Below are 57,086 nucleotides of genomic sequence, written 5' to 3' on the forward strand. Positions count from 1 at the left end.
GTACAGCAATGTATTGAGCTAACTGATACTAATGATCCGTGTGGCTTGACCATATAACCTCAAGTTGCCTTGGCCGACATGACATGTCGATAGATACCAAGTGCACGCTACGTCACAAGACCAAACGAGAGGCAGGCGCTCAGGCGCGTCTCTTTGTAAAGCCGGCACATCCGTGCCCGCTCCCTGCAAAGACACGACCTGCGGCGACACTCCAAAAGCCTCCCTGGTGAAATTAGCGCTGTGGAACCACCCGATCCCATCCCGAACTCGGAAGTGAAACGCAGCTGCGCCGATGGTAGTGTGGCTCAAGCCATGCGAGAGTAGGTCATCGCCAGGGTTTATACCCAAAAACCCCGTTGCTCACGCAGCGGGGTTTTTCTTTTTTTGCAGGCACCCGGTTTTCGAAGGTGTCTGTTTCTCGGAAGAGACCCATGCCGAGCTGGCGCAACGCGCTGCTCCAACCGTCTCCCTGGTGAAATTAGCGCTGTGGAACCACCCGATCCCATCCCGAACTCGGAAGTGAAACGCAGCTGCGCCGATGGTAGTGTGGCTCAAGCCATGCGAGAGTAGGTCATCGCCAGGGTTTATACCCAAAACCCCGCTGCTCACGCAGCGGGGTTTTTTCATGTCAGGGTTCCGTGTTCCTGACATGCCATACGGCCTCCTTCCGACGGGGCCTGCATGCGATACCGGATACCAGACAGACCCCGCCGGCGCGAACCTGATGGCATGTCCAGCCCACGCCTTCTTATCGGTCGCCGCTCTGTCCGAGGCGCCTATTACATGCTCACGTCCAACGTCGCAGATCGACAAAAGCTGTTCGTCGACGCCGCCCGCGTTGAATGTGTTGTCGAAGCCCTTCGCTGCGCCGATCGTGAGGCCCGCTCACGAACACTCGCCTGGGTGGTGATGCCCGACCACGTGCACTGGCTGATGCAGTTGCGGGACGGCAACATCAGCCGCTGCATGCAGTCATTCAAGTCCCGCGCGTCGCGTGCCTTCAACCTGCTCACCGGTGCGCAAGGGAGCGTCTGGCAGCGCGGCTTCTACGATCACTGCATACGGTCGGACGAATCCCTGGAAAAGCAGGCGCGATATCTGATCGAGAATCCTGTCCGCGCAGGCCTGGCCGCCAGCGTAGGCGAGTACCCCTACGCCTGGTCACGTTGGCCAATGGCGGCAGAACCGGCACCCGCTGCGCAGGGCCAATCAAGGTAGGGTCGGTTCCCAAACGACTGCCGACCTTGTCGGCGACCGCATTGGCGCATGGACGCCTGATGACGCGCGCCAGACCACGCGAGCATCTTGCCGATCATGGTCATGCCCAACCGGGCGCGGTGGCTGCAACGGCAGTCGATTGGGATGCGACCCTACCAGACCTCATTTCTGCGTTGAGCGATTGCAGGCGTTACCCAACCGGCCTATCGAAGCACCTGACCGCGCATCGCCACACCGGGATGCATAGCCACCCGGAACATGCACGTACCATTGCTGCCATCGGTAGGGTCGGTTCCCAAACGACTGCCGACCTTGTCGGCGACCGCATTGGCGCATGCACGCCTGATGACGCGCGCCAGACCACGCGAGCATCTCGCCGATCATGGTCATGCCCAACCGGGCGCGGTGGCTGCAACGGCAGTCGATTGGGATGCGACCCTACCAGCCCTTATATCTGCGTTGGGCGATTGCAGGCGTTACCCCGGCGGGCTATCGAAACACCTGACCGCGCATCGCCACACCGGGATGCATAGCCACCCGGAACATGCACGCACCATTGCTGCCATCGGTAGGGTCGGTTCCCAAACGACTGCCGACCTTGTCGGCGACCGCATTGGCGCATGGACGCCTGATGACGCGCGCCAGACCACGCGAGCATCTCGCCGATCATGGCCATGCCCAACCGGGCGCGGTGGCTGCAACGGCAGTCGATTGGGATGCGACCCTACCAGCCCTCATTTCTGCGTTGGGCGATTGCAGGCGTTACCCAGGCGGGCTATCGAAACACCTGACCGCGCATCGCCACACCGGGATGCATAGCCACCCGGAACATGCACGCACCACTGCTGCCATCGGTAGGGTCGGTTCCCAAACGACAGCCGACCTTGTCGCCGACCGCATTGGCGCATGGACGCCTGATGACGCGCGCCAGACCACGCGAGCATCTCGCCGATCATGGTCACGCCCTACCGGGCGCGATAGCTGCAACGGCAGTCGATTGGGATGCGCCCCTCCCAGGCCGCAAGTCCGACGCGCCACCTTCCACATCTACCCATAAAAAAACGGCGCCCCGTAGGGCGCCGTTTCTGGCTCAAGCACTGACGCAGGCTTACTTGCCCGTCGGTGCCGGTGCCGGTGCCGGTGCCGAAGACTTCGGCGCCATCATCGCATCGCGGGCTGCCTTGAACGGGTTGCCCTCATACCAGTTCGGCCAGCGGTCGCCGCCGGCAAGCTCCTTGCCTACGCCGTACAGCAGCTGCAGGTCCTCCACCGTGCCGTCCAGCTTCCAGGTGGCCACGTCGAACTCATCCTTCGGTCCGTGGTACCGGTCGCGGCCGTAGGCTTCGGCGGCCTTGCGGCCGGCCTCGACGCCACCGTCGCGCAGGTCTTCGCCGCCGTCGGCATACAAGGCAGGCACACCGGCCTTGGCGAAGTTGAAGTGGTCCGAACGGAAGTAGAAGCCGCTCTGCACCGAGGTCTCGCCATGCAGGGTACGGCCCTGGTTGGCAGCCAGCGGCTTGAGGATGTCTTCCAGCTCCGAGCTGCCGAAGCCGGTCACCGTGAGGTCCTTGGCACGGCCAGCCACCGACATCGCGTCGATGTTGATCACCCCGGCAATCTTGTCCAGCGGGAAGGTCGGGTGGCTCACGTAGTACTTGGACCCCAGCAGGCCCGACTCTTCCAGCGTCACCGCCAGGAACACCACCGAACGCTCCGGCGGCGGCTGCTGGTGTGCCATCGCATCGGCGACTTCCAGGATGCCGGCCACGCCGGTGGCGTTGTCCACCGCACCGTTGTAGATGTTGTCGCCCTGCTCACCCTCGTGCTTGCCCAGGTGGTCCCAATGGGCCATGTACAGCACCGCCTCGTCGGCCCGCTTGCTGCCCGGCAGCACGCCGACCACGTTGCGCGACTTCTTCTCGGCAATGGTGCTCTTCAGGTCGAAGGACACCTTGGCCTTCAGCGACACCGGCTTGAAACCGCGCTTGCTGGCGTCCTTGTAGGCCTTGTCCAGGTCCAGCCCGGCATCGGCGAACAGCTGGCGGGCAGCCTCGGCGCTCAACCAGCCCTGCGCGGGAATGCGGGCTTCCGGGTCATCCTTGGCCGGCAGATCGTACTGCGGGCCCGCCCAGGAATTCTTCACCACGTCCCAGCCGTAGGAAGCACCGGCGGTGTCGTGCACGATCAGCGCCGCGGCGGCGCCCTTGCGGGCGGCTTCTTCGAACTTGTAGGTCCAGCGCCCGTAATAGGTCATGCGCTTGCCGTCGAACAGCTTGGCATCGTTGACGTGGAAGCCCGGGTCGTTGACGAACATCACCACCGTCTTGCCCTTCCAGTCCTGCCCGGCGTAGTCGTTCCACTTCTGCTCCGGCGCATCCACGCCATAGCCGACGAACACCAGTTCGCTGTTCTCGACCTTCACTTCCGGCTGGCCGCTGCGGGTGCCGATCACCATGTCGGTGCCGAACTTCAGGTCGCGCTGCTTGCCCGCCTGGTCCAGCTTCAGCACCGTCGATTCGTCGGCGCTGGTTTCGGTCATGGCCACGTCCTGGAACCAGCTGTCGCCGTTGCCCGGCTGCAGGCCGATGCGCTGCATCTGGTCGCGGATGTAGTTGACGGTCAGTTCTTCGCCCTTGCTGCCCGGGGCACGACCCTCGAACTCATCGGAGGCAAGGGTTTTGACCAGCTCGCCGAAGTCGGCGGCGTTGATGTCGGGCGAGAACGCGTGGCCGGTGGCGGCCACCGGCGCCGGCGCGGCGGCCGTGTCGACAGGTGCGGTGGCTTCGCCCTTGCACGCGGTCAACGCGGCGGTGGCAGCAAGGCACAACAGAAGTTTGCGGGGCATCATCGATTCCTGGGTACAAGGGGCCGGTGCCGACAGGCACCGGAAGAGGGTATCAATCCTGGGGCGCGGCGTCGGTATCGAACGTCTGCGGCTGGGCGCCGCTGACCGGGCCGATGTGCGCGCTGCGGTGGACATACAGGGTGACGTCACGGTCGAACTGCAGGCTGCCGCTGACACTGGCGTTGGGGCCGATGATCACGCGCGGCTTGCGGCTGCCGGTCAGGGACAGGCTGAAGTTGGGCTTCTTGACCCGGATGCCGCCCTGGACCTCCGAGCCGACACCGACGGTGATGTCGCCGTTGACCGTTTCGATGTTGCCGTTCAAGCGCGTCTCCACCAGCCCGATGCCGCCATTGACCGTTTCCATGTTGCCTTCCACCACGCTGCCACGGTCGACGAAGATGCTGCCGTTCACCGTTTCCACGTTGCCGGCGGCGACCACTTCGCGGCCGATCCGCACGTTGCCGTTGACGGTGGACACGCCGGTGGTATGGGCGCGGTCGTCGATCCGGATGCTGCCGTTGACGGTTTCGATCTCGCGGGTGACCACGCCCTCTTCGACCGTCACACCGCCATTGACGGTCTCCAGGTCGCCGTAGGTCTGGCCGGCGGACGCGCGGATGCTGCCGTTGACCTTGCTGATGTCTTCGCTGGCGAAGGCGGGTGCGCACGGCAGCACCAGGGCCAACAGCAGCGCGAGTGGAATATGTTTCATGGTGACCTCATGTCCGGTGTGCGGCTGGCAGGCCGCCTGTTGGGATGTCACCATGCATCGCTACAATCCGCATCTGCCTGAAGTCACTGGAAAGCCCTTGCGCCACAACGCTTTGTCCTCACGCCGGAATAACAAACCGACGCCCGGTCGCCGCGGGGCCGTCGTCCTGCGCGCGTGGGCGCACGGGCTGGTCCTGGCGCTGGCGGTCCTGGCAATGGGGCCGGTGTCGGCACAGAGTTCGAAGGAAGCCGAGCGCAAGCTGCAGAAGCTGCGCTCGGAGTTGAAGGGCGTGGCCCAGGAGCGCCGCACGCTGGAAGGCCAGCGCGGCCAGGCCTCGCGCCAGTTGCGCGACGCCGACGAGAAAGTCGCCCGTACTGGCCGCGTGCTGGCCCAGACCGAAACCGCCCTGCAGCGCGAAACCCGCGCCATGGAGGAGCTGCAGCGCAAGCGCAGCGAGCTGCAGGCCGGCATGACCAAGCAGCGCGAAGAGCTGGCCTCGCTGCTGCGCTCGGCCTACCGCATTGGCAACAACGCGCCGTTGAAACTGCTGCTGTCGCAGGACCGCGTGGCCGACGCCAACCGCAGCCTGGCCTATCACCGCTACCTGCAGCGCGAACGTGCCCGCCGCATCCAGCTGCTCACCCACGACCTGGCCGAACTGCAGGCGGTGGAAGCACAGATCGTCGAACGCCGGCAGGCGCTGGAAGGCACCCGCCAGCAGCAGAAGCAGCAGGTGGCCACCCTGGCCGACGACCGCCGCACCCGCGCGGCAACGGTGGCCAGCCTGGAAGAGCGCTACAAGGACCGCAGCGAGCGCGAAAAGGCGCTTGGCCAGGATGCCAAGGCGCTGGAAACGCTGCTGGCCAACCTGCGTGCCGCCGCCGCGCGTGCCGAGGCCGAGCGCCGGGCCGCGGCCCGCCGCGCAGCCGCCGAGAAGGCCGCTGCCGAGAAAGCGGAGAAGGCCGCTGCCGCCAACGGCACCCGTCCACCGCCGCGACCGGGCAAGACCCCGCCGGCGGTGGCCTCGGCGCCGCCGCCCAAGGTGGGCGGGCTGGGCTGGCCGTTGTCGGGCAACCTGCTGGCGCGCTATGGCGGCAAGCTGCCCGACGGTCGCACCAGCAGCGGCGTCCTGATCGGCGCCGCGGCCGGCAGCACCATCACCGCCGTGGCCGATGGCACCGTGGTGTTCTCCGACTGGATGACCGGTTACGGCATGATCCTGATCGTCGACCACGGCAATGGCTACATGAGCCTGTACGCGCACAACGACACCCTGCTGCGCGACGCGGGTGCGACGGTGAAAAAGGGCGATCCGGTGGCCAAGGTGGGCAACTCGGGTGGGCAGGGCGTGACCGCGCTGTACTTCGAGCTGCGCCGCAATGGCCAGCCGGTGGATCCGGGCAGCTGGCTGCAGCGTCGCTGACAGCCAGCCCAACGGCGGGCACCTGTTGCACGCCGGGTTCAACGGGAATTTATCGTCGCTTCGCGCATAATCGGGCGACGCACCTGGTGCGTGTTTACCGTCCCCCGCCGACCTGGAGTGCTTCATGCGCGTAGCCCGTACCGCCACCTTGCTGCTGGCCCTGTTGCCCGCCGTGTCATGGGCGCAGCAGACCCGCGAGGCCGCCAGCAGTACCAGCGACGCCGCCAGCAACGAAGAAGCGGTGACATCGCGGGTGCCGCTGGAAGAGATCCGGCGTTACGTGGCGGTCTACAACGCGGTGCGCGCCGCCTATGTGGACCCGGTGGACGACAAGAAGCTGATGCAGTCGGCCATCCGTGGCCTGCTGCTGGACCTGGACCCGCACAGCACCTATTTCGACAAGGAAGATGCCGAAGCCTTCGACGAGCAGGCCACCGGCGCCTACGACGGCATCGGCGTGGAGCTGCAGCAGCAGCCCGACAACAGCAGCCTGAAGGTGATCTCGCCGATCGACGACACCCCGGCCGCCAAGGCCGGCATCCTGGCCGGCGACCTGATCATCGCCATCGACGGCAAGCCGATCAGCGCCATCGAAGCGACCGAACCGCTGCGCGGCAAGGCGGGCAGCAAGGTGGTCCTCACCCTGGTGCGCGAGGGCAAGCCCAAGCCGTTCGATGTCACCGTGACCCGCCAGACCATCCGCGTAACCAGCGTGCGCAGCCGCATGCTGGAACCGGGCTACGGGTACATCCGCCTGAGCACGTTCCAGGCCGACACCGGCGCCGATTTCCAGAAACACGTGGGCCAGTTGCAGCAGCAGGCCGGCGGCAAGCTCAAGGGCCTGGTGCTGGATCTGCGCAGCAACCCCGGCGGCCTGCTCACCGCAGCGGTGCAGGTGGCCGATGACCTGCTTGAGAAGGGCAACATCGTGAGCACCCGCGGCCGCATCTCAATCAGCGATGCCCGCTTCGACGCCACCCCCGGCGACCTGCTCAAGGGCGCCCCGGTGGTGGTGCTGGCCGACGCAGGCTCTGCCAGCGCCTCCGAAGTGCTGGCCGGCGCGCTGCGCGACAACGGTCGGGCCCGCGTGGTGGGCAGCCGCACCTTCGGCAAGGGCTCGGTGCAGACCGTGCTGCCGCTGGACAACGGCGATTCGGTCAAGCTCACCACCGCGCGCTACTTCACCCCCAGTGGCAAGTCGATCCAGGCCACCGGCATCGTGCCCGACGTGGTGCTGCAGCCGGAAAAGCGCGAGGGCGAGGACGACCTGCCGGCCAGCCTGGCCGACTACAGCGAAGCGACCCTGCCCGGTCACCTGCGTGGTGATGAGGAGGGCAGCGAAGGCTACAAGGCCGGTGACGTGCTCTCTGGCGATGGTCCGATCAACGACGCGCTGGCCGAGCTGAAGAACCCGGGTTCGGTAGTGGCCAGGCAGAAGGCGGAAGCGGCGAAGAAGCCGGCGGCCAAGCCGGCGGCGGCAGCGGTGAAGCCGACTGACGCGAAGCAGGAAGCAAAGCAGGAAGCAAAGCCGGCGGATGTGCCAACCAAACCCTGACCGGTAATGCCGGCCGTTGGCCGGCTCCGCAGTCATCCAACCGTACGAAGAGCCGGCCAGCGGCCGGCACTACCGGGCGAATCCAACCGTACGAGGAGCCGGCCAGCGGCCGGCACTACCGGGCGAATCCGGGCGTAGCGGCAGCCGGTCAGCGGTCGGCGTTACCTAGAAGCCGTGCCGCTTGCGCAGGCGTCGGGCGATCGCCGCGCGCACGTAGACCCCGTAGCCGAGCCCGAAGGCGAAGCCGGCGATGTGTGCCCACCAGGCCACCATGCCGAAGCTGGGGCCGATGTAGGCAAACACCACCTGCAGCGCCGCCCAGACCCCGATGAGCAGGTAGGCCGGGGCGCGCACGAATTCCAGGAACAGGCCCAGCGGAATCACCACGCCCAGCCGCGCGCCCGGGAACAGTGCCAGGTAGGCCCCGATCAACGCCGACACCGCGCCGCTGGCACCGATGATGATCTGGTCGGGGCTGCCCATGGTGTAGATCGCGGTCAGGTTCGAGATCGCCCCGCCCACCAGGAACAGCAGCATCAGCCGCCACGGCCCCAGCACGCGCTCGGCCGGCAGCCCGAAGATCAGCAGGAACACCAGGTTGCCCAGCAGGTGTGACCAGTCGGCATGCAGGAACAGGGCGGTGAACAGGCGCAGCACGCTGCCGTCCTGCAGGGTGGCCCACCAGTCCAGCGGGTGGGTCAGCCCGGTCGACAGTGCGCCCCAGTCCAGCCACAGGCTGCGCCGGGCGTCGCCGGGCCGCGAGATCGACCACAGGAATGCCACCCACAGCGCGGCGAACAGCAGCGGGGTAGCCCAGCGGACGGCAGACTTCTTGCGGGAGGGGATCGACACGAACATGCGTGCGTTAGCCTAGCGCGGTGGCGCTCCCGACGGGGGATTGACGGGTTCAGCCTGAATAGCCACAAGGGCGACGCCCGTTATTGTTTCATTAACCGGTCTGGGTATACTCCAATACGGCGTCGTATGTCGGGAGGGGAATCCGGCGCGTTGTTCCCGCCCCAGGGCAGGGAAGAACGCAGGCGCGCGTTGCCCAACATCACCGCAATTCCGGAGAGAACCAAACATGCATACCGCTTCCTCGCTTGCCCGCGTCACCGCCCTGGCCGTCGGCATCGCCGGTGCCCTGGCCGCTGGCCACGTCCACGCCGCCGCCTTCCAGCTGAAGGAAAACAGCGCCAAGGGTCTTGGCCGCGCCTTCGCCGGTTCGGGCAGCGCCCAGGGCGACGCTTCGATCATCGCCGTCAACCCGGCCGGCATGCGCCAGCTGGAAGGCATGCAGATCCAGGGTGACCTGAGCGCCATCAGCTTCTCGGCCGATTTCAAGGGCAGCGGCCGCAACGCCGGCCCGACCGGTGCCGGCACCGGCACCCCGATCTCGGGCGGTGACGGCGGCGACGCCGGCATGATCGCCCCGGTCCCGGCTGCCTACTTCCACATGCCGATCGGCGAAAAGGCCCACTTCGGCGTCTCGCTGACCGCTCCGTTCGGCTTCAAGACCGAATACGACAGCAACTGGGTTGGCCGTTACAGCGGCATCAAGACCGACCTGAAGGCCATCGACCTGGGCTTCGCGGCGTCCTATGACGTCAACCCGTACGTGTCCTTCGGCGCGTCCGTGTTCGTCGAACACCTGACCATCGAACTGACCAACGCCATCGACTACGGCGCCATCCTGGCCCAGTCGCGTGTGCCGAGCTTCGCGCCGGGCAGCGATGACGGCACCCTGAAGGTCGAAGGCGACAACAACGCTGTCGGCTGGACCGTCGGCGGCCTGTTCAGCCCGGATGAGAACACCCACATCGGTATCAGCTACCGCTCGAAGGTGGAACACAAGATCACCAACGGCGAAGCCACCTTCAACGGCGGTGAACGCGCCCGCGCCGTGCTGGCCCGCCCGACCGTGCGTCCGGGCTGGTTCGTGGACACCAGCGGTCGCGCCACGGTCACCATGCCGGCCTCGGCGACCTTCAGCGTCACCCACAACGTCAATGACCGCTGGACCGTCATGGGCGATGTGACCCGTACCGCGTGGTCGACCTCGTTCGACAAGGTGACCATCGATTACGCCTCCAACCAGGCCGACTCGAACCTCAACTTCGCCTACCGCGACACCACCTTCGTGTCGCTGGGTACGGACTTCAAGCTGAGCGACACCGTCACCCTGCGCGGCGGCGTGGCATACGACCAGACCCCGACCACCGACGCGCACCGTGACGTCCGCGTGCCGGACACCACCCGCAAGTGGCTGTCGCTGGGCGTGGGCTGGACCCCGTCGGCCAACATGGAATACAACTTCGGTTACACCCACCTGTTCACCAAGGATCCGAGCGTCAACGTGACCTCGGAAACCGGCAACAAGCTGGTGGGCAAGTACGATGTGGGCGGCGACGTGATTGCTGCGTCGTTCAACTACAAGTTCTGATCGCCGTAGCAGTACGGCGTGTCTGACTGCAGAAAGCCCCGCGAAAGCGGGGCTTTTTGTTTGCCTGCCGCGCGGCGGTCCCGGGCGGGACTGCACGGGCGATCAGCGACTCAACAGAGCGGCGAGCGGCCGGCCGCGTAACGCAGTCCCTGCCGCAGCTGCGCCAGGAAATGCGGGTTGCGGTACACCGCTTCGTCATGCCCAAGGCCGGTGTACCAGCTGCGCCCGCCCCCGAAACGATGGCACCAGGTGATGGGATGGTCCGCGCCCATGCTGCCGCCTGCATAGCGTCGTTCGTCCACGGTAGCCACCACCTGCACGCGCCCGCGGGGGTTCTCGCGGTAGTTGTAGAGCTCGTCGCGGATCGGCCACGGCATGCCGCGTGGGCGGCCATCGCGCTCGGGCTGCACCTGCGTGTCCTGCAGGCCGGGCGGGTGCGCCTTGAACCACGCCCCCACCAGTTGGCCATACCACGGCCAGCCGTATTCGGTATCGGCGGCCGCATGCACGCCGACGAAGCCGCCGCCGTTGCCGATGAAGCCTTCCAGCGCGGCCTGCTGGTTGGCGTCGAGCACGTCGCCGGTGGTGCTGGCGAACACCACCACGCGGTAGCGGGCGAGGTTGGCAGCGATGAAGTCGGTGGCGTTCTCGCTATGATCGGCAGGCACGGCTTCGCGCGACGCGAGGTGCTGCAGCGCGGCCAAGGCCGCGGGAATGGAATCGTGGCGGAACTACGCGGTGCGCGTGAGTACGAAGACGCGGTCCGGTGCGGCGGCGACGGTGCGATCCGCGCCGGGCAAGAGCGCGAGCACCAGCAGGAGCAGGTAGAGAGAGGGGCGCATGCGGCGATGGCACAGGCCCTGCACATCCAGCGGTGGCGTCACGGCATGCGTGGCGGCCGCTGCAATGAGGCAAGGCGTGCAGCCACCAACGGGTTGGCTATCGGGCGGTTGCAACAAAAAACCCCGCGGATGCGGGGCTCTTCGTTGGCGCCTGGATCTACCATCAAGGCCCGCGGCCTAGAGGCGATACTCTCCTGAAGGCTCACCTGATTGCTCTCGCCTGCCGCTTCGGCAGCACGGCGTAACCCGATACTCCCCTTCCAGCGCTGAACAATGACCCTTCAAGTGTGGGAGGCGTAGGTCTAATGCCAGAAACGAGGATAGACAAAACCCGTCGCAGCCGCGTAAGCCACATACCAGCGACCGTCATCGGACTTCACCCCGATGTCGGTCAGCCCATCTCCATTCCAATCACCACTGAACGGCGTAAACGGTGATCCGGCATCGGCAAGATCGTTGCCAAATCCTGTGAGGGCAAGTCGCGTACCTGCAAACCGCGTTCCGTCGCCCAGTGCGATGTACCAGCGGCCATCGCGCGACTTTACGCCAATGTCAGCCTTCCCATCACCGTTCCAGTCGCCGACGAATGGGCGGAAGGGATTTCCGGCAGGGTCAAGGCTGTTGTTTCCAAATCCTGACAGGGCTTCTCGCCCGTTTACAAACGACTGTCCATTGCTGGAGGCGGTAAACCAACGGCCATCGTTGCTCTTCACGCCGATGTCGGATCGTCCGTCCCCGTCCCAGTCTCCGACCAGAACAGTGTAGCCCCCACCACCTGGATCGAGGTTTTCATCTGCAAATCCACTCAATGCCAGGCGCGGAGCCACGAAGCCGCTTCCATTGCTGAGGGCGATGTACCAACGACCGTCTCTGCTTCTGACACCAATGTCAGTCTTTCCGTCCCCATTCCAGTCTCCACTGAAGGCGATGAAAGGAGACCCGCCGTCGCTGTTATCGTCCCCAAAGCCACTCATCCAAAGCGCCGGATGAGCAAATCCTTGTCCGGTGCTCAATGCCGCAAACCATCGACCATCGCGACTCTTTGCAATGACGTCTGCCTTGCCATCCCCATTCAAGTCACCCGTCAGCCGCTGGAACGGCGCACCGCCCGGATCTCGAACAGCATCGGCGAACGCAGAAAGCCATTGCGCTGGAGCGGTCGGTCCATCTCCTCCCGCCGATACCTGCCAGGTTCCCCTGTTGGAAGCCGCGAGAAAATCATCCCTACCATCGCCATTGACGTCGGCGGCCATTGTTGTCCAGCTGAAAGCCTCGTCTTTCTTGCCCATGGCAACCGGGGCACGTGTGAGCACGCCGATGATGTCATCGTCCTCGCCCGGGTCGATACTGTACTGCACCATCTCAAAGTGATAGTCGGGATTTCCGTACTGCTTTGACTCCCAGTTCCAAGCCGTAGCCAATCCGATCGACAAGTGGTGCTGCGCGAGCAGGATAGACATGGGCGTATCGTTGAGATTGTTGGCCGACCACCCCGTATCCCCCGGAACACCAAATTCACCGATCCAGAGCGGGCGCCCTATGGCAGTCGAGATCTCCTTAAAATATTGCAGGAATTCTGCGGCGCTTAGGAGCTTTCCGGCTACATTGCGATATGAGTATTGGTCATACATATGCACAGTGCTTACATCGATACCGGGCAATGCGGTGTAGTGGATAAAGTAGTCGGCGGCGTCATTGAAAGATCCTGGAACATTACCTAACGGCAAGGCGTTGTCCTCCTGCATGGCGCCGCCTGCTACCAGGTGGTTTTGATCGATGGCTTTGATCTTGCCTGCGACTTCAGAAAGATAGTCGGCGATCTGCTCGCGAGTTACACAGAGCTGCGAAGGGTACCGGTGCTTGGCATTGAGATTTGCTTCATTTGAAATCTCCCAGAGCAGGATGGTGGCAGAGTCCTTGTACCGCGCTACGACCTCTTGGGTAAATCGGATCATCGTTGACCGATTTTCACTGCCTGGTAACATCGGAAGTGAAAATGGAGCGAGCTCGCAGCTTGAGCCGGTGGCTCTGAACCGTTCGGAAGGATCGGAGTAGCCGGTGATGAGGGTAGGGATGAGCTTGATGCCCAAGGCCGTCGCGTTCTGCTCCAGAAGGTCGAAGGCAAGGAAAAAATTGGCCGTTGTGGACGGGTTCTCCCAGAGCTCTACTGCTGGAAACAGTGCAGTTGATTCGCTGTAGCTTCCGGCAGCGAAGAACCGGACAGCTTTGAAGCCCGATTCGCGTGCCCGCGTCAACTTCGCTTTCCCCGTTGCGGGATCGGTGATGTAAAGGTGGACCAGATCAAACATGTTGACCGATGGCAGTGCGGGCGGAGCACCATTGATCACGAGTTGTCCATTGGAAACTCGCATATAAGGATCGTCAGCTCCGTAGGTGGGCAACGGGGCAGTCAATAGCCCTGCGGCAAGAAGCACGGCAGCTGCCGAGGAGAGATAACAATTCTTTGAAACGTCCATGTTCACCTGATGAGTGTTGGCTGGGACCCTAGCGTACGTGTTGTTCCGACCGCCGGTTATGGATGATGGCAAAAAAAAGCCCCGCGTTTGCGGGGCTTTTTCGTGCTGCCTTGCGCCGTGGATCAGTCGCCCAGGGTCAGCAGCGAGGCGTTGCCACCGGCGGCCGTGGTGTTCACGGTGACGGTCTTTTCAGTGGCAAAGCGCAGCAGGTAGTGCGGGCCGCCGGCCTTGGGACCGGTGCCGGAGAGGCCCTGGCCGCCGAACGGCTGCACGCCGACCACCGCGCCGATCTGGTTGCGGTTGACGTACACATTGCCCACGTTGATGCGCGAGGAAATGCGGTCCACGGTTTCATCGATGCGCGAATGCACGCCCAGGGTGAGGCCGTAGCCGGTGGCGTTGATCTGGTCGATCACCGCATCGAGCTGGTCGCCCTTCCAGCGGATCACGTGCAGCACCGGCCCGAAGATTTCCTTGTGCAACTGGTCAAGGTTCTTCAGTTCGTACGCACGCGGGGCGAAGAAGGTGCCATGCGCGGCGGCTTCGTTGAGCTCGGCCGCGGCGATCAGGCGCGCTTCCTTCTCCATGCGCACCGCGTGGTCCTGCAGGATCTGCAGGGCGTCGGCATCGATCACCGGGCCCACGTCGGTGGACAGCAGGCCCGGGTCGCCGACCTTCAGTTCGGCCATCGCACCGGACAGCATGGTCATCACCTTGTCGGCGATGTCGTCCTGCACGAACAGCACGCGCGCGGCCGAGCAACGCTGGCCGGCCGAGGTGAAGGCCGACCCGATGGCGTCCTTGACCAGCTGTTCCGGCAGCGCCGAGGAGTCGGCGATGAAGGCGTTCTGGCCGCCGGTTTCGGCGATCAGCACGCCGATGGCGGCATCGCGTGCGGCCATCGCGCGGTTGATCGCGCGGGCGGTGTCGGTGGAGCCGGTGAAGGCCACGCCGGCCACGCGCGGGTCGGCGGTGAGCGCGGCACCGACGGTGGCGCCATCGCCCGGCAGGAACTGCACCACGCCCTCGGGCACGCCGGCGTCGAGCAGCAGCTTCACCGCGTAGTAGCCGATCAGGTTGGTCTGTTCGGCCGGCTTGGCAATCACGCTGTTGCCGGCGGCAAGCGCGGCGGCCACCTGGCCCAGGAAGATCGCCAGCGGGAAGTTCCACGGGCTGATGCAGACGAACACGCCCCGGCCATGCAGCTGCAGTTCGTTGGATTCACCGGTGGGGCTGGGCAGCTTTTCGGCGTGGCCGAACTGCTCGCGCGCCTGCTTGGCGTAGTAGCGCAGGAAGTCGACCGCTTCGCGCACTTCGGCGATGCCGTCGGGCAGGCTCTTGCCGGCTTCCTTGACGCACAGCGCCATGAACTCGGGCATGCGTGCTTCCAGCTGGTCGGCGGCATGTTCCAGGATCGCCGCGCGGCTGGCGGCCGGGGTGCGGTTCCAGGCCGGCTGCGCGGCCACGGCATTGGCCAGCGCCTTTTCGACGGTGGCGCTGTCGGCCGGCTGCCACTGGCCCACCACCTGGCGCGTATCGGCCGGGTTGGTCACGTTCAACAGGGCGCCGGTCGGGGTGGCACCGGGCACCAGCGGCGCGGCCTTCCACGGCTTCACGGCGGCGTTGAGCTGCTCGGCCAGGGCGCGCAGGTCGTTGTCGTTGGCAAGATTGACGCCCATGGAATTGGTCCTGTCATGGTTCTGGCTGCGCAGCAGGTCGACCGGCAGCGGGATTTTCGGGTGGGGAATGGACGCGAACGAGGACACCGCCTCGACCGGATCGCGGATCAGGTCGTCGATGGCCACCGCGTCGTCGGTGATGCGGTTGACGAAGCTGGAGTTGGCGCCGTTTTCCAGCAGGCGGCGCACCAGGTACGGCAGCAGGTCTTCGTGCGAACCGACCGGTGCGTACACGCGGCACGGCACGTTCAACCGATTGGCCGGCACCACTTCGGCATACAGGTCATCGCCCATGCCGTGCAGCTTCTGGTGCTCGTACTGGCCGCCCTTGGCGATCGCCTTCACCGCGGCAATGGTGTGCGCGTTGTGGGTGGCGAACATCGGGTACAGCGCATCGGCATGCGAGAACAGCCGCTTGGTGCACGCCAGGTAGGACACGTCGGTGTTCTGCTTGCGGGTGAACACCGGGTAGGCCGGCAGGCCGTCGATCTGCGCACGCTTGATTTCCGCGTCCCAGTACGCGCCCTTGACCAGGCGCACCTGCAGGCGGCGGCCGATGCGACGGGCCAGGTCGGCCAGGTAGTCGATCGTGTACGGGGTGCGCTTCTGGTAGGCCTGCACGACCACGCCGAAGCCTTCCCAGCCGCTCAGCGAGGCATCGCTGACCACCGCTTCGATGATGTCCAGCGACAGTTCCAGGCGGTCGGTTTCCTCGGCATCCACGGTGCAGCCGATGCCGTAGGACTTGGCCAGCTGCGCCAGTTCCAGCACGCCCGGGACCAGGTCGGCCATCACGCGTGCGCGCTTGGCATGCTCGTAGCGCGGGTACAGCGCCGACAGCTTGATCGAGATGCCCGGCGCCGCGTTGACGTCACCGTCCGGGCGGCCGCCGCGGGCCTTGTGGTCGCCACCGATGGAGTGGATCGCGCGGCGGTAGTCTTCCAGGTAACGCTTGGCGTCCTTCATGGTCAGCGCGCCTTCGCCGAGCATGTCGAACGAATAGCGGTAGTTGGCGTTGTCGCCCTTGTGCGAGCGCGACAGCGCCTCGTCGATGGTGCGGCCCATGACGAACTGGTGGCCCATGATCTTCATTGCCTGGCGCACGGCCAGGCGGATCACCGGCTCGCCCACGCGGCCGATCAGGCGCGCGAACGCGCCCGGCACGTCGGCGCGGGTGGCGTCGTTGATCTGCACCAGGCGGCCGGTCAGCATCAGGCCCCAGGTGGAGGCGTTGACCAGCACCGAGTCGCTGCCGCCCATGTGCTTCTTCCAGTCGGCATCGCCGAGCTTGTCGCGGATCAGCTTGTCGGCGGTGTCCTGGTCGGGAATGCGCAGCAGTGCCTCGGCCACGCACATCAGCAGCACGCCTTCCTCGCTGCCCAGGTCGTACTGGCGCATGAAGGCTTCGATCGCACCCTGGTCCTGGGCACGCACGCGCACGCGCTTGACCAGGTCGGCGGCGGTGGCCTGCACCTGCGCCTGTTCGTCGGCCGGCAGGCGCGCCTGCGCCAGCAGCTCGCGCACGTGGCTGGCCTCGTCCTTCATCCAGGCATCGGTGATGGCCTGGCGGAACGCAGCGGGAGGCGTCGGCAGCTCGGGCGAGAGCAGCGGCGGGCGGGGCGCGCCGGCCGGGGCCGGGGCAGGAATCGGTGCGGAAGGTGCGGTCATGCCGGTTGGCTCGTGGAGAACTTGACCATTTTAATCGTTTTTTTGAGCTGGGAAGCACTTTCACGGCGCCGCCTGATTGCAGCCATAGCCTTTCATACAAAGGGATTCGGCGGGATTGGGTTGTGTCGTGAAAAGTATGCTGACTTCGTCAAAACTCCCGCCGGACGTCATGCTGTGTTGCACCATTTCCGAAAATGTGAATGGACCCTTGCTACTGTCGCGAGTGCAGGGCTACCATCGAGACGTTTCCCGCAGCAGGAATTGCGTCCCCCACAGGCGCTCCATGCCCCCGCTGTTCGTCCTGCTGTTTGCTGTGTTGAAGGTCCCGGAGCGCGAGGTCATCCCCGCCGCCGGGTAGTTGCCGGACTGCGTCGCCAGCCTGAATGGGCACGGTGCCGCGCCGGCGGCGAGAAGGACCGCTCGGGGCCAGACCAACGGCCCGGAAAACCAGAAGGCTTGCTCGCGGCCCGCAATGGCTGCAACCGACGACGCTAAGGGTCTAGGCAATGAAGCAACGCAGAAAGTGGGGCAGGACGTTCGCAACAGCAACAATGAGCGGGGCAGCACTGCTGGCGCCCGCAATGGCGTGGGCCCAGGCGGCCGACCCGAAACCGTGGCAGTTGAACATGGGCAAGGGGGTTACCCAGAGCGCGCGGTTGGCGTGGGAATCCAACCTGTTCTCGCTGTGGGTGTGCACCGTGATCGGCGTGATCGTGTTCGGCGCGATGTTCTACGCCATGTTCAAGTTCCGCAAATCCAAGGGCGCGGTCGCCGCCACCTTCAGCCACAACACCAAGGCCGAGGTCATCTGGACGGTGATCCCGGTGATCATCCTGGTGGTGATGGCATGGCCGGCCACGGCCAACCTGATCAAGTTCTACGACACCCGGGATTCGGAAATGACCGTGAAGGTCACCGGTTACCAGTGGATGTGGAAGTACGAGTACCTGGGTGAGGATGTCACCTTCACCAGCCGCCTGGACCGCGAGTCCGACCGCGTGCGGCAGAGCGGCACGGTGCCCACGCTGGCATCGCACCCGCACTACCTGCTGGAAGTGGACAACCGGCTGGTGCTGCCGGTGGATACCAAGGTGCGCTTTGTGATCACCTCCGACGACGTCATCCACGCCTGGTGGGTGCCGGCGCTGGGCTGGAAGCAGGACGCCATTCCCGGCTTCATCAACGAGGCCTGGACCAACATCGAAAAGCCCGGCATCTACCGCGGCCAGTGCGCCGAGTTGTGCGGCAAGGACCATGGCTTCATGCCCATCGTGGTGGAAGCGGTGTCCAAGGAGGACTTCCAGAAGTGGCTGGCCTCACGCAAGCCCGCACCGGCACCTGCACCGGCGGCTGCACCCGCAGCAACGCCCGCAGCACCGGCGCCTGCCGATGCCGCGCCGGCCGCCGCTCCGGACGCCACGCCGCCGCCGGCACCGGCTGCAGCAGGCAGCAACGCCTGAAATCGAGCTGCGCCTGCCACCTGGCAGGCGTGGGTACCACCGGATCCAGTGAGGTGTAGTTGCGATGGCGCATTCCGCAGTTGACCACGATGGGCACCACGGGCATCAGCAGAGCTTCGTGGAGCGTTGGTTGTTCTCGACCAACCACAAGGACATCGGCACGCTCTACCTGCTTTTCAGCTTCATCATGTTCATCATCGGCGCGGCCATGAGCGTGGTGATCCGCGCCGAGCTGATGCAACCGGGCCTGCAGTTCGTCAAGCCCGAGTTCTTCAACCAGATGACCACCGTGCATGCGCTGGTGATGATCTTCGGCGGCGTCATGCCGGCCTTCGTCGGCCTGGCCAACTGGATGATCCCGCTGCAGATCGGCGCGCCGGACATGGCGCTGCCACGCATGAACAACTGGTCGTTCTGGCTGCTGCCGGTGGCCTTCAGCCTGCTGCTGGTCACCCTGTTCCTGCCCGGTGGCGCGCCGGCCGGTGGCTGGACGCTGTACCCGCCGCTGTCGCTGCAGGGCGGCTACAACGTGGCCTTCAGCGTGTTCGCCATCCACGTGGCCGGCATCAGTTCGATCATGGGCGCGATCAACATCATCGCCACCGTGCTCAACATGCGCGCGCCCGGCATCGACCTGCTGAAAATGCCGATCTTCTGCTGGGCCTGGCTGATCACCGCCTTCCTGCTGATCGCGGTGATGCCGGTGCTGGCCGGGGCGGTGACCATGCTGCTCACCGACAAGTTCTTCGGCACCAGCTTCTTCAACGCGGCCGGCGGCGGCGACCCGGTGATGTTCCAGCACATCTTCTGGTTCTTCGGGCACCCGGAGGTGTACATCATGATCCTGCCGGCGTTCGGCGTGGTCAGTGAAATCATCCCCACCTTCAGCCGCAAGCCGCTGTTCGGCTACCAGGCCATGGTCTACGCGGTGGCGGCGATTGCCTTCCTGTCGTTCATCGTCTGGGCCCACCACATGTTCACCGTGGGCATGCCGCTGGGCGGCGAAATCTACTTCATGTTCGCCACCATGCTGATCTCCATCCCGACCGGGGTGAAGGTGTTCAACTGGGTGAGCACCATGTGGCGCGGTTCGCTCACCTTCGAGGCCCCGATGCTGTGGGCGGTGGCGTTCGTGATCCTGTTCACCATCGGCGGGTTCTCCGGGCTGATGCTGGCCATCGTGGTCGCCGACTTCCAGTACCACGACACCTACTTCGTGGTGGCGCACTTCCACTACGTGCTGGTCACCGGCGCGGTGTTCGCGCTGATCGCCGCGGTGTACTACTGGTGGCCGAAGTGGACCGGGCGGATGTACAGCGAGAAGTGGGCCAAGGTCCACTTCTGGTGGTCCATCGTGTTCGTGAACCTGCTGTTCTTCCCGCAGCACTTCCTGGGCCTGGCCGGCATGCCGCGCCGCATCCCCGATTACAGCGTGGCGTTCGCCGACTGGAACCTGATCAGCTCGATCGGTGCGTTCGGCATGTTCGCCACGCCCTTCATGATGGCCGCGATCCTGCTGCACTCGCTGCGTCACGGCGAAAAGGCCACCGACCGGGTCTGGGAAGGCGCACGCGGGCTGGAATGGACGCTGCCGTCGCCGGCACCGGCGCACACCTTCACCACGCCGCCGGTGATCCGCCCGGGCGACCTGGCCCATGACGACATCACCCACTGAGGCGACCATGGCCAACGCACCCGACAACCTGGACGTTCAAGACCTGCAGCGCCGCCGCGCGCACCGCACCGCCTGGAAGATCGGGCTGGTGGCGGTGGCGGTGTACGTCGGTTTCATCCTGACCGGAGTGATCGGGCGATGAGCGACACCGGCCCGGCCGTTCCCGCACGCACGGCGGGCCTGCCCCGCCTGATCGGGGTGGCGTTGGCCGTGTTCGTGCTGACCTTCTCGCTGGTGCCGCTGTACCGCATCGCCTGCGAGAAGGTGTTCGGCGTGCGCCTGGAACGTGGTCCCGGCGCGGCGGCGGCGGGCGTCACCACGCCGGGCAAGCGCACCGTGCGGGTGGAGTTCGATGGCGGGGTCAATTCCAAGCTGCCGTGGGCGTTCCATCCCGAACAGCTGACCATGGACGTGGTACCGGGCGAGCTCAACGAAGCGCTGTATTACGCCCGCAACGACAGCGACCGCGCGCTGGTGGGCAGCGCGGTGCCGTCGGTGGCACCGGCCAAGGCGTCGGGTTACTTCAGCAAGACCGAATGCTTCTGCTTCACCGCGCAGACCCTGCAGGCCGGCGAAAAGCGCGACATGCCCGTGCGCTTCATCGTCGACCCGGACCTGCCGGCCAACATCAAGACCATCACGCTGTCCTACACCTTCTACAAGAACGACGCGTTGTCGGCGCAGCTGCCTGCCGCCGTGGCGGCAACAGCCAACGCACACGCTGCTCCCTAGATACGCACCGGACCCCAAGACCATGGCCCAGCAAAGCCCCGATGCCAACGTGTACTTCGTGCCCACGCACAGCAAATGGCCGTTCATCGGTTCCATCGCGATGATGGTGACCATGGTGGGCGTGGCCAGCTGGCTCAATGATTCGGGCTGGGGCAAGTGGACCTTCTACGCCGGCATCGCGATGCTGGTGCTCACCCTGTTCTGGTGGTTCAGCGACGTGGTGCGCGAGTCGCAGGCCGGCAACTACAACCGCCAGGTGGACGGTTCGTTCCGCATGGGCATGGTGTGGTTCATCTTTTCCGAAGTGATGTTCTTCGGCGCATTCTTCGGCGCGCTGTTCTACACCCGCAACCTGGGCCTGCCGTGGCTGGGCGGCGAGGGCGACGGGGTGATGACCAACGAACTGCTGTGGGACGGCTATTCCGCTGCGTGGCCTACCAATGGCCCGGGCAGCATCGGGGGCCACTTCCAGACCATTCCGGCCTGGGGCCTGCCGTTGATCAACACGCTGATCCTGCTCACCTCTGGCGTCACCCTCACCATCGCCCACCACGCGCTCAAGGCCGGCAACCGCCGCCAGCTGCTGGTCTGGCTGGGCCTGACGGTGGTGCTGGGCCTGTTCTTCCTGACCCTGCAGGCCGAGGAATACATCCACGCCTACAAGGAACTCAACCTCACCCTGGGCTCGGGCATCTACGGCTCCACGTTCTTCATGCTCACCGGCTTCCACGGCGCGCACGTGCTGCTGGGCACCATCATGCTGGGCGTGATGTGGCTGCGCTCGGCCAAGGGCCACTTCACCCGCGACAACCACTTCGGCTTCGAAGCGGCGGCCTGGTACTGGCACTTCGTCGACGTGGTGTGGCTGATGCTGTTCCTGTTCGTCTACGTGCTGTAGCGTCGGGGTGACACCGGCCGCACCTGCCCAGGTGCGGCGTCAGTGGAACGCGGTCAACCGCCGATGCCGTGGGGTTTGATCCAGCCGCTGTAGATGCCGATGGCCACCAGCGCGATCAGCGCCACCGACACCGCGATGCGGCGGGTGAGCGCGTTGACGGTGCGTTTGGTCTGGCCGCGATCGACCAGCAGGTAATACAGCCCGGCGCCCAGATTCCAGACGATGACGATCAGAAACGCGATTACCAGCAGGGTCTTCAACGAATCATTCATGCGCGGCTCGATGGCAGGGCGGGTACGCCTATATCACCGCGTTTGGTCGCCGTTGTCATGATGCGAAAGCACACACGCCTGATCGGTTGGGTGGCCGCGGTGCTGGTGATCACCGGTTTCTGCCTGCTGGGCCACTGGCAACTGCAGCGCATGCATGAAAAGCAGGCGCTGCTCGACCAGCAGGTGCCGGCGCATGCGCAGGCGCTGCGCCTGGCCGCCGCGCTGTCGGCGCCACCGCAATTGCGCTGGGTGGAAGACCACGGGCAGTACCTGCCCGGCACCGTCCTGCTGGACAACCAGACTCGCGAGGGCCGCGCCGGGTTCAAGCTGTACCAGCCCTTCCTGAGCGATGGCGGCGCGCGCGTGCTGGTCGACCTGGGCTGGCAGCCGATGCCGCCCGACCGCGTGCTGCCGCCCCTCCAGCCCCCGCACGGCCGCGCCCGCATCGCCGGGCTGCTGGCGCCCCCGCCGGCCAGCGGCATCGCGCTGGGCCCGGCCTTGGCGACCACCGTGCAGCCGGGCATCTGGCTGGCCAACCGCATGCCGCCGGACGAGGTTGCCCGCGCGCTGGGGCTGCCCGCCGGCAGCCTGCCTGCCCGCGTGCTGCGGCTGGACCCTGCGCTGCCCGGCGGCTACGCCCGCGACCTGGACCTGCTGCCCAACACGCTGCCGCCCAGCCGTCACCTGGGCTATGCGGTGCAGTGGTTCGGGCTGGCGTTGACCGTGCTGGTGGTCGCGCTGGTGCTGGAGCTGCGTTCACGCCGCCGCGTTTCCCCCGACTCCCGGCGCTGACCGCCCCAACGTGAGAAAATGCCACCCATGAATGCCACTTCCCCGGAACGGCTGTCCCCGCGCTCACGCGGCCGCTGGACGCTGATCGCCTTGTTCGGCCTGTTCTTCGGTGCGATGGCGCTGGCCGGCGTGCTGCGCTTCTCGGGGTGGCAGCCCACCGCGCACCGCAACAGCGGCCAGTTGCTGCAGCCCCCGGCCGACCTGCGCGCGTTGCCGCCCACGCTGGCCAACGGCCAGCCGTATGCATGGAACCCCGAGGCGCGCACCTGGCGCATCCTGGTGGCCCCGTCTGCCGGCTGTACAAACGCGTGCGTCACTTTGTCGCAGGGATTGGGCAAGGTGTGGCAGCTGTTCGGGCATAACGCCGATAATGTCGAGATCCTGTGGCTGGGCACGCCGCCGGCGGAGGTCCACGGCATGCCCGCATTGCGCGTGCTGCGCGACCAGCCCGACCTGCGTGCCGCATTGCCCGCCGTGGATGACCCTGCCGGCACGCCGGTGTATGTGATCGATCCCAACGGTTTCGTGATCATGCGCTATGCGCCGGGATTCGATATGGCCGGTCTGCGCAAAGACCTGGCCACGCTGCTGAAACTGAAGTGAGTTCTGTTTAGATGAGCCTCTCCGCACGCCCGGTGCTGCACCGCAATTTCCACCGTCTGGCGTGGTTTGCGCTGATCATGACCGCCAGCACGATCATGTTCGGTTCGTTCGTGCGCCTGTCTGATGCCGGCCTGAGCTGCCCGGACTGGCCCACCTGCTATGGCCGCGTTACCTGGCCGCAGCATGCCGCCGAGGTGGTCGGGCACGAAGCGGCGAAGATCCGCCCGCTGGAAACCCACAAGGCGTGGCGCGAGCAGGTGCACCGTTTCCTGGCCGGTGCGCTGGGCATCGAGATCCTCACCCTGGCACTGCTGGCCACGCGCCGCCGGCGCTGGGGCACCACTGCCGTGGTCACCGCCTGCGTGCTGGTGGCCACCGGCATACCGCTGTACATGATGGGCATGCACGTGCCGGCCAGCATCCTGGCGATCATCGGCGAGGCCATCCTGCTGGTGGCCGCGCTGCGCTGGAACAACATCGACCTGGCCCGCGCCGCGTTGCTGACCCTGGCGGTGGTGATCTTCCAGGCCCTGCTCGGCATGTGGACGGTGACCTGGCTGCTCAAGCCGATCGTGGTGATGGGCCACCTGCTCGGCGGCATGCTGATGTTCGGCCTGCTGGTGTGGATGGCATGGCGTGCCACGCACATGCCGATCACGCTGGTGGAAGCGCCGAAGCTGAAGTGGCTGATCCGCGCCGGCGTGGCCGTGCTGGTGCTGCAGATCGCGCTGGGCGGCTGGGTCAGCGCCAACTACGCCGCGCTCGCCTGCGGCGGCGGCAGTGCATCGCTGGACAACTTCCCGCGCTGCGTCAGCCAGTGGTGGCCGCAGCACGACTTCAAGGAAGGCTTCACCCTGTGGCGCGGCATCGGCGTGGACTACGAAGGCGGCGTGCTCGATGGCGCCTCGCGGATTGCCATCCAGATGGCGCACCGCATGATGGCGATCGTGGTGGCCGTGTACCTGCTGTGGCTGTCGGTGCGCCTGTTCAAGCTGCCGAGCATGCGCGGCTGGGCCAGCGCGCTGGGCCTGCTGGTGGTGGCGCAGATCACCCTGGGCATCCTCAACGTGAAGCTGGCGGTGCCGCTGGAAGTGGCCGTGGCCCACAGTGGCGGCGCGGTGGCGTTGTTGTTCGTGCTGGTCACGCTGCTGGCGCGCCTGCGCGCGCCGGACGCGGACGGCAAGCCCGGTAGTGCCGCTTCTGCCGTGCAGGCAGGCTGACGGCATGGCCAGTTACCGTCAGTACTGGGACCTGACCAAGCCCAAGGTCGTCGCCCTCATCGTGTTCACCGCGCTGGTCGGCATGTTCCTGGCCATCCCCGGGCTGCCCACCGCGCGGCAGGCGCTGGACGGCGCGCTCGGTTTCCTCGGCATCTGGCTGGCGGCCTCGGCTGCCGCGGCCATCAACCAGCTGCTGGACGCGCGCATCGACGCGCAGATGGCGCGCACCTCGTGGCGCCCGCTGGTGGTGGGCAAGGTCAAGCCGTGGCAGGTGCTGGTGTTTGCCGGGCTGCTGATCGCGCTGTCGATGACCATCCTGGTGGTCTGGGTCAACGTCATCACCGCGGTGCTGACCTTCGCCTCGCTGATTGGTTACGCGGTGATCTACACCGTGTACCTCAAGCGCGCGACCTCGCAGAACATCGTCATCGGCGGTCTGGCCGGCGCCACTCCGCCGATGCTGGGCTGGGCCGCGATCACCGGCATGCAGGGCCCGTGGGACTGGGCTTACGCATCGCTGCTGGTGCTGATCATCTTCATCTGGACCCCGCCGCATTTCTGGGCGCTGGCGATCTTCCGCCGCGAGGATTACGCCAAGGCCGAGATCCCGATGCTGCCGGTTACCCACGGCGTGGCGTACACCCGCAAGTCGATCATGGTGTACTCCATCGCGCTGGCCGTGGTGAGCATCCTGCCGGTGGTGTTCGGCATGAGCGGCATGTTCTACCTCGGCGGTGCGATCGTGCTCAACGCGGTCTTCCTCTGGTACGCGTGGCGCATGCTGAACCCGCCGGATGAGATCTTCTCGATGAAGATGTTCGGCTACTCCATCGTCTACCTGATGGCGCTGTTCGCCTTCCTGATGGTGGACCACTGGATGCTGCCCTGGTTGTAAGCCGCAGGCGCGCGCTGCGACGCGCGCCTTGAATCTCCGGCAAACGTCGCCATTGCGTTCATGACCGAACAGGACGTGACGGCATGAAACGATGGATGCCAAGCGCAGTACTGGCCATGACCCTGCTGTGCAGCGTGGCGATGGCCGCGCCTGTGCCCGACGACACCGCCACGCAGATCATGGCGCACGCCGGCGGGCACCGCCTGGTCGTGCTCGGCGAATACCACGGCACCGCCGAAACGCCGCTGCTGGTGGCCGACCTGATGGAACGCTACAGCCGCGAAACGGCCGCCGTGCGGCTGGCACTGGAACTGCCGATGAGCGAGAACGTCGCCCTGGCGCGCTACCTGCGCTCGGACGGCGGAGCCGACGCGCGCGAAGCGCTGCGGACCTCGCCGTTCTGGGGGATCAAAGACGATCAGCACGACGGCCGGCGCAGCCGCGACATGCTGGCGCTGCTCGAGGCCGTCCGTGTGTTGCGGGCCCAGGGCCGCGATGTGGGCGTGGCTGGCTATGACGAAGAAACCGGCACATCCGCCCGCAATGACGCGCGCGATGCGGCCATGGCCACGCACCTGCGCCAGCAGTTCAACGCGCTGCCTGCCGATGCACGGATGCTGGTGCTGACCGGCAACGTGCACGCCATGCGGTCAGTGCCGGCCGATGCGCCCGCAGAGATGCAACAGAAGACGATGGCCGCGTACCTGCTGGACCTGCCGCTGTACAGCGTGCGCCTGGAAGCGTCGCGGGGTCACTTCTGGGCCTGCGTCCAGCCCTGCCGCGCGATCCCGCTGACCGCGCGTCCGCCGCGCGCACCGAAAGAAGACAGGGAAACCGACCGGCAGTACGACCTGTGGATATGGATGCCTACCCTGAGCGTAGGCACCCTGACCGACCGCTAGGATCACCCTATGCGTGGCGAACAAGGCACCGATGTTGCCCGGCGGATATTGCGGGCGGCGCGGCGATGCGTGGCGCCCCGGTAGGGTCGTCTCCCCAACGACGGCCGGCCGTGCGTCCTGGCCGATGGTGAGCGTGACCCACACCGAAGCGCGCCCTGGATGGCGCGTTACAGGCGACTCCCAGGCCCAGGTCATGCCGACATCGCGCCGATTGGCGTTATCGGCAGTCGTTAGGGACACGACCCTGCAGAGGCGGCGAATCCGCCGGCGAAACGCTCCCGCCCAAGCCCTGTGCGCGCCCCGCGCGGTTCACTCCTGGTCGATGACAGGCGCCGGCGCGATGGGATCGCGCGCGTACCGCTGCGCGATCATCGCGCAGACGATCAGCTGGATCTGGTGGTAGATCATGATGGGCAGGACGATCGCGCCCAGGCTGCCGCCGGCGAACAGCACCTTGGCGATCGGGACGCCGGTGGCCAGGCTCTTCTTGGAGCCGCAGAACAGAATGGTGATCTCGTCTTCGCGGTTGAAGCCCAGCCGGCGGGCGATGAAGCGGATCAGCGGCATTGCGATGCCGAGCAGAACCGCGGCAACTATGGCGACGGTGAACAATGACAGCAGCGGCGTCTTGCTCCACAGCCCTTCGCTGACCGCTTCGCCGAACGCCGAATAGACCACCAGCAGGATGGTGGCCTGGTCGGTGTAGCGCAGCAGCGCGCGCTGGCGTTCCACCCAGCCGGCAATCCACGGGCGCAGCAGGTGGCCGGCCACGAACGGCACCAGCAGCTGCAGCATGATGCTGGCGATGGCCTGCACCGGGTTGTGCATGCCGCCCTCGGTGCCGGCCAGCAGGGCCAGCAGCAGCGGGGTAAGGAATACGCCGAGAATGCTCGACAGCGAGGCGCTGCACACCGCCGCCGGCACGTTGCCGCGCGCCATCGAGGTGAAGGCGATGGACGACTGCACCGTGGACGGCAGCGCGCACAGGAACAGCACGCCGATGTACAGCTCGGGCGTGAGCAGCCAGCCATCCAGCGGTTTGAACAGCAGCCCCAACAGCGGGAACAGCACGAAGGTGCAGGCCAGGATGGTCAGGTGCAGGCGCCAATGCAGCATTCCGGCGACGATCGACTCACGCGGCAGGCGCGCGCCGTGCAGGAAGAACAACGCGGCGATGGCCACGTCGGTAACATCGTCGAGCACCATCGCCGCCGCGCCGTGCATGGGCAGCAGCGAGGCCAGCAGCACGGTGCAGAGCAGGGCGAGGGTGAAGTTGTCCGGTCGCAGGCGCGACCACCAGGGCTTCATGCGCGGCATGCTCCTGTGAGGGGGAAAAGTGGGGCGGGACACACGCGCTGACTCAACGCGCGGCAGCCTGTTCGAGCAGGGCACGGGCAGGCGCTTCCAGCGAGGTCATGCCGGCATCGCGACCCAACTGCAGGGCCTGCTCGACCGAGGCGCCATCGCGTGCCTGCACCAGCGCCAGCAGCGCACCGGCGCGGTTGCCGGAGGCGCAATGCACCAGCACCGGACCGCTGCTCTGCGCCAGTGCCGCGCGCAGCGCGCGCGCATTGGCGTCGGTCAGGCCGGCAGCGCCGGCCACCGGAATGCGCACGTAGCGCAGGCCCAGACGCTCGGCGGCGGCAGTTTCATCGAAGCCCCGGTCTTCATCGGGCTGGCGCAGGTCGATCACGGTGGTGATGCCGGCGTCGGCGGCCTGCTGCAGTTGGGCGGCACTGGGCTGGCCGGCGCTGTACAGCTGCGGGCGCGGCTGCGCGAAGGGCAGGGCATCGGCCAGCGCCGCAACCGGCAGCAGCAACAGCGCCACGCCGAGCAGGCGGCAGAGCAGGGGCGTGGCAGGCTGGATGGCGGGGGTGGTCATGGCAGCGTGCTCCACGGGGTGTCAGCGCAGGGTGGCGCGGGCCTTGAGCAGCTCGCGTAGTTCGTACTTGTCAGTATCGTCCAGACCCTGCTGCCGATGCTTTGCCTGAAGCTCGTCCAGGCGTTGCATCAGCAGCTGTTTTTCCAGCTGCGCCACCGCATCGTGCAGCTCCTGGGTCCACATCGCCTCGTCACCGGGCAAGGTCTGCGCGGCCAGCTTGTGCAGCGCGTCCTGTTCTTCGCGGCCCTCGAAATGCTCCAGCAGCGCGCCGGTGCTGATATCGGGGCGCTGTTCCACCAGGCCCAGCAGCTCCAGCAGCAGTTCGATGCCTGGCAGGCGCAGGCCGTTGAAGTGGTGGCCTTCCAGGGTCATGGCCAGCGAGGGCTGCTGCAGCAGGATCGCAATAGCCGCGCGCACCAAGCTGCGCCGCTGGGTGGGGGCCACTGCACGCGGCGAGGGGCGTGACGGCTGCGCAGGCGCGGTGGGCTTGGCACCCAGGCCGGTGAGCGTGGTCAGCTGCTGCTTCATCAGGTCGCCGAAGGCGCCGTCGGGAATCTGCGCCAGCATCGGCTTGGCCCGCTCGGCCAGCCGCGCCTTGCCGTCCAGCGTGGCCATGTTGACCTCGCGGGTGAGCTCGTCGAAGAAGAACTGCGACAGCGGCGTGGCCTGTTTGAGGCGCTCGTCGAACGCGGCGCTGCCTTCCTTGCGCACGATGGTGTCGGGGTCTTCGCCGTCGGGCAGGAACAGGAAGAAGGCCTGGCGGCCGTCCTTCATGCGCGGCAGCACCGATTCCAGCGCGCGCCAGCCGGCGCGGCGGCCAGCGGCGTCACCGTCGAAGCAGAAGAATACATCCGGCGCATTGCGGAACAGCAGCTCGGCATGGTCCGGCGTGGTGGCCGTGCCCAGCGTGGCCACCGCCTGGGTAACCCCGTACTGGAACAGCGAGACCACGTCCATGTAGCCTTCGACCACGATCAGCCGCTCGATCTTCTGGTTGGCCTGGCGTACCTGCCACAGGCCGTAAAGTTCGCGGCCCTTGTGGAACAGCGCGGTTTCGGGCGAGTTGAGGTACTTGGGGCCGTCGTCCTTCTCCATGACCCGGCCGCCGTAGGCGATCACGCGGCCGCGTCGGTCGAAGATCGGGAACATCACCCGGTCGCGGAACTTGTCGTAGACGTGGCCGCGGTCGTTCTTGGAGAACAATCCGGCGCGATCCAGCAGCTTCATGCGCCGCTCGTCCTTGCCCAGGGCATCTTTCAATGCGCTGTAGCCGTCCGGCGCATAGCCGATCGCGAACCGTGTGCGGTTTTCCTCGTCCACGCCGCGCTGGTCCAGGTAGGCGCGGGCCTTGTCGCTGTCCTCCAGCGATTTCTGGAAGAAGCGCGTGGCCGCGTCCAGCGCCGAGTACAACTCACGGCTGTCGTCCTGCTGCTGCGCGGTGCGCGGCTGGGTGTCGCGCGGCACTTCCATGCCCACGCGCTTGGCCAGCTCGTCGACCGCGTCGAGGAACTCGAGGCGGTCGTAATTCATCAGGAAGCTGATCGCGGTGCCATGCGCGCCACAGCCGAAGCAGTGATAGAACTGCTTGGTGGGCGAGACCGTGAACGAGGCCGAGCGCTCGTCATGGAACGGGCAGCGTGCGGCGTATTCCTTGCCCTGGCGCTTCAGCGGCACGCGGCTGCCCACCACCTCGACAATGTCGGAGCGGGCCAGCAGGTCGTCGATGAATGCGTCGGGGATACGGGCCATGGGCAGCAGGCAGGTGGCGCGACCGGTGACGGCCACGCAGGGCAGCGGGGGACACCGCTAGTCTACTAGCTGCCGGTCGCTTCGCCCGGTTTGGGCACGGCGATGCCGGCCTGGGCCAGGTGGAAATGCGCGCGCAGGCGTTCATCGATGACCGCGGTCATCAGCGCGCCCACGAAGAACACCACCGTGGCGTAGTAGATCCACACCAGCGAGATCACCAGCGCGCCCATCGAGCCGTAGGCGCTGCCCGGCGCGACGGTGGCGATGTACAGGCCGATGCCGTAACGGCCCAGCGCGAACAGCGCCGAGGTGATTGCCCCGCCGATGAAGGCTTGCCGCCAGGCCACGCGGCGGTCGGGCAGGTAGTGGTAGAGGAAGGCGAAGCCCACCGTGTACAGCGCCAGGCTGGTCAGGTAGCCGATCGCCGGCAGCACCGAGGGCAGCTGCGCGAAGGCCACCTGCAGCATGGTGGTGGCGGTCATCGACAGGATCAGCAGGAAGCCCAGCGCCAGCACCACGCCGAAGGAGAACACGCGCTTGCGCAGCCACGCCACGATGCCGTCCAGGCGCTCGCCACTGGTGTTGAAGATCAGGTTCAATGCGTTCTGCAGCTGGGCAAACACCGCCGTGGCGCCAATGAACAGCAGCAGCGTGCTCCACACCCCGGCCAGCGAGCCCACGTCGGGCTGGTTGTCGGCGTTCTTGAGCACGGTGTCGGCCACGGTGGCGGCGCTGCTGCCGGCCACGTCGTTGATCTGGGCGATCAGCGCCTGTTGCGCCGGCGGATACAGCGAGGCGGTGAGCCACAACAACAGCACCAGCAGCGGTGCCATCGACAGCAGGGCGTAGAAGGAGACTGAGGCGGCCTGGGTGAGGACGTCGATCTCGACGAAGCGCTTGCCCACGGCCATCGGGAAGCTGCGTTGCAGCCGGTCGACGTACTTGCGCAAACGCGGTGGCACGCCGGCGTGGGCGGGCGAGGGATCGGCGTCGGGGGTGGGGGCGGGCGGCAGTGAAGACATGCGGCCGATTTTTGCAGGCCCGGGTCGAAGGCGGGGTGAAGCGGGCGCGCGGCGGTGCGCGTGCATGCGTGCACCGACCAACGCTCGGTGCCTACCGGGATCCGGATGTCAGGCATCCGGCCAGGCGGGTAGCGACCGTGGGTCGCTACCCGGCCCGATCAGCCGGCCAGCTGCTGCTTGACCAGCTTGGACACCAGGCCCATGTCGGCCTGGCCGGCGAGCTTGGGCTTCAGTGCGCCCATCAGCTTGCCAATGTCGGCCGGGCTGGCCGCGCCGGTTTCGGCGATGGCGGCCTGGATGGCGGCCACGATCTCGGCTTCGCCCAGCTTGGCCGGCAGGTACTGGTCGATGACCAGGATTTCCTCGCGCTCGATCACGGCGAGGTCTTCCCGGTTGGCCGCTTCGAACTGGCTGACCGAATCCTTGCGCTGCTTGACCATCTTTTCCAGCACGGCCAGCGTGGCGGCGTCGTCCAGCTCGATGCGCTCGTCCACTTCCTTGCGCTTGATGTCGGCCAGCATCAGGCGGATCACGCCCAGGCGGTGCTTCTCGCCGGCCTTCATGGCGGCCTTCATGTCATCGGTGAGCTGCTGTTTCAGGCTCATGGAACACCTCGTATTCGGTCAAAAGGGCGGAAAGGGGCGCCAAACGACTGGAACGCAAAAAGCCGGCAACGCTCGCGCGTTCCGGCTTCGGCTCCGCCACGACAGACCAGCGGCCTGTCGCATCGAAGTTGCGTCCGACTCAGTACAGGCGCTGACGCTTGGTAACGTCGCGCGACGACCGGCGCAGCTGACGCTTCACGGCAGCAGCAGCCTTACGCTTGCGCTCCTGGGTCGGCTTTTCATAGAACTCGCGCTTGCGGGTTTCGGCCAGCACGCCGGCCTTTTCGCAGGTGCGCTTGAAGCGACGGAGCGCAAACTCGAAGGGCTCGTTCTCGCGGACTTTAACGCTGGGCATGGAATCTCCGGGACACAGTAGAACCGGGTCACGCCCGGTGAGAGCCGCACATTATAGCGGCGACAAAAGAAGTTGCAACCCACCCCGGCAAACTTCTTGGCCACAGGTGGTGTCAGGTGGGCTGGCGGTAACGCTGCCGGGGCCTCAGCGGTCCATAATACCCGGTATGCGAGTCCTTGGTATTGAATCTTCCTGTGATGAGACCGGCGTGGCGGTGTACGACACCGCCCTGGCCGGCCCGGACGCCCTGCGCGCCCATGCGGTCTACAGCCAGATCGCCCTGCACGCCGAGTACGGCGGGGTGGTGCCTGAACTGGCCAGCCGCGACCACGTGCGCAAGCTGCTGCCGCTGATCCGCCAGACCCTGGCCGAGGCCGGGATGGGCGTGGCCGACATCGACGGGGTGGCCTATACGGCCGGCCCCGGGCTGGTCGGCGCGCTGCTGGTGGGGGCGGGCGTGGCCCGCTCGCTGGCCTGGGCGCTGGAGGTGCCGGCGGTCGGCGTACACCATATGGAAGGGCATCTGCTGGCCCCGTTGATGGAAGACGACCCGCCGCAGGCCCCGTTCGTGGCGCTGCTGGTGTCCGGTGGGCATACCCAGCTGGTGGCGGTGGACCGGATCGGCCAGTACCGCCTGCTGGGCGAGACCCTGGACGATGCGGCCGGCGAGGCCTTCGACAAGACCGCCAAGCTGATGGGCCTGCCGTACCCGGGTGGCCCGCAGCTGGCGGCGCTGGCCGAACGCGGTACCCCGGGCAAGTACACGTTCACCCGCCCCATGACCGACCGGCCCGGGCTGGATTTCAGCTTCTCCGGACTGAAGACCCAGGTGCTGCTGGCCTGGCGCGACAGCGACCAGAGCGAGCAGACCCGTGCCGACATCGCCCGGGGCTTTGAAGACGCCGTGGTGGACACCCTGGCCATCAAGTGCGAGCGCGCGCTGGATGCGGCCGGCACCGATGTGATCGTGGTGGCCGGTGGGGTCGGCGCCAACAAGCGGCTGCGCGCCAAACTGCAGCAGATGGCGGCCAGCCGCGGCGGCCGGGCCTGCTTCCCGCGCCCTTCGCTGTGCACCGACAACGGCGCGATGATCGCCTTCGCTGGCGCGCTGCGGCTGGAAGCCGGCCAGCACACGCCGCCGCAGGTGCAGGTCACCCCGCGCTGGGACATGGCGACGCTGCCGGCGGTGTAGGCACGCCGCAACCTCAGGGCGGGCGATCGCGCAGCAGGGGGGTGACTGCCTCGTGCCCCGCCATCCACGCGGCGGTGCGCGTGCAGCGCAGTTCCACGATCCGCTGGATGGCGGCGAAATCCTCGCTCAAGGCGCGCGCGAAGATAGGTTCGTGATGGGCGATACGGTTGCGCAGCCGCCGGATCTGCTCGAGATCGTTATGTATGTGGGCACGGGTGACATGCCGGGGCGCACCCGTGTCGGCGCCGGGGAGCACGACCCCCATGCATCGCGACCACACCCGGACGTCGAACCGCTGGGTGAACATCTTCTGCCAGAAGACGAAGCTGAGCGTGGGAATGACCTGCGAGGTGCCGTCGGTGCACCGTGCGGCCGCCCGGAGCAGCTCGCGGCGCGGGTTGTAGCCGGTGGTGGGACTGGGCAGGCTGTCGGTGAAACCCTGCACCCACGGCCAGCGTGGGCCGTGAATCCGGGTCAGTGCATCTGAAACGGCGTTGCGGATGACCACTTCGCCGATATGCAACGGAACAAGGAAGGCAGCGGAGATGCGGGCGTTCCAGAGGTACAGGTCGAGCGGCGTACTGCGGGCGTCCAGGGTTGCCACTGCGTTCTCATACGTGCCCAGCCGGTCGGCTGACAACGCCCGTTTTACGGCGTCCTCGATCTGCATGGTCCCTGCATCCTTGCCGCTGATGACGGTTGAGACTACGGGCGTGGCCGGGTGCTGGGCATCGGGAATCCGGCCGTTGTGCAGTGGTTCTGGCTACCCTTTTCGGGCGCTCGATTGCCGTATGCAATCGGTCTGTCGAGAACTACGCACGCCGTCCCGTTTCGGGTCAACAATGGTTGACGCGGCCGTGTCAGGCCCGTAATTTTCAGCCTACGCGCCACCGGGACTCGCGGATGGGAATCCCATCTCCACCCGGGGACAAGAGGTAAGCAAAGGGTCCCGCAAGGGGCCCTTTGTCTTTTCGGCCACGGGCGCACCATCGGGCGAACGCCCCGGTTCCCGGCACGTTCCGGCCCGCGCCGTTACCATGTTCGGCATCTTCCACGTGGCATGGCTATGGACAAGGTATTCATCGAAGGGCTCGAGATCGATGCCCTGATCGGCATCTACGACTGGGAACGGCGGATCCGCCAGACCCTGCGGTTCGACCTGGAAATGGGCTTCGACAACCGTCGCCCGGCGGCCAGTGACGACATTGGCGATACCCTCAACTACAAGGCCGTGAGCAAGCGCATCGAGCAGTTCGTGCGCGAGTCCGATTTCGGCTTGGTCGAAACCCTGGCCGAACGCATCGCCGAAATCGTGCTGCGTGAGTTCAAGGTGGAGTGGTTGCGCCTCAAGCTGAGCAAGCCCGGCGCCGTGCGCGGCGCGCGCGCGGTGGGCGTGATCATCGAACGCAGCGCATCCTGACCGGGCGCTGCCCGGCAACCCGACGCACCGTAGCGCCGGGCTCTGCCCGGCACCCAGAAGCACCGTAGCGCCGGGCTCTGCCCGGCACCCAGAAGCGCCGTAGCGCCGGGCTCTGCCCGGCACCCAGAAGCGCCGTAGCGCCGGGCTCTGCCCGGCACCCAAAAGCACCGTAGCGCCGGGCTCTGCCCGGCACCCAGAAGCACCGTAGCGCCGGGCTCTGCCCGGCAACCAGACGCACCGTAGCGCCGGGCTCTGCCCGGCAACCAGAACTGGAGACCTCCCCAAGATGCTGGATGCAGTAGTAGCAACCCGTTGGCTGGACGACCTGCAGCGAACCCTCGAACCCTGGCCGTGGGCCTACACCGCCGCGGTACTGTGCCTGCTGGCGCTGGCCGCCTGGCTGGCCAATTTCGTCACCAAGAAGATCCTGCTGCGCGGCCTGCGTGGGTTGATCAACCGGCTGCCCGGCGGCACCGCCCACGGTGGGCGCGGCAGCAACGTGATGCGGGTGGTGTCGCGGTTGTCCAACGTGGTGCCCAGCCAGGTCATCGCCGCCGGCATCACCGTGGTGCCCGACCTGCCCACGCCGCTGGTGGCCTTCGTCATCGGCGCCTGCCAGGCCTGGGCGATCCTCACCGTGGCGCTGGCGATCTCGCACGCGCTGGACGCGGCCAACGACATCTACGAGCGCCGCCCCGACGCGCGCAACAAGCCGATCAAGGGCTACCTGCAGGTTGGCAAGATCGTCATCTTCGTCATTGCCGGGCTGTCGATCGTGGCCACCCTGGCCGGCGTGGACCTGCGCTACCTGGTTACCGGGCTGGGCGCGGCCACCGCGGTGCTGATGCTGATTTTCCAGGACACCATCCTGTCGCTGGTGGCCAGCGTGCAGATCAGCGGCGACGGCCGGGTGCGGCTGGGCGACTGGATCGAGATGCCCAGCCAGAACGCCGACGGCGACGTCATCGATATCGCGTTGCACACCATCACCGTGCAGAACTTCGACAAGACCATCACCACCATCCCGACCAAGAAGCTGGTCACCGAGTCGTTCAAGAACTGGCGTGGCATGCAGGAGGCCGGCGGACGCCGGATCAAGCGTGCGCTGTACCTGGACCAGCACAGCGTGGGCTTCGTCGATGCGACGCGGCTGGCCGAGCTGGAACAGTTCGCGGTGCTGGGGGAGTACCTGCGCGAAAAGCAGAGCGAACTGCAGCAGTGGAACGCGCAGCTGCAGGCCAAGGGCGTGGCGGCAGTGAATGCGCGGCGGGTGACCAACCTGGGCACGTTCCGCGCATATGTGGAGCGCTACCTGGCCCAGCATCCCGGCATCCATACGGACATGACGCTGCTGGTACGGCAGCTGCAGCCGACCACCGAAGGCCTGCCGCTGGAGATCTACTGCTTCACCCGCACCACCGCGTGGGGCGAGTACGAAGGCATCCAGTCGGACGTGTTCGACCACCTGCTGGCGACGCTGCCGGCGTTCGGGCTGCGCGTGTTCCAGGCCTCCAGCGATGCGATGTTGATGGCCGGCCAACAGCGTCTGGCCGCCGCGGAGTAAGCTCCTGTGCCCCCGCCACCGCGCTCACGGTGGCGGGGTTCTTCCCCCGGGGAAGAAAAATGAACGTCAAAATCATTCACAACGGGCCCGGGAACGCTAGAATCCTGGCCTTGTAAACGTTTTCATAAGGACAGCCGGTGGCCGCCGATCGTATCGAAACCCTCATTGCCAAGATGACCGTCGAAGAAAAAGTCGGCCAGCTGGGTGTGTTCGCCGACATGGTTCGGCCGTTCGCGCCGGACGTGAACCCGGAAGCCAACGTGCTCAACGCCGACCAGGTGCTGCAGCAGGTGCGCGAGGGCAAGGTGGGGTCGCTGTTCAACGGCGTGGGCGTGGAAGCCGGCCGTCGCATCCAGCAGGTGGCGCTGGAAGAAAGCCGCCTGGGCATTCCGGTGATCCTGGCGGCCGATGTGATCCACGGCATGCGCACCGTGTTCCCGATCCCGCTGGGCGAAGCAGCCAGCTTCGAGCCCGACCTGGCCGAGCGCACCGCGCGCGCCACCGCGGTGGAAGCCACGGCGGCCGGCCTGCACTGGACCTACGCACCGGCGGTGGACATCGCGCGCGACCAGCGCTGGGGCCGCGGTGCCGAAGGTGCCGGTGAAGACGTGGTGCTGGGCTGCGCGTTCGCCGCTGCGCGCGTGCGCGGCTTCCAGGGCCCGGACCTGCGCGCCGCCGATGCGCTGCTGGCCACGCCGAAGCATTTCGCCGCCTATGGCGCGGTGATGGCGGGCATGGAATACAACATGGTCGACATCTCGCCGCAGACCCTGCGCGACGTGCACCTCCCGCCGTTCCAGGCCGCCTTCGAGGCCGGTGCGCTCACCGTGATGTCCTCCTTCAACGACATCAACGGCGTGCCGGCCAGCGCCAACGCCGAACTGCTCACCGACATCCTGCGCGGCGAGTGGAAGTTCCCGGGCGTGGTGATCTCCGATTACACCGCCGACATGGAGCTGGTTGCGCACGGCTATGCCGCCGATGACCGCGACGCCACCGCCAAGGCGTTCACCGCCGGCCTGGACCTGAGCATGCAGAGCGGCTTCTATGCCGAGCACCTGCCGGGCCTGATCGAGAGTGGCGAGGTGCCGATGGCCACGCTGGACGAGTCGGTGCGCCGCATCCTGCGCCTGAAGGATGCGATCGGCCTGTTCGACGATCCCTACCGTTCGCTGGACCTGGACCGCGAAGCGTCCACCGCGCACATCGCCGAACACGATGCGCTGTCGCGCGATGCCGCGCGCCGTTCGATCGTGCTGCTCAAGAACACCGACGCGGTGCTGCCGCTGAAGAAGACCGGGCAGAAGATCGCGCTGATCGGGCCGTTCGTGCAGGACCGCGAGAACATCGAAGGCTGCTGGACCCTGTTCGGCGACAAGTCGCGCTATGTGAGCCTGGAGACCGGCGTGCGTGCGGCGATTGGCGACGAAGCGCTGCTGGAAATCGTGCCGGGTTGTGACCTGGAAGCGGCCGTGCAGGACGGCATCGAGCAGGCCGTGGCCGCTGCGCTGCGCGCCGACGTGGTGGTGCTGGCGCTGGGCGAACCGCAGCGGTACAGCGGTGAAGCGCAGTCGCGCGTGGAAATCACCCTGCCGCCGGCCCAGCAGGCGCTGGCCGAAGCGGTGGCCATGACCGGCAAGCCGCTGGTGGTGCTGCTGCGCAATGGTCGCGCACTGGCGCTGCAGGGCGCGGTGCGCAATGCACAGGCGGTGGCGATCACCTGGTACCTGGGCACCCAGACCGGTCATGCGGTGGCCGATGTACTGTTCGGCGACTACAACCCGTCCGGCCGCCTGCCGGTGAGCTTCCCGCAGGTGTCGGGCCAGCAACCGTTCTTCTACAACCACCCGCGCACCGGTCGCCCGGAACTGCCGACCATGTCCGAGTTCAAGGCGCGCTGGCGCGAGATCCCGAACGAGGCGCTGTATCCGTTCGGGCATGGCGTGGGCTACACCACGTTCGGCTACGGCGTGCCGCAGCTGAGTGCCGAGAAACTCGGCTGGGACGACACCCTGACCATCACCACCACGCTCACCAACACCGGTGCGGTGGCGGGCGAGGAAGTGGTGCAGCTGTACATCCACGACCGCGTGGCCAGCCGCGTGCGGCCGGTGCGTGAGCTGAAGGCGTTCCGCAAGGTGGCGCTGCAGCCGGGCCAGAGCACCGAGGTGCAGTTCACCCTGGACCGCACCGCACTGGGCTTCACCGGCCGCGACGGCGTGTTCCGCGCCGAGCCGGGCCAGTTTGAGCTGTGGGTGTGTGCGTCGTCGGCGAGCGGCGAGCCGGTGATCTTCGAGCTGCTGGCGGGTTGATCCTGTGGGGGCATCGCCGCCGCCCGGCGGTAGAGCCGACCGTTGGTCGGCTGCCCCAAACGCATCGGTCTCCGCTTGGGGGCAGCCGACCAACGGTCGGCTCTACGGTGTAGGTCGTCGCCTGTGGCGGTAGCCGACCAACGGTCGGCTCTACGTTGTGGGTTGGTCGTCTGTGACGGTAGCCGACCAACGGTCGGTTCTACCCCGGTTGTGTGGGCGTGGGGCCGTCATGTGCGGTGGCGCAGGGCGTGCCGTCATCGGCGGCTGACGTTTGGGCGGGTACGCTGGCTGCCTTGCATAATCGTTGGAGCCCAGCATGCGCGCGATCCGAATCCTGCTTCCCACCCTGTTGCTGGCCGCCTGTTCGCAGCCGGCACCACCGGCGACCGATGCGGCTCCTGCGCCGACCTCACCGCCCACCACCACCGCCACGCCGAGCGAGGACGCGCCGGCGGCCGGCATGTCGCCCGATGCGGTGGCAACGCCGGCCGAAGCCGCTGCGCAGACCGCGCCGGCGGCTTCGGCACCGGATGCCAGCGCCGACAGCACCGGGGGCGACGTTCGTCAGCGCATTGAACGCCTGCTCGGCGATGCGCCCCGCTATGAGGTGGTGTTCACTGCCTTGCAGAAAGGCGTGGCTGCGCATGATGCCAAGGCGGTGGCGGCCCTGCCGCTGTACCCGGTGAGCGTCAACGTGGGCGGCAAGAAGCGCAAGGTGGCCGACGCGGCCACCTTCGAGCGCGAGTACGACCGAATCATCACCGCCGACATCGCCAAGACCATCACCGAACAGAAGTTCGACGATGTGTTCGTCAATTGGCAGGGCGTGATGCTGGGCAACGGCCAGGTCTGGATCAACGGCATCTGCCCGGCCAACGACTGCACCAAGGCCAAGGTCGGCATCGTGACCGTGCAGGACTGACCGGCGCGCATCAGCGGGGAACCGACCGCGGGTCGGTCCCTCATGGCTGACTGATGCCCGTTGACTGATGCGCGGTGCCGCGCGGGTAGCGATCCTTGATCGCTACCCGCGCCGGTGACTACTGGTGGTTGATCACACCCGGCAGGTACCGACCGTTGGTCGGTACGCGTTTATCCGGTATGCCCGTGACTCACCCCTTCGGGGTGAGCTTCAACAACCGGCCGTTCTTCCCGTCTTCCAGCAGCCAGATCGCGCCATCCGGGCCCTGTTCCACTTCGCGGATGCGCTCGCCCATGTCGAAGCGCTCGGCCTCGCGGGCGTTGTCGCCATCGAAGGCCACCCGCACCAGTGACTTGGAGGACAGCCCGCCGATGAAGCCGCTGCCCTTCCACTGCGGGAACTGCGTACCGGTGTAGATGATGAAACCGGCCGGTGAAATCACCGGCGTCCAGGTCACCTTGGGCGCGGCGAATTCCGGGCGCGTGCTGTGGTCGGGAATGTCGCGCCCGTCGTAATGGTTTCCGTTGGACACGATCGGGTAGCCATAGTTGGCGCCGCGCTCGATCAGGTTCAGTTCGTCGCCACCGGCCGGGCCCATTTCGTGCACCCACAGCCTGCCGCGTGCATCGAAGGCGATGCCCAGCGCATTGCGGTGGCCCAGCGACCAGACCTGCGCGGCCACGCCGCCCTGCGAGGCGAACGGGTTGTCGGCCGGCACGCTGCCGTCGTCGTTCAGGCGCACGATCTTGCCGAGGTTGCCGCCCATGTCCTGGGCCGGATCGAACTTCTGGCGTTCGCTGGAGGTGATCCACAACTTGCCGTCCGGGCCAAACGCCAACCGGTGGCCGTAATGGCCGCCGCCTTCCACCTTCGGGGTCTGGCGCCAGATCACCTTGAAGTCCTGCAGCGTGCCGCTGCCATCGGCGGCCAGCACCAGGCGGGCGCGGCCCACGGCGGCGCCGCGGGTGTCGCCTTCGCCGGCTTCGGCATAGCTCACATACACCAGCTGGTTCTTGGCGAAGCCGGGGTGCGGCAGCACGTCGCCGAAGCCGCCCTGGCCGGCATAGGCCACCTTGGGCACGCCGCTGATGACAGCGCGTTTGCCGGTTTTCAGGTCCACATGCTGCAGGGTGCCGGCCTTTTCGCTGACCAGCAGGCTGCCATCGGGCAGGAAGCTCATCGCCCACGGTTCGTTGAAGGTGCCGGCTTCGGTGGCGGCGAAGGGCCATTGGGCCTTCTTCAGGACCGGGGCGGACGCCTTGTCGGCGGCCACGCAGGCGGTGGCGAACAGGGGCAGGGTGAGGGTGACGGCGAGCGACAGCAGCAGCTTGCGGGTCATGGGGAATCTCCGGGTGGGGATGCGATGGCCAGCCATGGTTGTACAGCATGCCCATCAACGCGGCGTGGACCATACGTCATCCCCCGTAGGCGCGCGGGCCGTGATCGGCTACCGTTGGCGCGGGCTGCCCGTGGGGCGGCGCGTGCGGCTTGCCGCCATCAAACGGAGTTGGATCACATGAAACAACAGGTGCACAAGCCGTCCCCGGCCTTCATCGCTGCCTCGTGGGCAGCGCTGCTGCTGGGCGCGGCGGCTTATCTGGTTGGTCTGTTCAACGCCGAGATGGCGCTCAACGAGAAGGGCTACTACCTCACCCTGCTGCTGTTCGGGCTGTTTGCGGCGGTGTCGCTGCAGAAGAGCGTGCGTGATCGCGTCGAAGACATTCCGGTCAGCGGCCTGTACTACGCGCTGTGCTGGTTCGCGCTGCTGGCCTCGCTGCTGTTGCTGCTGGTGGGCCTGTGGAACGCCACGCTGCTGCTGAGCGAAAAGGGCTTCTACGGCATGGCCTTCGCCCTGAGCCTGTTCGGCGCGGTGGCGGTGCAGAAGAACACCCGCGACCTGATGGCCGCGGGTGGCACTGTGCGCGAGATCCCGCCGCTGCCCAGCGGCGACTAAGCGCGGGCAGGTGCCGCGCGCTGCCTCAGGTGCCGCGCGGCACACCCTTGTCCAGGTGCGACTGGTGCAGGGCAGTGGATTCATCCCAGCCGCGGCGCACCGCGTTGCGCGCCTGTTCCCAGGTCAGCTTGCTCTTGCCGCGTTCCTGCGCCCAGCGCGTTTCCAGCTCGGCTTCCACCTGCTCGTAGGCGCGGATCATCTCGTCGGCGCGGGAGTAGTGGCCCAGCTGGTAGGCCGGCTCGTAATCGTCGTAGAACTGGCTGTTGTCGTAGTACGGCTCGCTCGGGAAGCGTTCGCGCCAATAGTCCGATACCGCCTGGCGCGGCACACCGTCTTCCGGCACCCGGCCGGGAATCTGGTAATCAGTAGGCATGTGGTGGCTCCGGTTGGGTGAGGTTCCACCCTACCCAGTGGCCGGTTAACGCCGTGGACCCACGAGGTGAATGACACATCAAGCGTCATCCACCGCGCGGTGTCTGTTCAGGCCGGTCGGTCCTTGCGCGGCAGCATGTAGATCACCGCGCCCACCGCGAAGGCAATGCCGGCGGCGGCGATGTTCTGCCAGCTGGCACTCACGAACAGCGCCACGCACAGCACCAGCGCCAGCACCGGAATCACCGGGCCGCCGGGCAGCTTCAGCGCACCGGGGCGGTCGCGGAAACGGCGCGCCAGCACCAGCACCGCCGCGGCCGTGCCGATATAGGCGAACAGGCGCGTGGTCATCGACAACAGCGCCAGCTGCACGAACGAACCGGACAGCGCCAGCGCCAGTGCAATCACGCCCTGGGTCACGATGGCCGCCGCCGGCGTGCGGAAGCGCGGGTGCACGTTGGCCAGCAGCTTCGGCCCGTAGCCGTCGCGGGCCAGGGCGAACAGGAAGCGCGGGCCCATCATCATGGTGTTGCTGTTGGTGCCCAGGATGGAAATGGTGGCGCCCACGGTGAGGATCAGCGCCAGCGCTTCGCCGCCGAAGCGGGAGGCCGCGTCCGCCAGCGGCGTGGGCGAGGCGGCCAGGTTGGCCAGCGTGCCCTGTGCCACCAGCTGTACCGCGCCGTAGATGACGGTGACGCTGATGATCATGGTGATCAGCGCGAACGGAATGTCGCGGCGCGGGTTCTTGTACTCGCCCGCAGCGGCCGGGATGTTCTCGAAACCGGCATAGGCGTACAGCAGCAGCAACGCCGCCTCGCCCATGCGCTGCAGGTCGTGCGGGTCCGGGCGGACCCCGGAGAAGGCCAGATCCATGTCGACGTAGAACGCGCCGATCGCCACGAACAGCAGCAACGGAAGCAGCTTGCCGATCACCAGGATCACCCCGGTGCGTGCGGCCGAACGCACGCCGGCTACGTTGACGGCGGTGAGGAAGCCCAGCGACACCACGATGATCAGCACGCGGCCGAGGTCGTGCCCGGCCCATGGCCAGAACCGTGCGACTGCGTCGGCCAGCGCATTGCTGAGCGCGGCGGCCGAGCTGATCCGGGTGAGCCAGATCATCCAGCCGATCTCGAACCCGGCGAACCGCCCGAACGCCTCGCGGGCGTACAGGTAGCTGCCACCGGGCTCGTCGAAGTAGCTGGCCGCCTGCGCGTAGCACAGCACCAGCAGCGCCACGACGATGCCGGCGGCAACCACGCCCCACAGGCTGAAGGGCCCGAGCAGGGCGACGGTGGCGGCAGGCAGCAGGTAGATGCCGCTGCCGATCACATCGTTGATCGACAGCCCGACGATCTGCCAGCGGCTGACCGCGCGTTCCAGTTGGGGGTCGGCCGGGGCGCTCATCGGGTGTTTTCCGGTGCGGGCGGCAGGTTCCAGTCGTACTGCATCTGTTGGTACTGCGTGCGCGGCAGCAGCACGAACAGGGGGCGCCTGGTCGGATCCAGCCAGGCCAGCAGGCGTTGCATGTGTTCGGGCTGCATGGCGGTGCAGCCGGCGGTGGCCTCCCCCGGCGTGCGCCACAGGTGGGCGAAGATGCAGCTGCCCCGGCGGGCTTCGGCCTTCGGGTTGTGTTCGATCACAAAGCCCTCGCGATAGCGCACATCCCCCTTGTTGTGGAGGTCCAGGCGCATCGGCTCGGTGGAGCCTTCCACCGCGTCGCTACCCACGACTTCGGCATCGACGATGCGGTTGTAGTACGGCGAATCGGGCACGTCCATGCAGTAGCTGCTGGCCAGCATCGGCTGGTACGGCAGGGCGGTGGTGATCGTCGGGGCGTAACCGAAGGCCGGGCCGATGGTGAAGACGCCGGCCGGGCTGCGACCATCGCCTTCCTTCTTTACCGGGTCCCCGGGCTTCACCGGGTCACCAGGTTGGTGCGGGCCAACGCCTTGCGCCGGTACCACGCCCACGCCCCAGGCGCTGCCGTTGCGGCCTACGGCCACGTCGAATGCGCTGCCCTGTGGCGCCCAACCGTGCGGGGTGCGTGTATAGGCCTGCAGCCGGCCATGGGTCGCCTCCCAGCTGTCAGTGACGACCACGATCATCTGGTGGTGGTCCTGCAACGGCCCCACTGCCGGAGTGAGCGCGGCGGCGGGCAGGGCGCTGGTGGCCAGCACGACGGCGAAGACGGATCGGAACAACGGCAGCATCGTGGCGGACTCCAGAAGAGCAGGTGTTGATCAGGTGTCGATCAGGTGTTCGATCCGTTCCAGGTTCACCCCGAGCTGGCGGTGGCGGTCCGGGTTGGCGTGGCACAGCAGCACGAAGACGAAATCCAGCAGGGACTGCAACGAGGCACGGTACAGCAGCTGGGCCAGGTGCGGCGCCGGGTCGTGCGCGCACAGCACCAGTGAGGCGTCGGCGTGCGCGCGCAGCGGGTTGGCGCTGTGCCGGGTGATCGACACCACCTTGCCGCCTACGTCCTGGAACTGGCGCGACAGCTGGAACAGCTGCGGCAGTTTGCCGAACTCGGAAAACACCAGCATCACGTCGTTGGCGCGTGCCGCCGACAGGTTGGCCATCATCAGGATCGGGTCGGCGTGGTGCACGGTGAGCATGCCCAGCAGAGACAGCCGCATCGCGAACTCGCGCGCGTATAGGCCGTCGTCGCCCAGGCCGTAGACGAACACCTTGGGCGCGGCGTCGATCAACTGCACGATGGCCTCGACATCGGCCTGCGGGTTGGCCACCCGGGTCTCTTCCTCGGCGGCGGCCTTGCTCAGCCGCAGGCGCTCGGCGATGCCGATGTAGGCGTTGCTGTCGGCCGCAGCCGGCGCCTCGGCCCGGGTGCCGTTGCCGGCGCGGGCCACCGCCTCGCCGATGGAGTACTTCAGGTCCGGGTAGCCCTTGAAGCCCAGTTTCTGGCTGAACTTGACCACGCTGGACTGGCTGATCCCCAGCGCGCTGGCCAGCTGCTGGGACGAGTAGTCGCGCAGCAGGTGGGCGTTGTCGAGGATGAAGTCGGCGATGCGGCGTTCGATCGCCGACATGTGGTCACGCTCGGAGCGGATTTTCACCAGAGGGGGCATGGGTGGGGCATCGGGTCCGGAAAGGAGAGCATACGCAAGCTGCCGGGTAGCGCCGACCGTTGGTCGGCTGCGCACACCGGAATCGCACGAACAGCAGCCACCCATGGGGTGGCTCTACCCGCAGGTGGTGGAGGCAGCCTCACCACCGCGGCGGCGTGATCATCTCCAGGCCCCGCACCTCGGTGATGCCCAGCCCCGGCGCGTCGCTGATGGTGATCTCCGACTCGTTGAAATTCACCCCGCCGCTGACCGGGTTGAACTGCCCCAGCGACGGCCCGTCCAGGTCCACCTTGGTGATCACATCGCTCTTGGCCACCGCCAGGTGCACGGCCGCCGCCACGCTGATGCTCGACTCGATCATGCAGCCGATCATGCACGGTACCCCGTAGATGGCGGCGATGTCGGCAATGCGGATCGCGTTGGACAGCCCGCCGGTTTTCATCAGCTTGATGTTGATGATGTCCGCGGCGCGTTGCTGGATCAGGTCGACCACCTGGCCGGGGTTGAACACGCTCTCATCGGCCATCACCGGCGTGTTGACCCGGTCGGTGACGTACTTCAGCCCGCTGATGTCGGCGGCCTTCACCGGCTGCTCCAGCAGCTCCAGCACCACCCCGGCCTCTTCCAGCGTGCGCATCGCATGCACCGCCTGCTTGGCGGTCCAGCCCTGGTTGGCGTCCAGGCGCAGCAGCGCACGGCCCTGCACGGCGGCGTGGATCGCCTTGACCCGTTCGATGTCCAGGCCGATGTCCTTGCCCACCTTGATCTTCAGCGACTCGAAACCGCGTTCGATCGCCGACAGCGAATCGGCCACCATCTTGTCGATGTAGTCCACGCTGATGGTGATGTCGGTGGTGATCACCGGGTCGCCACCGCCCAGCATCTGGTACAGCGGTGCCTTGTGCAGCTGCGCCCACAGGTCGTACACCGCGATCTCCACCGCGGCCTTGGCGCTGGTGTTGCGCTCCATCGCACCCTGGATCAGCGCGCACACATGGTTGAGGTTGGCCACGTCCTGGCCGATCAGGCGCGGCTTGATGAAACTGTTGATGGCCTCGATGATCGAGCCGTGGGTATCACCGGTGATCACCGCGGTGGCCGGCGCTTCACCGTAGCCGGTATGGCCGGTGTCGGTGCGCACCAGCACCACCACGTCTTCCACCGTATCCACGGTGCGCAGCGCGGTCTTGAACGGGGTCTTCAACGGCACGCGCAGCATGCCAAGTTCGATGTCGGTGATCTTCATTCAGGAGTCTGGGCTCGAAGGCGCTGGATGTTGGTGATGCGGTCGATGTAGCTCACGGTGTCGCTGGCCATCATCGGCTCCAGCGGGGTCACCGACACGCCGTTGAGGTGCGCCTGCACGCGGGTGCCGTCGGGGCCGGACCAGCTGCCGCCGGCAGTGTCATGGATGACCCAGGTGCGGCCATCCACATGGCCGATGGCCATCATGACGTGGCCGGGGATGTAGACCAGCTCGCCCACCTGCAGCTGGTTCACCGCCGTGGTGCGCCGGGCCTTGCTGTCCTTGCCGGTGAAAGCGATGCGGTCCAGCGCCGGGCTCACCGCCTGCGCGCTGGTGTTGCGCGGCATCAGCACGCCCACGCTGCGGTAGATCTCGGACACGAAGCCGCTGCAGTCGCGGGTGTCGTAGTCGTGGCCCCAGCCGTAGCGCTCGCCGAGGAACTTGAAGGCCTGGGTGAGCAGGGTGCGCGGGGTCAGCGGCAGGTAGTCGGCGGCACTGTCCTGTGCGCGCGGCAGCAGCGCCGGTACCAGCGCCAGGCGGCCATCTTCATTGCGCACCGGCAGCTGCAGCACGTAACCGGCGTGTGCCTGCTGGCCGTTCACCGGCGTGCCCGGCGGCCAGTCGGCCAGCACCGGCAGGCGCACGCCCATGTCCAGCTGCAGCCGCGATACGCGGGGTTCTTCCGGCGTGTAGGCGGTGAAGGCGGTGGCGCCGGTGATCACCCGGTACGGCCCGTGCTGGCCGTAGCCGAGCACCGTGGCTGCATCGCCGATGCCGACGAAGCGCTTCTCGATCCACGCCGCATAGCGCTCGCTGGTGACGAACAGCCACTGGCCATCGGCGCTTTCATGGAGCACTGCCACCGCGTCGCCGGGGAACAGCGCCGACTCCTGGAAGCGGTCGATGTCGGTGTCGCCCTGGGTGGTGAATACCCGCAGCGACGTGGGGAAGGTGCGCAGTGCGGCGCGATGGGTGACCAGGCCGTACTGCAGCGCGCGTTGCGCGGGAATGGCGGCCAGTGCCAGGTTGTCCAGGCTGGTGGTGCGCTGCGAGGCCCCCAGCGTTTTGCCATCCACGCCGTACAGGGTTTTCTCCGGCCATTTCGACAACGCCTGCACCGCGGCCAGTACCTGCGCACGCGGCAGCTGTGCGGGCAGCGCGCGCAGGTCGTGGATGGAGGCATCGTCGGCGCGCATGCGCGCGTTCTGCGCCTGGATCTGGGCACGGTCCAGGATCAGCGCATCGGCGTTGGGCAGGCGGGCAGCCCAGTACTGCGGGGTGAGGTAGGCCTCATGCAGGCCCACGACATACGGCAGCGGCGCGCCCGGATCGGGCTGGCCAGGCGCGCTGCCATCGGCGGCCCATGCGGGCGCGCTGGCCACGGCCAGCAACAGCGCCAGCACGCGCTTCGCGGTGGCGGGCCAGAGGGCAGGGCGGAAACGGGTCATGGCGGCACTGTCCTCGGTGGGCAGGTTGGCGGGCGCAGCGCGGGTCATGCCGCCCACTCCGTGGCCACATCGGCTTCATAGCGCGCCGGCAGCGAAGGCGCCGCGCGGTAGTGGCTGCCCGCGCGAACGTAGGCGTGGGCGCGCCAGGGGAAGCGCGCGATGGCGGTTGCAATGGCGGCGTCCAGCGCCGCCCGGTCGGCCCAGGTGGTGCCGCAGCTGCCGCAGCCCCACACCGGCGGCTGCAGCGTATCGACCCAGCAGGCCTCGCCGGTGCAGGCGCGTTCCGGGCAGGGCAGGGAAGGCGTAGGGTCCGCCGTGCGTGCGGCGCCGGGCTGGCTCGGGTTCACCGCCGTGCCGTGGTGGCAGTGCGGGCAGTCCAGCATCACCAGGCGCATGCCCTTGGCGCGGGAGGTCTCGAACAACACGGCCTGCGCCCCGGTTGGCACGAAGCCGGCCTGGCAATGGTCGCAGCGCAGCTCTGGATGATTCATGGGGCACGTCCTCCAGCGCCGGCGGGTGTCATGGAATACTTATTCCTTTCGCTGTGGAATGCAAGAATAAATTATTGACCGGCGTCACGGCCCGTGTTACACAGCCCTTACCACCCGCGCTGGGGAAGTGTCGCTGTGGATCGTGCTGTTCGCAAACCTGCCGTTCGCCTACCGCGAGTGCCTGTCGCCGCCAGCCTGCTGGTGGCGGCGCTGCTGTCGGTGCCGTCGGCCCAGGCCGGTAATGCCGCTTCCGGCACGGTAGAGGACGCGGCCGAGCGCGCGCGCGTCGCCGATCTCATCGATGCCGGGTACTTTGCCCGCGCCGAGCAGCGCATCGCCGAGAACGGCAGCGCGCCGCCAGTGGCCTACGACGAACACACGCTGGCCTTCCAGCGCGAGCGCATGCGGCGGATCCGGCTGGACTTCAGCCTGGACACCGCCGCGGCCAAAGACGCCGTGCGGCGTTCGATTCCCGATCTGCGCGATGACGAATTCGAGCGCTGGGACCGGCAGGGGCTGCTGGAGCACCTGGATATCGACGGCACCCGGTTCTACTTCAAGCGTGCGCTGTCCAACCTGTTCCGGCTGAGCGATGAGGCGCGTGCGCGCCGCCGGCCCGACGCGCCACTGCCCAGCGACGGTCCGTTCGAACACCTCACCCCGTACCACGCCAAGGTGGTGGAGGCGGCTACGGCATCGGGAGAATCATCGGTGCTGCCGCAGCGGGTGGAGGTCACCCAGTCGCTCACGGTGAAGGCCGACGCGGTGCCCGCCGGTACCACGCTGCGCGCCTGGATTCCGTACCCGCGCGCCATCGCCGGCCAGCAGGAGCAGATCCAGTGGCGCGGCAGCACGCCTGGCCAGGCGCGCGTTGCGCCGGCCAGCGCGCTGCAACGCACTGCGTACCTGGAAGGCACCGCGGTGGCCGGGCAGCCCACCCGTTTCGAAATCCGCTACGCGCTCACCGTGCACGCGCGGCACACCCGCATCGACCCGGCCGTGGTACGGCCCACGCCCACCGACGCGGCGCTGGCCCCGTACCTGGCCGAACAGCCGCCGCACGTGCGCTTCACCCCGGCCCTGCGGCTGTTCTCCGACCAGGTGCTGCAGGGCGAAACCCGCCCCTACGAGGTGGCCCGCCGGCTGTTCGATGCGGTTGACCGCATTCCGTGGGCCGGCGCGCGCGAGTATTCCACCCTGACCAACATCAGCGACTACGCGCTGCACGCCGGCCACGCCGACTGCGGGCAACAGACCCTGCTGCTGATCACCCTGCTGCGCATGAACGGCATTCCCGCGCGCTGGCAGTCGGGCATGGTCTACGCCGACGACGCGGTGGGCTACAGCAATCTGCACGACTGGGGCGCGCTGTACCTGGCCCCGTATGGCTGGGTGCCGATGGATGTCACCACCGGCCGACTGGACAGCCCGCAGCCGGCGCTGCGCGATTTCTACTTTGGCGGGCTCGATGCCTACCGCATCGCCTTCAACGACGCCTTCAGCCAGCCGCTGGTCCCGGCCAAGCGCTTCCCGCGCTCGGACACGGTGGATTCGCAGCGCGGCGAGGTCGAGTGGGATGGCGGCAACCTGTACTTCGATCAATGGAACTACGACTTCCAGTCGCACATCGTGCCACTGGCGGTGAAGCGGTAAACGGCACCACCCACGATTCCATATCTGCAGGAGAGAGCAGGGAATGAACACGAACAGGTTGAAGCGGGCGGCGCTGTGCGTCGCGTTGGGGGCGTGCCTGGGCACGTTGGCGCCGGTGGCGATGGCGCAGGACGGCGCGGTGGTGGGCAAGCTGCTCACCGACCCGGGCCAACGCCTGGACAACGCCACGGTGACGGTGCGCAACCCGTCCACCGGCTTTGTGCGCTCGGTACGCGCCGAGGCCAATGGCAGCTACCGCATTCCGCTGCTTCCGGTGGGCACTTACGAACTGGAGGTGGCCGTTGCCGGCGGTGCGCCGACCCGCGTGGGCCAGATCAACGTGGGCCTGGGCAGCGCCACCACGGTCAACGTACCGGTGAGCGGGGTGAGCACGCTGGGCGCGGTGGAAGTACGCGCGCCGCAGGTGGTGTCGATGGTGGATGTGAAGTCCACCGAGTCGGCCACCAACATCACCCGCGAAGAGTTGTCGCGGCTGCCGGTGGACCGTGACATCACCGCCGTGGCGCTGCTCGCGCCGGGTGCGGTCAAGGGCAAGGGGTCGCTGGGTGGGCAGGGCATTTCCTTCGGCGGCTCGTCGGTCGCCGAGAACACCGTCTACATCAACGGCCTGAACGTCACCGACTTCTACAACCGGGTAGGCTTCTCCTCGGTGCCGTTCGGCTTCTACCAGGAATTCCAGGTCAAGACCGGCGGCTACTCGGTGGAGTTCGGGCGCAGTACCGGTGGTGTGATCAACGCGGTGACCCGTTCGGGCAGCAACGACTTCCAGGCCGGTGCGCAGCTGGTGTTCGAACCGCGCGCCTGGCAGTCGCAGGCACGCGACCGCTACACCGCCGACGGCAGCCGCTACATCACCGCCAGCCGCGACGACTACAGCCGCAGCGCGCTCAACGTGTTCGCCTCCGGCGCGCTGGTGCAGGACAAGCTGTTCTTCTTCGGCATGTACGAAGCGCGCGACTACACGCCCCATTCCACCAACGACGCCGGCACCGTGTTCAATGCCGGCAAGGCCGACGACCCGTTCTGGGGCGGCAAGCTGGATTGGCAGATCACCGACAACCAGATGCTGTCGCTGTTCGGCTTCTCCGACAAAAGCGACACCATCACCGACGTGTACCGCTACGACTACGCCAGTGGTCGTGCGGTGGGTGACAGCACCAACCAGATCTACAACACCGTGGGCGGCAAGAACTGGTCGGGCACCTACAGCTGGCAGGTCAACAACGACCTGACCATGAAGCTGATGTACGGCGAGAACAAGCGCAACCGCTCGCAAAGCAGCCTCATGGACCAGAACTGCAACCGCGTGTTCGACAACCGCACCGCCAGCCAGGGTGTGCCCACCGCGCTGCAGGGCGACCGCAGCTGCACCAGCAGTTCGCAGCTGGAATCGGCGCTGGACACGCGCAAGGCCGCGCGCGCGGATTTTGAATGGTCCATCGGCGACCACCTGCTGCGCTTCGGCCTGGACCGCGAAGAGAACACCTCCGACTACGAACGCGCCTACCCCGGCCCGGGTGGGCTGCGCTACGACGTGTACTACCGCACCCCGGGCAGCTCGCTCAACGGCGGCATCGTGCCGGCCAGCGGGCTGGTGGTGCGCACCCGCCGCTATGAAGTGGCCGGTTCGTTCGAGACCATCAACTCGGCCTACTACCTGGAAGACAACTGGCAGGTCACCCCGAATTTCCTGCTGAACATCGGCGCGCGCGTGGAAGGCTTCGACAACAAGGGCGGCGACGGCAACAGCTACATCAAGATCGACAACATGATCGCCCCGCGCCTGGGCTTCTCCTGGGACATGCGCGGCGACGGCACCACCAAGCTGTTCGGCAACCTGGGCCGCTACTTCCTGCCCGTGGCCAACGTGATCAACATCAAGCAGGCCGGCGGCTTCCTGGACGAGCGTACCTGGTATGAATTCCTGGGCTATTCCGGCGCGGCCAACAACGTGCCCGGGCTTGGCGGGCAGATCGGTCCGGTGGACAACTCGCAGGGCGACGGCAGCGTGCCGGACCTGCGCGCCGAGGTGAACCGCGAGATGGACCCGGTGTACCAGGATGAAGCGATCCTGGGCTTCCAGCACATGCTCAGCGAGTCGTGGTCGGTGGCCGCCAGCGTCACCTACCGCCGCCTGCACAACGCCATCGACGACATGAACATCACCGCCACCGGCCAGTGCGGCGCCATCGACGGTGTGTGGATCATGGGCAACCCCGGCCGCACCAACACCGTGTGGGGCGACAGCAACTGCGACGGCAGCAACGATGCCTGGATCGACATCGACACCTCGCGCGAAGGCTGGGCGTTGTACGACGATGACGGCAACTACGTGGGCCAGCGCGGCTGGGTCAAGCCCAAGCGCGACTACAAGGCGCTGGAACTGCAGGTGGACCGCGCGTGGGACGGCACCTGGGGCTTCAATGCGTCCTATACGCTGGCCTATGGGCGCGGCAACGCCGAAGGCCCGGTCAACTCGGACACCGACTTCGCCGATTCCGGGCGTACCGAAAACTTCGACAACCCGTGGGTGAACTACCGCGGCTACGGCTACCTGGCCAACGACCGCCGCCACCAGTTCAAGTTCCGCGGCAGCTACGCGTTGACCGACAACCTCACCGTGGCCGCCACCCTGGGCATCCAGTCGGGCAGCCCGATCACCCCCTTCGGCGCCGGCAACCCGTTCGACGACACCGATTTCCACAGCTACTACGTGTGCGTGTCCAACTGCCAGGCCACGGTGCCGTCCGAACGGGTGTTCGTGCATTCCCCGCGCGGGGGCGATGGGCGCACGCCGTGGACCTACGACCTGGACATGAGCATTGCCTACAAGGTGCCGGTGCCGCAGGACATCAATGTGAAGCTGGCCGTGTACAACGTGCTCAACCAGCAGCGCATCGTGTCGGTGGACCAGGACTACGAGCCGCAGGACAGCATCGGTACGCCCAACCCGATGTATGGCTACGGCACCGGCTTCCAGTCGCCGCGTTATGCGCAGCTCACGGTGACCTGGAACTACTGATGGGATGACCGCGATGAGGGTGCACCGGTGGCGTGCAGGCGTGGTGGCCCTGGCTGTGTCAGCCAGCGCCGCCGCGGCGCCCACACGGCCTTTCCAGCCGATGTTCGACCAGGCCCGGCAGCACTACGCGTTGCCGGGCCTGGCCATGGCCGTGGTGGAAGACGGCCAGGTGGTCTACCAGCACACCGCGGGCGAGCGTCGCGCGGGCACCGGTGAGGCCATCGATGAGAACACGCTGTTCAAGATTGCCTCCAACAGCAAGGCGATGACCGCCGCGCTGCTGGCGCGGCTGGTCGACCGCGGCGCACTGCGCTGGGACGACCCGGTCATCCGTTACCTGCCGCAGTTCCGTATGCACGATGCCTGGGTGACCGAGCACATGCAGGTCCGCGACCTGCTCATCCACAACAGCGGCCTGGGCCTGGGGGCCGGTGACCTGATGCTGTGGCCCGAGCCCAACGCCTTCACCCGGCAGGACATCCTGGCCGGGCTGGCGCACCTGAAGCCGGTCACCAGCTTCCGCAGTGGCTACGCCTACGACAACCTGATGTACGTGGTGGCCGGTGAAGTCGCCGCCCGTGCGGGTGGCAAGCCATACGACCAGTTGCTGCGCGAGGAAGTGTTCGTGCCGCTGGGCATGCAGCGCTGCCAGGTGGGCGCGTGGTCGGTGGCGGCGGTGGGCAACGTGGCCCAGCCGCACGCACGCCGCGACGGCCGCAACGTGATTACCCAGCCCGATGCCGAGACCAGTCCGGACCTGGCGTCCATGGCCGCCGGCGGCATTCGCTGCAGCCTCAAGGACATGACCCGCTGGATGCAGGTGCTGCTGGACCCGGCGCAGGTGCCGGGCTGGCTCAGCGACGCGCAGCGCCGCGCGCTGTGGACCGCGCACATGCCGATGCCGATCGGTGCGCGCCAGCGGCAGTGGGACAACGCGCATTTTTCCGCGTACGGCTACGGCTGGCGCCTGTCGGATCTGGATGGCCAGTGGAAGGTGGCCCATACCGGCACGCTGTCGGGCATGTACTCCTCGCTGGCGCTGCTGCCAGACCGGCACGTGGGCGTGGTGGTGTTGATCAACGGCGAGGCCGAAGACGCCCGCACCGCACTGATGCAGGCTGCGCTGCGGCAGTACACCGCGCCCGATGACACCCGGGGCGTGCTGGACTACGCGCGCCTGCTGCGCGACGAACAGCAGCAACGCCGGCACAGCGGCCACGTGCGCCCGGACACGCGTGCGCGCACGCCGGCCAGCCTGCAGGCCATGGCCACCTGGCAGGGCCGCTACCGCGACCCGTGGCTGGGGCCGGCGAGTGTGTGCCCGCGCGATGGCCAGCTGCGTTTCCAGGTGGAGAAGTCGCCCCAGTTGCAGGGCACGGTGATGCAGGTGGGCGGGCGTTGGCTGGTGCAGTGGGATACGCTCGGGGCCGATGCCGAGCCCTGGCTGCAGCCGCAGCCGGGCACGCCGCCCACGCTTGCCTTGCGCGCCATCGACCCGGATATCGACTTCAGCTATGACTACCAGGACCTGCAGTTCACCCGCATCGGCGATTGCCCGTAGCGCCTTGCTGATGGTGGCCGCCCTCGGCGGTGCACAGGCGCAGCCGGTACAGGTGTCGCCCGCCCGCACGGTGGAGCAGGCCGGGCTGGTCGACCTTGCCCGCCAAGTGCCCGACATCGCACTGGATATCCGCTACGCCGGCAGCAACAACTTCACCGCCCGCCCCGTGCCCGGCTACGACGCGCCCAAGTGCCTGCTGCTGGCCCCGGCGGCCACCGCGTTGGCCGCGGTGGAAGCGGACCTGCGGGCCGAAGGCTACCGGCTGCGGGTGTTCGACTGCTACCGGCCTGCGCAGTCGGTCACGGCATTCGTGGCCTGGGCCCACGACCCGGCCGAACAGTCGCGCAAGGCGCTGCAGTACCCCGACCTGGACAAGCCGGCGCTGCTGGGCGGCTACATCGCCGAAACCTCCGGCCACAGCCGCGCCGCCACCGTTGACCTGACCCTGCTCGATTGCCGCGCAGGCCCCTGCATCGCGCTGGACATGGGCACCGACTTCGACTTCTTCGGCCCGCGTGCGCATACCGATGCGGCGGACATCAGCGCGCCGCAGCGTGCCAACCGCCAGCGGCTGGTACAGGCGATGGCCCGGCACGGCTTTGCCAACTACCCGCTGGAGTGGTGGCACTACACCCTCCGCCCCGAGCCGGACCCGCACACCGCCTACGACGTGCCGGTGCGCTGAGCAGCGTGGGCGCGGGCTGCGCCGCTACACTGTGGCCTGACACGCCGCCCGGACCACGATGAACCTGCCGCTGCACTTTGGATTGCTCGGAACCCTGGAAGCCGGCCTGATCGCGCTGCTGGTCGGCCTGCTGGTGTACGCGCTGTGGCACCGGCTGTGCCGCGCGCTGGGCTGGACCGCCGGGCACGCCATTGGCTGGGCCTGCGTGATGGCGGTGGTGGTATCGGCCGGCATCGATGCGTGGAAGCTGTTTTACATGGGCATGATGCGCCTGGAGTCGCCGCTATACGCGCGGTTGTTCCTGGCCGGCATCCACGATCCCAACGAACTGGGCTCGCGGGTGGTACTGGAAGTGGCCGGTGCACTTGGCGGTGTTGCGTTGGGCTGGATGATATTCAGTTCGCGCTCAGGCGAAAAAAACGCCAGCGACGGCTGATATTCCGTTTGCATCCGGTTAAATCCGCGACGGTTGAATGCTCTTCTTACTACCTGCTCACCTGCACATAACCTGTGTGGTAAACCACGCACGTGGGCAGGTGGTTAACACCGCGTGCGCACGCCGATTGCGGCGCAAAGTTGATTCACAAACGGGGTGGCAGTGTGGGGCCGTGCGGAAACAACGAACCGTGCAACACCCCAATAGCAGGAGACCACCCAATGACTATTCGCAACCGCAAGCCCCTGATCGCCCTGATCGTCGCCGCAGGCAGTGTGCTGGCCATTCCGGCGATGGCCCAGTCCGCGCAGCAGAGCGCCGCGCAGGCACAGAACCAGGCCGCGCAGGCCCAGCAGGCAGCGGCGCAGGCCGGCCAGGCGGCAGATTCGGCCGCCGGTGCCGCCGCGCAGGCCTCGCAGCAGGCCAGTGGTGGTGGCCAGACCTGGGCCAGTGTGGATACCGACGGCAACGGCACCATCAGCAAGCCCGAAGCACAGGTCAATGCGGGTCTTGCGCAGGTGTTCGACCAGGCCGACAGCAACAAGGACGGCGAGCTTTCGCCGGACGAGTACAAGGCGTACGTGGCGGCCCAGCAGGGCAAGGCGGCCAGTGGCAGCGGCGCACAGCCGGGCAACTGATCCACGTGCAGCATGCAGTGCATTGAGCGCAAGGGCTGAACACCGCTGGACACCGGTGAACGGCAGGTAGGGGTTGGGCGGCTTCGGCCGCCCTTCTTTTAAGATGGACACCATGGATCATCCCGGCCGCCGGCCTCCCTTCGACGTCTACCTCCCCGTTCCGGGCGAACCGCCGCCGCAACGGGTGTCGCACCTGGCGCCCGGCGAGGTGGTGGTGGTCACCGGTGCTTCGCCCGGCGGCTGCGCGGAATCCATCGCCTTCGACGACCACGGCCCGCGGTGGGCCAACACAGCCCTTCAGCAGGTGCTGGGCGAGCTCAACACCCGCGGCCTGCCGTTCCAGTACCAGCCGCATGATCCCGAAGGCCCGGCCGCGCTCATGGCGTGGTGGCAGGAGACCGGGCAGCTGGCCAGCAGCTACCGCCAATTCAGCTGGCAGGGCCCAGGCCAGTGGCTGCTTACCCGCATCGAGCTGCCGCAGCGCGGCGTACTGGGCTGGGACGGGCCGCGGCCGTTCGGCCAGTGAGCCGATGATGTCATTGGGCTGGCGCGGCGCTGTTGTTATCCTTGCCCGATGATGACCTCCTCGCCCGCGCCCACCGGCGCCATCGGCCTGGTCGGTTTTGACGGTGACGACACGCTGTGGAAGAGCGAAGACTATTACCGCAAGGCCGAGCAGGATTACCTCGACATCCTGTCGCGTTACATCGACGTGCACGACACCCAGACCGCACGCCACCTGCTGGAAGTCCAGCAGCGCAATCTCGGCGTGTTCGGCTACGGGGTGAAGGGCATGACCCTGTCGATGGTCGAGGCGGCCATCGAGATCACCCAGCAGATGATCACTGCGCGTGACCTGCAGCAGATCCTGGACATCGGCCATGACACCCTGCGCCACCCGGTCGAGCTGATCGACGGCGTGCGTGAGTCGGTGACCGAGATCGCGCGGGACTACCCGGTGGTGCTGATCACCAAGGGCGACCTGTTCCACCAGGAGGCCAAGATCAAGCTGGCCAATCTGCGCGACCTGTTCCCGCGCATAGAGATCGTGTCCGAGAAAGACCCGGAAACCTACGCGCGCGTGCTGGAAGAATTCGATCTGCCGATCGAGCGCTTCTGCATGGTCGGCA

Annotated in this window: 49 protein-coding genes, 2 rRNA genes and 1 pseudogene (1 of these 52 running past the window's edge); 30 read left to right on the forward strand and 22 right to left on the reverse strand. The window is 66.9% G+C overall.

What is annotated here, in order from left to right; translation table 11 throughout:
• Positions 1–222 precede the first annotated feature (222 nt).
• From rrf (ABIA71_RS12890) to ABIA71_RS12900, 3 genes are all read left to right on the forward strand, one after another.
• A 5S ribosomal RNA gene (gene rrf, locus ABIA71_RS12890) occupies positions 223–337 on the forward strand.
• Positions 338–468: 131 nt separating this feature from the next.
• A 5S ribosomal RNA gene (gene rrf, locus ABIA71_RS12895) occupies positions 469–583 on the forward strand.
• Positions 584–729: 146 nt separating this feature from the next.
• On the forward strand, positions 730–1,218 hold the full coding sequence (locus tag ABIA71_RS12900; protein WP_502961242.1) for an REP-associated tyrosine transposase: 489 nt from the start codon (positions 730–732) through the stop codon (positions 1,216–1,218).
• A gap of 1,108 nt (positions 1,219–2,326) precedes the next feature.
• Here ABIA71_RS12900 and ABIA71_RS12905 read toward each other — a convergent pair.
• Together ABIA71_RS12905 and ABIA71_RS12910 are read right to left on the reverse strand one after the other, a co-directional pair.
• Positions 2,327–4,063, reverse strand: coding sequence for a M28 family metallopeptidase (locus ABIA71_RS12905; protein WP_354285595.1), 1,737 nt, complete (start codon positions 4,061–4,063; stop codon positions 2,327–2,329).
• A gap of 52 nt (positions 4,064–4,115) precedes the next feature.
• The gene (locus tag ABIA71_RS12910) at positions 4,116–4,778 is read right to left on the reverse strand and encodes a DUF4097 family beta strand repeat-containing protein (protein WP_354285597.1); all 663 of its coding nucleotides are present in this window, start codon (positions 4,776–4,778) and stop codon (positions 4,116–4,118) included.
• A gap of 97 nt (positions 4,779–4,875) precedes the next feature.
• Between ABIA71_RS12910 and ABIA71_RS12915 the strand changes: the two genes are divergently transcribed.
• Positions 4,876–6,201: a murein hydrolase activator EnvC family protein gene (locus ABIA71_RS12915; protein ID WP_502961243.1), complete on the forward strand. Its 1,326-nt coding sequence runs from the start codon at positions 4,876–4,878 to the stop codon at positions 6,199–6,201.
• A gap of 124 nt (positions 6,202–6,325) precedes the next feature.
• Positions 6,326–7,756, forward strand: a complete 1,431-nt coding sequence (locus ABIA71_RS12920; RefSeq protein ID WP_354285599.1) for a S41 family peptidase — start codon at positions 6,326–6,328, stop codon at positions 7,754–7,756.
• A 165-nt stretch (positions 7,757–7,921) separates the two neighbouring features.
• Here ABIA71_RS12920 and ABIA71_RS12925 read toward each other — a convergent pair whose 3' ends face one another.
• Positions 7,922–8,614: a rhomboid family intramembrane serine protease gene (locus ABIA71_RS12925; protein WP_128096239.1), complete on the reverse strand. Its 693-nt coding sequence runs from the start codon at positions 8,612–8,614 to the stop codon at positions 7,922–7,924.
• Between the two features lie 226 nt (positions 8,615–8,840).
• On the opposite strand from ABIA71_RS12925, the gene ABIA71_RS12930 reads away from it, so the two are divergent.
• Positions 8,841–10,199, forward strand: a complete 1,359-nt coding sequence (locus tag ABIA71_RS12930; protein ID WP_354285601.1) for an outer membrane protein transport protein — start codon at positions 8,841–8,843, stop codon at positions 10,197–10,199.
• A gap of 110 nt (positions 10,200–10,309) precedes the next feature.
• On the opposite strand, the pseudogene ABIA71_RS12935 reads toward ABIA71_RS12930, so the two are convergent.
• From ABIA71_RS12935 to putA, 3 genes and pseudogenes are all read right to left on the reverse strand, one after another.
• A pseudogene (locus ABIA71_RS12935) lies at positions 10,310–10,918 on the reverse strand (ThuA domain-containing protein); the annotation flags it as partial.
• Positions 10,919–11,343: 425 nt separating this feature from the next.
• On the reverse strand, positions 11,344–13,518 hold the full coding sequence (locus ABIA71_RS12940; protein WP_354285603.1) for an FG-GAP-like repeat-containing protein: 2,175 nt from the start codon (positions 13,516–13,518) through the stop codon (positions 11,344–11,346).
• Between the two features lie 122 nt (positions 13,519–13,640).
• Positions 13,641–16,865: a bifunctional proline dehydrogenase/L-glutamate gamma-semialdehyde dehydrogenase PutA gene (gene putA, locus ABIA71_RS12945; RefSeq protein WP_354285604.1), complete on the reverse strand. Its 3,225-nt coding sequence runs from the start codon at positions 16,863–16,865 to the stop codon at positions 13,641–13,643.
• Positions 16,866–17,371: 506 nt separating this feature from the next.
• On the opposite strand from putA, the gene coxB reads away from it, so the two are divergent.
• The 5 genes from coxB to ABIA71_RS12970 all read left to right on the forward strand — a co-directional run bounded on the left by coxB (position 17,372) and on the right by ABIA71_RS12970 (position 21,630).
• Entirely contained in the window at positions 17,372–18,325 is a 954-nt protein-coding gene (coxB, locus tag ABIA71_RS12950) for a cytochrome c oxidase subunit II (RefSeq protein ID WP_502961244.1), read from the forward strand.
• A gap of 64 nt (positions 18,326–18,389) precedes the next feature.
• On the forward strand, positions 18,390–20,000 hold the full coding sequence (gene ctaD / locus ABIA71_RS12955) for a cytochrome c oxidase subunit I (RefSeq protein ID WP_354285608.1): 1,611 nt from the start codon (positions 18,390–18,392) through the stop codon (positions 19,998–20,000).
• Between the two features lie 7 nt (positions 20,001–20,007).
• Positions 20,008–20,142, forward strand: a complete 135-nt coding sequence (locus ABIA71_RS12960; RefSeq protein WP_354285610.1) for a hypothetical protein — start codon at positions 20,008–20,010, stop codon at positions 20,140–20,142.
• Positions 20,139–20,732, forward strand: coding sequence for a cytochrome c oxidase assembly protein (locus ABIA71_RS12965; protein ID WP_128095990.1), 594 nt, complete (start codon positions 20,139–20,141; stop codon positions 20,730–20,732). Before ABIA71_RS12960 ends, ABIA71_RS12965 begins: the two co-directional genes overlap by 4 nt.
• Before the next feature lie 22 nt (positions 20,733–20,754).
• A complete protein-coding gene (locus tag ABIA71_RS12970; protein ID WP_128095989.1) occupies positions 20,755–21,630 on the forward strand; it encodes a cytochrome c oxidase subunit 3 in 876 nt (291 codons plus the stop codon).
• Positions 21,631–21,683: 53 nt separating this feature from the next.
• Here ABIA71_RS12970 and ABIA71_RS12975 read toward each other — a convergent pair whose 3' ends face one another.
• The gene (locus tag ABIA71_RS12975) at positions 21,684–21,902 is read right to left on the reverse strand and encodes a twin transmembrane helix small protein (protein WP_038690924.1); all 219 of its coding nucleotides are present in this window, start codon (positions 21,900–21,902) and stop codon (positions 21,684–21,686) included.
• A 57-nt stretch (positions 21,903–21,959) separates the two neighbouring features.
• Here ABIA71_RS12975 and ABIA71_RS12980 point away from each other — a divergent pair, with 57 nt between their 5' ends.
• The 5 genes from ABIA71_RS12980 to ABIA71_RS13000 all read left to right on the forward strand — a co-directional run bounded on the left by ABIA71_RS12980 (position 21,960) and on the right by ABIA71_RS13000 (position 26,314).
• Positions 21,960–22,694, forward strand: coding sequence for an SURF1 family protein (locus ABIA71_RS12980; RefSeq protein WP_354285613.1), 735 nt, complete (start codon positions 21,960–21,962; stop codon positions 22,692–22,694).
• A gap of 27 nt (positions 22,695–22,721) precedes the next feature.
• Positions 22,722–23,297: an SCO family protein gene (locus tag ABIA71_RS12985; RefSeq protein WP_354285615.1), complete on the forward strand. Its 576-nt coding sequence runs from the start codon at positions 22,722–22,724 to the stop codon at positions 23,295–23,297.
• Positions 23,298–23,308: 11 nt separating this feature from the next.
• Positions 23,309–24,517: a COX15/CtaA family protein gene (locus tag ABIA71_RS12990; protein WP_354285617.1), complete on the forward strand. Its 1,209-nt coding sequence runs from the start codon at positions 23,309–23,311 to the stop codon at positions 24,515–24,517.
• A gap of 4 nt (positions 24,518–24,521) precedes the next feature.
• Positions 24,522–25,412: a heme o synthase gene (gene cyoE / locus ABIA71_RS12995; RefSeq protein ID WP_354285619.1), complete on the forward strand. Its 891-nt coding sequence runs from the start codon at positions 24,522–24,524 to the stop codon at positions 25,410–25,412.
• 95 nt (positions 25,413–25,507) lie between these two features.
• Complete coding sequence (locus ABIA71_RS13000; RefSeq protein WP_354285621.1) at positions 25,508–26,314, forward strand: TraB/GumN family protein; 807 nt, start codon at positions 25,508–25,510, stop codon at positions 26,312–26,314.
• Between the two features lie 309 nt (positions 26,315–26,623).
• Here the strand turns inward: ABIA71_RS13000 and ABIA71_RS13005 are convergent, their stop codons facing one another.
• The 6 genes from ABIA71_RS13005 to rpsU all read right to left on the reverse strand — a co-directional run bounded on the left by ABIA71_RS13005 (position 26,624) and on the right by rpsU (position 31,927).
• Positions 26,624–27,622, reverse strand: a complete 999-nt coding sequence (locus tag ABIA71_RS13005) for a bile acid:sodium symporter family protein (protein WP_354285623.1) — start codon at positions 27,620–27,622, stop codon at positions 26,624–26,626.
• A 52-nt stretch (positions 27,623–27,674) separates the two neighbouring features.
• Positions 27,675–28,163 (reverse strand): protein tyrosine phosphatase family protein, encoded by a 489-nt coding sequence (locus ABIA71_RS13010; RefSeq protein WP_354285797.1) that lies wholly within the window; start codon positions 28,161–28,163, stop codon positions 27,675–27,677.
• Between the two features lie 54 nt (positions 28,164–28,217).
• A complete protein-coding gene (dnaG, locus tag ABIA71_RS13015; RefSeq protein ID WP_354285625.1) occupies positions 28,218–29,945 on the reverse strand; it encodes a DNA primase in 1,728 nt (575 codons plus the stop codon).
• Between the two features lie 65 nt (positions 29,946–30,010).
• The gene (locus ABIA71_RS13020) at positions 30,011–30,967 is read right to left on the reverse strand and encodes a YihY/virulence factor BrkB family protein (protein ID WP_051598914.1); all 957 of its coding nucleotides are present in this window, start codon (positions 30,965–30,967) and stop codon (positions 30,011–30,013) included.
• 158 nt (positions 30,968–31,125) lie between these two features.
• On the reverse strand, positions 31,126–31,572 hold the full coding sequence (locus ABIA71_RS13025) for a GatB/YqeY domain-containing protein (RefSeq protein WP_128096447.1): 447 nt from the start codon (positions 31,570–31,572) through the stop codon (positions 31,126–31,128).
• A gap of 139 nt (positions 31,573–31,711) precedes the next feature.
• Positions 31,712–31,927, reverse strand: a complete 216-nt coding sequence (rpsU, locus tag ABIA71_RS13030) for a 30S ribosomal protein S21 (RefSeq protein ID WP_002808376.1) — start codon at positions 31,925–31,927, stop codon at positions 31,712–31,714.
• 166 nt (positions 31,928–32,093) lie between these two features.
• On the opposite strand from rpsU, the gene tsaD reads away from it, so the two are divergent.
• Positions 32,094–33,119, forward strand: coding sequence for a tRNA (adenosine(37)-N6)-threonylcarbamoyltransferase complex transferase subunit TsaD (tsaD, locus tag ABIA71_RS13035; protein WP_354285627.1), 1,026 nt, complete (start codon positions 32,094–32,096; stop codon positions 33,117–33,119).
• Positions 33,120–33,132: 13 nt separating this feature from the next.
• Here tsaD and ABIA71_RS13040 read toward each other — a convergent pair whose 3' ends face one another.
• Entirely contained in the window at positions 33,133–33,789 is a 657-nt protein-coding gene (locus tag ABIA71_RS13040; RefSeq protein ID WP_354285629.1) for a hypothetical protein, read from the reverse strand.
• Between the two features lie 396 nt (positions 33,790–34,185).
• Between ABIA71_RS13040 and folB the strand changes: the two genes are divergently transcribed.
• From folB to ABIA71_RS13060, 4 genes are all read left to right on the forward strand, one after another.
• A complete protein-coding gene (gene folB / locus ABIA71_RS13045; RefSeq protein WP_354285631.1) occupies positions 34,186–34,539 on the forward strand; it encodes a dihydroneopterin aldolase in 354 nt (117 codons plus the stop codon).
• 286 nt (positions 34,540–34,825) lie between these two features.
• Entirely contained in the window at positions 34,826–36,103 is a 1,278-nt protein-coding gene (locus ABIA71_RS13050; protein ID WP_354285633.1) for a mechanosensitive ion channel family protein, read from the forward strand.
• Between the two features lie 137 nt (positions 36,104–36,240).
• The gene (locus ABIA71_RS13055; protein ID WP_128096227.1) at positions 36,241–38,415 is read left to right on the forward strand and encodes a glycoside hydrolase family 3 N-terminal domain-containing protein; all 2,175 of its coding nucleotides are present in this window, start codon (positions 36,241–36,243) and stop codon (positions 38,413–38,415) included.
• 316 nt (positions 38,416–38,731) lie between these two features.
• The gene (locus ABIA71_RS13060) at positions 38,732–39,337 is read left to right on the forward strand and encodes a hypothetical protein (protein ID WP_354285635.1); all 606 of its coding nucleotides are present in this window, start codon (positions 38,732–38,734) and stop codon (positions 39,335–39,337) included.
• A 190-nt stretch (positions 39,338–39,527) separates the two neighbouring features.
• Here ABIA71_RS13060 and ABIA71_RS13065 read toward each other — a convergent pair whose 3' ends face one another.
• The gene (locus ABIA71_RS13065) at positions 39,528–40,676 is read right to left on the reverse strand and encodes a PQQ-dependent sugar dehydrogenase (protein WP_354285637.1); all 1,149 of its coding nucleotides are present in this window, start codon (positions 40,674–40,676) and stop codon (positions 39,528–39,530) included.
• Positions 40,677–40,853: 177 nt separating this feature from the next.
• Between ABIA71_RS13065 and yiaA the strand changes: the two genes are divergently transcribed.
• Positions 40,854–41,291, forward strand: a complete 438-nt coding sequence (yiaA, locus tag ABIA71_RS13070; RefSeq protein ID WP_128096224.1) for an inner membrane protein YiaA — start codon at positions 40,854–40,856, stop codon at positions 41,289–41,291.
• 25 nt (positions 41,292–41,316) lie between these two features.
• Here yiaA and ABIA71_RS13075 read toward each other — a convergent pair whose 3' ends face one another.
• The 7 genes from ABIA71_RS13075 to ABIA71_RS13105 form a co-directional block, all read right to left on the reverse strand.
• A complete protein-coding gene (locus ABIA71_RS13075) occupies positions 41,317–41,664 on the reverse strand; it encodes a hypothetical protein (protein WP_038690880.1) in 348 nt (115 codons plus the stop codon).
• A gap of 107 nt (positions 41,665–41,771) precedes the next feature.
• Complete coding sequence (locus ABIA71_RS13080; RefSeq protein ID WP_354285639.1) at positions 41,772–43,070, reverse strand: APC family permease; 1,299 nt, start codon at positions 43,068–43,070, stop codon at positions 41,772–41,774.
• Entirely contained in the window at positions 43,067–43,876 is an 810-nt protein-coding gene (locus ABIA71_RS13085) for a L,D-transpeptidase family protein (protein WP_354285641.1), read from the reverse strand. The genes ABIA71_RS13080 and ABIA71_RS13085 overlap by 4 nt, the downstream gene beginning before the upstream one ends.
• Before the next feature lie 30 nt (positions 43,877–43,906).
• Positions 43,907–44,755, reverse strand: a complete 849-nt coding sequence (locus ABIA71_RS13090; RefSeq protein ID WP_354285643.1) for a MurR/RpiR family transcriptional regulator — start codon at positions 44,753–44,755, stop codon at positions 43,907–43,909.
• Between the two features lie 139 nt (positions 44,756–44,894).
• The gene (locus tag ABIA71_RS13095) at positions 44,895–46,001 is read right to left on the reverse strand and encodes a dipeptide epimerase (protein WP_128096220.1); all 1,107 of its coding nucleotides are present in this window, start codon (positions 45,999–46,001) and stop codon (positions 44,895–44,897) included.
• Positions 45,998–47,449, reverse strand: a complete 1,452-nt coding sequence (locus tag ABIA71_RS13100; protein ID WP_354285799.1) for a C40 family peptidase — start codon at positions 47,447–47,449, stop codon at positions 45,998–46,000. Before ABIA71_RS13100 ends, ABIA71_RS13095 begins: the two co-directional genes overlap by 4 nt.
• A 44-nt stretch (positions 47,450–47,493) precedes the next feature.
• The gene (locus tag ABIA71_RS13105; RefSeq protein ID WP_354285645.1) at positions 47,494–47,940 is read right to left on the reverse strand and encodes a hypothetical protein; all 447 of its coding nucleotides are present in this window, start codon (positions 47,938–47,940) and stop codon (positions 47,494–47,496) included.
• 177 nt (positions 47,941–48,117) lie between these two features.
• On the opposite strand from ABIA71_RS13105, the gene ABIA71_RS13110 reads away from it, so the two are divergent.
• From ABIA71_RS13110 to ABIA71_RS13145, 8 genes are all read left to right on the forward strand, one after another.
• Positions 48,118–49,593 (forward strand): transglutaminase-like domain-containing protein, encoded by a 1,476-nt coding sequence (locus ABIA71_RS13110; RefSeq protein WP_354285647.1) that lies wholly within the window; start codon positions 48,118–48,120, stop codon positions 49,591–49,593.
• 43 nt (positions 49,594–49,636) lie between these two features.
• Positions 49,637–52,636 (forward strand): TonB-dependent receptor, encoded by a 3,000-nt coding sequence (locus ABIA71_RS13115; RefSeq protein ID WP_354285649.1) that lies wholly within the window; start codon positions 49,637–49,639, stop codon positions 52,634–52,636.
• 4 nt (positions 52,637–52,640) lie between these two features.
• Positions 52,641–54,197, forward strand: a complete 1,557-nt coding sequence (locus ABIA71_RS13120; protein WP_502961245.1) for a serine hydrolase — start codon at positions 52,641–52,643, stop codon at positions 54,195–54,197.
• Positions 54,151–54,882: a M15 family metallopeptidase gene (locus ABIA71_RS13125; protein ID WP_502961246.1), complete on the forward strand. Its 732-nt coding sequence runs from the start codon at positions 54,151–54,153 to the stop codon at positions 54,880–54,882. Before ABIA71_RS13120 ends, ABIA71_RS13125 begins: the two co-directional genes overlap by 47 nt.
• Positions 54,883–54,940: 58 nt before the next feature.
• Entirely contained in the window at positions 54,941–55,318 is a 378-nt protein-coding gene (locus ABIA71_RS13130; protein ID WP_354285651.1) for a hypothetical protein, read from the forward strand.
• Positions 55,319–55,539: 221 nt separating this feature from the next.
• The gene (locus ABIA71_RS13135) at positions 55,540–55,956 is read left to right on the forward strand and encodes an EF-hand domain-containing protein (RefSeq protein WP_128098195.1); all 417 of its coding nucleotides are present in this window, start codon (positions 55,540–55,542) and stop codon (positions 55,954–55,956) included.
• 112 nt (positions 55,957–56,068) lie between these two features.
• Positions 56,069–56,482 (forward strand): hypothetical protein, encoded by a 414-nt coding sequence (locus ABIA71_RS13140; RefSeq protein WP_128098194.1) that lies wholly within the window; start codon positions 56,069–56,071, stop codon positions 56,480–56,482.
• A 48-nt stretch (positions 56,483–56,530) separates the two neighbouring features.
• Positions 56,531–57,086, forward strand: the 5' portion of a protein-coding gene (locus tag ABIA71_RS13145; protein WP_128098193.1) for an HAD family hydrolase. The gene runs 194 nt beyond the window's last position; only the first 556 of its 750 coding nucleotides appear in the window; its start codon is at positions 56,531–56,533; its stop codon lies off the right edge, out of view.

It is taken from the genome of Stenotrophomonas sp. 2619 (genome assembly GCF_040548725.1).
Classification (GTDB): domain Bacteria; phylum Pseudomonadota; class Gammaproteobacteria; order Xanthomonadales; family Xanthomonadaceae; genus Stenotrophomonas; species Stenotrophomonas maltophilia_AP.

Excerpts from the sequence above, each read along its gene's own strand:
- ABIA71_RS13075 (WP_038690880.1), bottom strand. The coding sequence starts at position 41,664 with ATGCCTACTGATTACCAGATTCCCGGCCGGGTGCCGGAAGACGGTGTG.
- ABIA71_RS13090 (WP_354285643.1), bottom strand. The coding sequence starts at position 44,755 with ATGCCCCCTCTGGTGAAAATCCGCTCCGAGCGTGACCACATGTCGGCG.
- ABIA71_RS12975 (WP_038690924.1), bottom strand. The coding sequence starts at position 21,902 with ATGAATGATTCGTTGAAGACCCTGCTGGTAATCGCGTTTCTGATCGTC.
- tsaD (WP_354285627.1), top strand. The coding sequence starts at position 32,094 with ATGCGAGTCCTTGGTATTGAATCTTCCTGTGATGAGACCGGCGTGGCG.
- ABIA71_RS13020 (WP_051598914.1), bottom strand. The coding sequence starts at position 30,967 with ATGTCTTCACTGCCGCCCGCCCCCACCCCCGACGCCGATCCCTCGCCC.
- ABIA71_RS12900 (WP_502961242.1), top strand. The coding sequence starts at position 730 with ATGTCCAGCCCACGCCTTCTTATCGGTCGCCGCTCTGTCCGAGGCGCC.
- ABIA71_RS13120 (WP_502961245.1), top strand. The coding sequence starts at position 52,641 with ATGACCGCGATGAGGGTGCACCGGTGGCGTGCAGGCGTGGTGGCCCTG.
- ABIA71_RS13060 (WP_354285635.1), top strand. The coding sequence starts at position 38,732 with ATGCGCGCGATCCGAATCCTGCTTCCCACCCTGTTGCTGGCCGCCTGT.
- yiaA (WP_128096224.1), top strand. The coding sequence starts at position 40,854 with ATGAAACAACAGGTGCACAAGCCGTCCCCGGCCTTCATCGCTGCCTCG.
- ABIA71_RS12910 (WP_354285597.1), bottom strand. The coding sequence starts at position 4,778 with ATGAAACATATTCCACTCGCGCTGCTGTTGGCCCTGGTGCTGCCGTGC.
- ABIA71_RS12970 (WP_128095989.1), top strand. The coding sequence starts at position 20,755 with ATGGCCCAGCAAAGCCCCGATGCCAACGTGTACTTCGTGCCCACGCAC.
- ABIA71_RS13115 (WP_354285649.1), top strand. The coding sequence starts at position 49,637 with ATGAACACGAACAGGTTGAAGCGGGCGGCGCTGTGCGTCGCGTTGGGG.
- ABIA71_RS12965 (WP_128095990.1), top strand. The coding sequence starts at position 20,139 with ATGAGCGACACCGGCCCGGCCGTTCCCGCACGCACGGCGGGCCTGCCC.
- ABIA71_RS12905 (WP_354285595.1), bottom strand. The coding sequence starts at position 4,063 with ATGCCCCGCAAACTTCTGTTGTGCCTTGCTGCCACCGCCGCGTTGACC.
- ABIA71_RS13085 (WP_354285641.1), bottom strand. The coding sequence starts at position 43,876 with ATGCTGCCGTTGTTCCGATCCGTCTTCGCCGTCGTGCTGGCCACCAGC.
- folB (WP_354285631.1), top strand. The coding sequence starts at position 34,186 with ATGGACAAGGTATTCATCGAAGGGCTCGAGATCGATGCCCTGATCGGC.
- ABIA71_RS13000 (WP_354285621.1), top strand. The coding sequence starts at position 25,508 with ATGCCAAGCGCAGTACTGGCCATGACCCTGCTGTGCAGCGTGGCGATG.
- ABIA71_RS12985 (WP_354285615.1), top strand. The coding sequence starts at position 22,722 with ATGAATGCCACTTCCCCGGAACGGCTGTCCCCGCGCTCACGCGGCCGC.
- cyoE (WP_354285619.1), top strand. The coding sequence starts at position 24,522 with ATGGCCAGTTACCGTCAGTACTGGGACCTGACCAAGCCCAAGGTCGTC.
- ABIA71_RS12930 (WP_354285601.1), top strand. The coding sequence starts at position 8,841 with ATGCATACCGCTTCCTCGCTTGCCCGCGTCACCGCCCTGGCCGTCGGC.
- ABIA71_RS13025 (WP_128096447.1), bottom strand. The coding sequence starts at position 31,572 with ATGAGCCTGAAACAGCAGCTCACCGATGACATGAAGGCCGCCATGAAG.
- rpsU (WP_002808376.1), bottom strand. The coding sequence starts at position 31,927 with ATGCCCAGCGTTAAAGTCCGCGAGAACGAGCCCTTCGAGTTTGCGCTC.
- putA (WP_354285604.1), bottom strand. The coding sequence starts at position 16,865 with ATGACCGCACCTTCCGCACCGATTCCTGCCCCGGCCCCGGCCGGCGCG.
- ABIA71_RS13100 (WP_354285799.1), bottom strand. The coding sequence starts at position 47,449 with ATGACCCGTTTCCGCCCTGCCCTCTGGCCCGCCACCGCGAAGCGCGTG.
- ABIA71_RS13130 (WP_354285651.1), top strand. The coding sequence starts at position 54,941 with ATGAACCTGCCGCTGCACTTTGGATTGCTCGGAACCCTGGAAGCCGGC.
- ABIA71_RS13080 (WP_354285639.1), bottom strand. The coding sequence starts at position 43,070 with ATGAGCGCCCCGGCCGACCCCCAACTGGAACGCGCGGTCAGCCGCTGG.
- ABIA71_RS12920 (WP_354285599.1), top strand. The coding sequence starts at position 6,326 with ATGCGCGTAGCCCGTACCGCCACCTTGCTGCTGGCCCTGTTGCCCGCC.
- ABIA71_RS13095 (WP_128096220.1), bottom strand. The coding sequence starts at position 46,001 with ATGAAGATCACCGACATCGAACTTGGCATGCTGCGCGTGCCGTTGAAG.
- ABIA71_RS12980 (WP_354285613.1), top strand. The coding sequence starts at position 21,960 with ATGATGCGAAAGCACACACGCCTGATCGGTTGGGTGGCCGCGGTGCTG.
- ABIA71_RS12960 (WP_354285610.1), top strand. The coding sequence starts at position 20,008 with ATGGCCAACGCACCCGACAACCTGGACGTTCAAGACCTGCAGCGCCGC.
- ABIA71_RS13065 (WP_354285637.1), bottom strand. The coding sequence starts at position 40,676 with ATGACCCGCAAGCTGCTGCTGTCGCTCGCCGTCACCCTCACCCTGCCC.
- ABIA71_RS13050 (WP_354285633.1), top strand. The coding sequence starts at position 34,826 with ATGCTGGATGCAGTAGTAGCAACCCGTTGGCTGGACGACCTGCAGCGA.
- coxB (WP_502961244.1), top strand. The coding sequence starts at position 17,372 with ATGAAGCAACGCAGAAAGTGGGGCAGGACGTTCGCAACAGCAACAATG.
- ABIA71_RS13005 (WP_354285623.1), bottom strand. The coding sequence starts at position 27,622 with ATGAAGCCCTGGTGGTCGCGCCTGCGACCGGACAACTTCACCCTCGCC.
- ABIA71_RS12990 (WP_354285617.1), top strand. The coding sequence starts at position 23,309 with ATGAGCCTCTCCGCACGCCCGGTGCTGCACCGCAATTTCCACCGTCTG.
- ABIA71_RS12940 (WP_354285603.1), bottom strand. The coding sequence starts at position 13,518 with ATGGACGTTTCAAAGAATTGTTATCTCTCCTCGGCAGCTGCCGTGCTT.
- dnaG (WP_354285625.1), bottom strand. The coding sequence starts at position 29,945 with ATGGCCCGTATCCCCGACGCATTCATCGACGACCTGCTGGCCCGCTCC.
- ABIA71_RS13040 (WP_354285629.1), bottom strand. The coding sequence starts at position 33,789 with ATGCAGATCGAGGACGCCGTAAAACGGGCGTTGTCAGCCGACCGGCTG.
- ctaD (WP_354285608.1), top strand. The coding sequence starts at position 18,390 with ATGGCGCATTCCGCAGTTGACCACGATGGGCACCACGGGCATCAGCAG.
- ABIA71_RS13140 (WP_128098194.1), top strand. The coding sequence starts at position 56,069 with ATGGATCATCCCGGCCGCCGGCCTCCCTTCGACGTCTACCTCCCCGTT.
- ABIA71_RS13125 (WP_502961246.1), top strand. The coding sequence starts at position 54,151 with ATGACTACCAGGACCTGCAGTTCACCCGCATCGGCGATTGCCCGTAGC.
- ABIA71_RS13135 (WP_128098195.1), top strand. The coding sequence starts at position 55,540 with ATGACTATTCGCAACCGCAAGCCCCTGATCGCCCTGATCGTCGCCGCA.
- ABIA71_RS13105 (WP_354285645.1), bottom strand. The coding sequence starts at position 47,940 with ATGAATCATCCAGAGCTGCGCTGCGACCATTGCCAGGCCGGCTTCGTG.
- ABIA71_RS12925 (WP_128096239.1), bottom strand. The coding sequence starts at position 8,614 with ATGTTCGTGTCGATCCCCTCCCGCAAGAAGTCTGCCGTCCGCTGGGCT.